The following is a 56,501-nucleotide window of genomic DNA, read 5'->3' as shown; positions in this document are numbered from 1 at the left end:
CGCCGCCGCTTGCTCCGGATCCTGACCTTCCAGCGTGGGGATGTCCGCCGCTGGCAGGGTGAAACGCTCCTCGATCCACCGCGCAAGTTCAAGTGCGATGGCGCCAGCCGCAGTAGCCGAATCACGTTGCCGGGCAGTCATCTTGCTTAGGGCCCTGAAACTCACTGCTTCAACCGGAACAAACTCGGCGTCCTGAGCCATGAAGAACGACAGCGGCACCTCGAGCTCCTGGCTCAGGGCTTCCAGGTTTGCCGGCAGAGGGTCGGACCTTCCATCCTCCCAACGCGCGATTGTCCGCGGGCTCACGTCAATGGCCTGCCCAAGAGCGGCCGCAGACAGGCCACGGCGCTGACGGGCAAGCCGCAGTCGCGATGGGTTGAGCTGCACGGCTGGCACGGTATCAAGCACCTGCTCGGTCGTTTACTTCGGCTCAACGGGCACGTCGATCGGGTCCTCGCCTTCGCCATCGTCGTAGTGATCAACCGGTCCACCATCGTTGGCAAACGGCGGCAGGATCAGCCGAACGCTCCACTTCCTAATGAAGCCTCGATCATCGATGTCGGCAGGCAAGGACAGCTCAGCACGGACCTCATCTTCGGTCGCGTACTGAAGCAGCATCCATGTCTCCAACTTGATGCCGCCAAGCTCGTCGTCATCTTCCGGGACGTCGTCGCCGAACAATGAAGGCTGCGAGTTCTGCCGGACGGCCTCCGCCGTCCGCTCGCCTTTCGGCCACTTCGTACTCGGGTGCTTGCCAGCAACATAGAACGGGACTCCGGTAGCCGGGCTACCCGTCGACGGCAGGATCGCGATGCGCCTGTCGCTGTGAATCGTGCGGGAGAGTTGACCCTGCTCGCTCGGCTCATAACCCAACGACGCCAGCGCCTCACGAAGCGAGGCAACGGTATGGATCCATCGCACGCTCCCTGGGGCCGAGGGCGGATACAGCCCGTCCACATAGCTACGACTGAAGGCCGCTGCCCGCGCGATCACCTGATCACGGATCAGGTCGCCCCTGAACCCGAAGATCTCCTGCATCCGTCGCTGCTGCGCCTCAGAAGCAAAGTCAACCACGTAGACACCCCTTAAATGTCGGCTTTCCCGACCTCAGATGAGGAGATAAAAGCAGACATATTTCCGCGAACCAAGCCGACACGCGGCACGCGCCGGGCTATGCGTCTGCCGGAGCGCAGCTCGTGGTGGCAGCTGCGGCCTGTCGGACAAGCTGTGGCGCAGATCACCTGTAGGTTTGCGGCAAGGGGAAGCGGCAGCGGTACTCGCTGCCGCTGGATGTGTTTGGGAGGAATGAAGGTGCTTCACGACGCGGAGTTGTTACTTGGACTTTCCCGTCATCTGTCGGCTTACGGAGTGTCGCCCGCGCACGCGGCCTTGGAATCGCTCCAGTTCGGGGGTCAGGTATACGAGTTGGCCTGGCGCCTCCGCAGTAGCCAGGTTTCGTCGGCGGTGAAGCTGGCAGCGATCGCCATCGAAGCCAAGATCGGGCCCCGCCAACTGGACCGCGAGATCCTGCCAACGTTGGAGCAGCTGGGATGGGTGGAGGGTCGGCGAGATGCCGACGGCACCCTGGTCAGCATCGAAGCGTTGATACCACCGCCTGCAGAGCTGATCGACGCTGCAAGCCGGATGCTGGACATCGTCATGGCCACGCCGCTACAGCGCGCTGCTCTGCTGTTGCTTCGGGCCACGACCGTGCAGCCGCTGGAGTATTCGACCGCGCTCCAGGCCGTGTCGGTGGAGTTCGGTGAAGAAGCAGCTAGGGAGGCTGTTCGGCATCTCGTCTCTGTGCAGCTCCTTCGTCAGGTAAATGGTGACGACGGAAGAACTGTTCTCTTCAATCCCAATATTTGGGTCGGCGATGGGGATGTCGCCCGAGCGGCACTGAAGGCCGAGGATGCCCGGGCAAACGTCGAGGTTGGCGCTCTGATTGAGGAGGTTGCCGAAGCTCCGGGGCTGCCTGAGGCGCATGTCAAGTCGACGGAACCTCGGTGGGTCGATTTCGCGGTATCGCAAGGCCTTGTGCAGCGATCTGTGGTTCAGACGTCTAGTGGAGACGAGCAGCGTTTCCTCTTCACGCCCCACCTTGGCCGTGACGCGTTCGGTGTCGCATCTGGCGATCCGTCCGGCCATGTTCGCCAACTCGTAGGAAGCATGATTTATGCGGCCACGTTTGCGAGCTGGAAGCTGCACAGCCCTGGTGGGTTCCTCTACACGCTTATCAGGGATGGGGAGGCCGGCAACGTTCCGCAGATAGCAACCGACTACCCCATGCTCGAAACTGCAGGCACGATTGAGGTTGTTCCGCACGGGACGTGGGGCGGCTACCGGATGCGTCTTCTACAGTCCGACGTCGCAGAGGCCGCGCTCGAAATCCTCGATTCACGGGGTGCGAGCCGAACGACCAACCCAGGTAGCCTGGCGTCAATCGGTGACCAGCGCTCGTACTCACATATCGAGAGAGAGCGGGCTCGCATGGCGAGCGAGGCGACGACCGATGATGTAACCGCGCAGCGCCTCATTGATGCGCTGCGTGATGTGACAGCCAAAAGGTCATTTTGATGGATGGCGGCGAGAACTTCGATCAGCCTGAGCTCGGAGGTTTGGAAATCGAACAGGAAGTCGGCATCAGCGCTAGCCAACGCACTACTGCCGATGAGCGAGGGGTCGGCCATGGTGCTTCGTCGCGGCGCCGGCGTTCATCTCCGCCGCGGCCAACCGCTCAGACAACGAGCGATGGAGCAGACCTTGAGCGCCGTGTCGCGCGGCTCGAGTTTGCGGAGGGGGCACTCGCGCGCCTTCGCGTTCCAGTCAGAGTGGACGCGGAAGCTGGCCGCGCGATCCTGACCGACATCGACGTCCTAGCGATCGACATTGATGGTCGACTGCGGGTATCGCGTTCGATCCTTGAGTGCAAGAGCGGCAGAGGGCAATCTGGTGAGCCAGATCGGCTGCTCTGGCTCGCAGGTCTTCAACGATTCGTCGGTGCTGAGCGAGCCGTGCTTGTCAGACAGACCGTCTCCCGTCGAGGTCGTCATGTCGCCGCGGAGCTCGGCCTGCGTATTCTCGACGTCGAAACTCTCAGGGCGCGCGAAGAAGGCCATGGCTGGATTCCGCAACGATTCGCGCATGTGGACGGCGAGATCTGCGCCCTTGCTGAGACGCGCACGGACTCCCAGCTCAAAGGTCTGAGTCACATCCCATCTGAGTTGGTGGCATTTCTTAGGTACGACGCGGTCCGCTCGGACTCGGCCAGATGCCTTTCGTCATTGGGCGCCCTCCGGACTGCCCTTGCTGCTGGCGGGGTCTTGCCGCAGCCTGCAGGCATGGTGATTGCTTCACATGCGTTGATGACGTTACTAATCGCCGCCATCCAAGACGCGGGAACACTCGACGAAGTTTCAAGCGCGGATCTGCGCGCTCGGACCCAACTGACAATGACGGTCGGCAGCCCCGACAACGCACATGTCCTCGGGGTCCTAGAGAAGGCGGATGAAGTGCTCAACTTGATCGTTGAGCGAGTCCACCAGAGCTACGCAAGGTCAGGTTCAGGTAGGCAGGACGTGCCTCCCATAAGTCTTCGTCAACTTGTGACGGATCCACCTCCTTGGCTTGACCGCTATGTAGATCTTGGCGAGCGCCTTCGCGCCAATCCGGCCGTCGCAAGAGAGCTCTTGCAGACAGCCGAACTGGCGCTGTTCGAGGGGTTGCTGGGCGGCTCGGCTCACACGCAGCCAGCCTTTGACCACCTATTCACGGTTGAGCATAGGTACCTACTAAATGCGGCTCTCCGATGCCTGGATGCAGTTGTCGGCAGCAATCTTGCGGCCTCGCTAAGACCGGCCTTGGAGCTAGATTTCGATCGTCGCGCAGGCATCGTTCCGGACAGAACCGGCAGGGACACTTCGGCAAGCCAGACGCCTCCGCGTCCGGTCAAGGATCCTGAGCAGCCTGCGAAGTAGGTCCCGACCAGCGCAGGTCTTTACTCGTCGACATCGATCTGTAGGAACGCGATTCACGAGGCTGGTTGAACAGCGCGTCATGGAAGGACATTGAGACGCGGTGAGATTCGGGAAGCCAAGCCTGGGACATGCAGGCGCATCTACCACGACGAGGATCGGCCCAAAGCCGCGAGGAGATCTGTATGACGCGCATCGAATGGACCCGGTACGAAGGCAACGACGTTGAGGCCGTTGTCGCTATGTTCATCAACCGCGAGCGGCCCCGTTCGACTCGTATCACTCCATCGGTCGGGGATGGAGGTATCGACATCCTCGAACGTGATGTCGACGGCACCGGGCTCGACGTTGTTTATCAGGTCAAGAGCTACGCGGTCCCGCTGACCTCAGGACAGAAGACCGAGGTGGAGAAGTCCCTCAGACGGTTGAAGGGTCCGGATTCGGATGATGGCAAGGTCAAGAAGGATCCCCGTTGGAAGGATCTCCACGTCGACGAGTGGCATCTAGTCACCCCGTGGGATCCCTCGCCGGAGGCCGAGAACTGGCTCCACGACCTCGGCAAGGACTTCGGGGTGACGGCGATCTGGGACGGCCTAGCGACGGTGGACCAGTACGCCGCCAAGTATGCCGACGTCGTCGATTGCTACCTCCATGGTGGGCGCGGCAAGATCGAGCAGGCCTACCAACAGGTTGCCGCGATCTTCGCCGCGGACAGCCTTCCCGATGGTCTAGACGTACCAACGGTCAACAGGCGGGTCCAGAAAGCGCTGCAAACGCTGGATCACGACCCGCACTACCGGTACGAGCATCGCTTCGGCCGGGATGCGCTGCCGGCTGCGGGCGGCCGACCGAATCTCGTGATGTCCTTCGTGACGGGGGACCGCGCCAGCGGCGACTGGGTCATCGTAGACGTCATCGCGCGCTGCGCGGTGTCCACTGATGAGCGGCCCATCACTATCGATGGGGAGCTGACCCTTAAGTCGGAGAGTGATGCCGCGGCGGCTCATCAAGACATGGTCAGCTACGGCACCCCGTTCACCAGTCCAGCCGGCGCGTTCAACGGGGAGATCGACGCACCGGGCGGTCTGGGTGGTCCGCTTAAAGATGCCACTATTCGAATCAGCGGAGTGCTGAACGATCTTGGCGACAACCCCGAGATCTACGTGGAAATGATGAATCCTGCAGGCGAGGTGCTTGCGGCAGTCAACCTCAACCGAGTCGAACGATCTCAAGGCGTCGATGGTGTCCGGGTCGTCCTTGAGGAGGAGAACCGTGTCTTCATCTTGGAGGATCGCTACAAGCTGGCGGACCGATCCGGCTCCCGGAAGCTCAGTTTCGGCGATGTGATCGGGCTGCCAGTTGCTGCCGTAGCAAAGGCGCTGGATTTTGTCCTTCACTGCCATGCTCCGAACGTTGGGCGGATGAGTGTCAGGCACACCCCTCCGGCTAAGGGCATCACGGACAAAAACTTCGGGCTTCTCGACGACGAGACCGTCCGCGATCACATCCAGCGGATGTATAAAATCGCGACACTCCTAGCTAGGCTGCAAACGCATTCGTCGAGCATCATCACGTTTCCTGACCTCGACACCGAGACGGTTGGCCAGCTCAACTACTGGCGGTTCGCTGCCGCTTTGTTCGATGGCCAGATGCCAACTGCCACCTATCCGGACGGGCAGGACATAATTGTTGAAACACCGGGGATAGAGTTGACCGACGGCGACATTGTCATCGGAACACCGTTCTCAGTCATGGTCGGGCATCAACGTGTCGAGCTCGGAAAGGTGTTCATCGAGATCGAGAACGCCGAGGTTCTTCGCAAGGTTGAGGTCGATGGACGAACCTTCTGGACAGTGGCTAACCCTGATCGAAGGATTCGCTACTGCCTCGCTCCGGACGAAAATGCAGAGGCCGACGAGAGTTCTACCGACGAGCCCGCTGCGTCCGAGCAAGAGAGGTCAGCTGACCCTGAGCAGGGCTGACCTGCGGGCTGCGGCTTAGGCAGCCATGCATATCTCGATCAGTCGCGAGGCACCTCTGCGTCGGTCTGCTGTGGCGGCCTGTCAATCGACGATGTCAGGCGGAGGAGACCTCAGACCACCCGCGTCATTGTAGGCCTCCACAAGTGTGGCGCGAGGCTGATCGCCCACGAGGGCCGCAGTCTCGTAGGGTCAGCATTGCCTTCGTCGTCGGCTTGCACCTTCTAGGCGTGGCCATGACAGGCTCCTACGATTCCGTCCTTTCCTGATCCGCCGCCAGCCCGACCGCACCTCTGCCAGGTCGTTCATGCCCAGCGCCTCTGTTGCCGACAGACGCTTGTTCTTCAAGATGCTGAGCAGGCCAACTAGTTTTGTGCAGTGATGGACCGGATCGGTCGCCACTCGCACGGAGCTATGGATATATGCACTCGACCTGATTACCCAATGAGTGTATGGCTCCTCCTCGCCAAAGGTCCGGCGAGCTCGACGTCGATCCGAGCAAGCATCGGCCGGACAGCGGGTTCGTTCGTAAAGCGCTGAACGAAAGCAGCGCTTCGGCGGGTGTTGGTTTGATTTGAACGATTCGGAGCAAACCGATCGACCGAGGCTCGAACAGGAGGGCCTCCCATACGATAGGTACGCGGCTGGCATGAACAAGGTCGTCATCGTGGGATCCACCGACGGCTCCGTTGAGCGGTCGAGTCTATTGGCGCGCGATGTACGCAAAGGTTGCTGAGCTGGGCACGCGAAATTGCGCCGTGAATCAGCCGCGCTCGGCTGATCTGGAGAGGTACCTCCTCGGCTTGGATGCCTTGAACTTCTTGGTTGTGAAGCCAAGATCCGCCACTCCTCGACCCTGTCAGCTTGGTGAGCTACGGGACGGAGGAGCAGCCAGGGTCCTTCTCCACAGCTGTGCCGTCTGATTGTGTCCAATGAGAGCGGCGACCAAGCCGCCCACGACAATACTGGCGAGCACTGCAGAGGCCACCATCGAGACATCTGACCGAAGAAGGTTCACCAGTCCGCCAGCGATACCGAGCGCGGTGACGACGCTAGCTCCAGTTGCGTCTAACCTGAGTCGGCGCCGGTAAGCAATGACCGTGTCGACGATGTCAAATGCATACGCGCTCGGGTGGAAGTAGCTATTTGCGCGCAGTATGGCGGCTACCGCGATGAGTCCGAAGATGCTGAGGAGGAAGAACCAAGCGACGATGACTGAGCGCCGCGAATCGAATCCGATGATCTGGGAGACGAGTACCCCGAACATCAAAACCTCGACGACGGCCATCAGCAGAGGAATGAGTAGGTCTGACATGGACGGGATCCTGGCCGGCAGACCGATGGCCCCGGTCATCGTCCCGGCATAGGCTGTTGCCACAGCCAAGAGGCTCGCCAGCCACATCATCCAGTAGACGAAGGCCCAGCCGTGGAGATCCGCTGTGCCTGCGAGCAAACTGGCGGCGGCAAGTCCGGCAACCCCGAGCGCCACGCTGACGACTGTGACATGCAGATCAAGGTAGTGACTTGTCAAGTAGCTGCCGTAGCGCGAAGCGATTTCGCTCCTGCTTACGCCTTCACCTTGTCTCGATGAAGCGTCTTCCTCGACGGTATCCACTAGTACGGATGGCGACGGCTTGACGCCCGCGGGCGTGGGCGGGTGACAACTCCACATGGTTAGGATCGAAATGGTGTAGACAAGGATGAACACAACAACGAGTGCGGCCCGAAGCAGCCAGTCTGGCAATACATACTCTGCTGGCGCAGAAGTCATTGCCACGACTCCGAGCACTGCTGCAACGGAGGTGCTGAAGACTATGCAAGAGATTACAGCCGGGATCTCCGGTGGCCTCTTGGAAGGCGGATTTCTGAAGTAAACACACAGCATGATCGAACCCACTATCCCAAAAAAGGTCAGCCATACTCCGAGACCATACGGGCGGGTAGGCAAAAACTGGGCTCCGTCGTTGCATGTATTGTGCAGCTGGGTAAACTTGCACTTGAAGTGGTAGATGTCCAGCACTGCTGTTGAAATCAACAGCATGGATACTGCCGGCCCGACTACTCCCATTAATATCCTTACGGCTGCAAGCATTGCATCCATGTGAGAGTACGGGGACGCAGCCAGGCCTATCGCGTAAAACATGCCGAGAATGGCTAAGCTGAAAGCTGGACCATCGATGAAAACAGTCGAGAATGCGGTCCCTGAGGCCGGCTGTCCGCCAGCCAAGATTCCATATAGAATCGCACTTATTATGAGTGCTGTGATAGTGCTGAAGAGGACAACCGCAACCGACCTAAGCGTATAGTTCGCAGTTACGCCGCCGTCTGGGTCTTCTTCGCTAGCGCCGTTTCGCAAGAAGCCGAGGAGTGCGGTAAAGGCAAAGCCTGCCAGCACACCTGCGATCTGTGAGTACATCTGAGCGGTGCCGGTAATATTGACGAAAGGCTCATTGGCTATCACGTAGTCCCCCCACGTGTTTGGCAATGTGTCCCAAGCTGATAACGCACCGTAGCGTCTGCGGCTCGCCGGGACAATAACTCAGGGTCACCGAACCTCGGGTCGCGTGGGCGACGCGCTTCCTGGTGATTGCAGCTCCGACCTGAGCACCCGGCGCGTCTTCAGACTGGCGGCCGACGTCGGCTGAGTAGCTAGTTCGGGATAGGGGTCGACACGCCCCCTCGGATGGGCGGAGGCGGATCTGATCGGTGGCAACCTTCTTGAGTGGACTTCTTGAACGGCTTGTGGCTCATCCTGGCGGCGTTGGCCGGCCTGGCGGCGAAACCGGTGTACGAGCTCATCAGCCTGGTCAGCGGCGGACTAGTGAAGCGCCACCTCGCCAAGCATGACACCGGCCTGGCGCAGGCGGATACGGGAGCCGAGCGCTGCCTGGAAGCTTTGGCCATTCTCGATCGGGAGGTGCCGATTCACTGGTATAGGAGCCGATCACCAGCCCCCTATCTTGAGCACGACGACACGTTCCGACGCATCTACGGAGCGCTCGCTCAGCTTGAGGCCAACTTGGAGCTGATGGGCAAGCATGCCCGCGAGCGGATGAGAGAGGTTCATCAGGTCCTTCAAGTAGCGGACCAGCTCGGTCATGAGTCGAATGCGCCGTATGCGCACTACGAGTCGACGGAAGTCATTACGAGGCGCGTCGTGCGCTACGGGCGGGCTGTGCTCCATGCGCATCTGCGCCGTGATCTCTTACCCGAACCGCCGGTTGAAATGGCGGAGTACCTTTTAGCCTGCAAGGATGTTGACAGCGTATTCGAGGAGATTTGGGCGCCAGAGAACGAAGAACTCCGAAGCGCACGCAGAATTTGGCGAGAAGCCCACGGACTGGGCTAACTGTGTAGGTGGTCGCAGTGTCAACTAAGCGGGGTGGTGTGTGCAATTGCTCTGTGTGTCGCACCGACATCTCGTGTGGACATCAACTCATGAATCATCGACAGTTCTATCAGTATTACTGTCTCGACTGGCGTCCAGCATCACCGGCCTGGCGGCTCGGGTGGTCCCGTGCGGCACTACTATTTTGTCGGGGTCGGTCCGGATAGACCTCAGTGGGTACGCAACCGTCTATCGATGCCGATAACATCTGATAGCCGACACTCGGGCCGTGGTTAATCGGGTTCGCAAGGTAGTAGTGAGAGAGATTTTTGAGTCATCCGGTCGCCCTTACAAGAACTGGCTCTGCCAGATCTCCTTCAACTGAGTGAGATTCGATTGCACTTTGGCTCTACTGAACGGACTCGCGATCATGTAGCGTCAGAGTCATGGAGCCGGACAACCGCGCGGGCATCTTCTTCGACGTTGATTCCTTTTGGATGTCCGTCGCTGACGCGCCCGTCCCATACCCTCCTACGCTCCTGGGAGTACTGCCGCGGACAGATCTAGATGTTTTGCGTGTATGCTCCATATTCGCAATCTTGCGATCATCGACCATATTTACTGAACTAGTCCCTGCGGATGTGTTTGACAATTTCCAGCGAGACTGGCGTCGCATCAGCCTCATGCACGCAGTCAAGTACTCAGCTGAAGGATTGCCGGTTTCAACGCCAGTGCGTCATTGGAGTCGAATTTACCTGGAGAAACTGGTCGGGTCGCTATCCGGGGAGCATCCGCAGCTCTCCAGCGTAAAGGTGATACTTGGCCTGGAGCATAGGTTCTACGCATGGTCCATACCTTCCAAATTTGAAATTCATATATCACTAGTGATGCGTCACTACCTAATGACGACCAACATCATTTTCAGCAACGTCGTGCAATGGGCTATGAATCTTGAAGAGCGCCTTGATGATGGTGATAAGGAGGCGGTTGCGGCATTCGTGACAAGAGGACCGAACGCCGCTCTGGATAAACTCTCTGACTCCATCTTGGGCTATCTCTTCAGTCTATTCTTTGATTGTAACGTTTCGGCACTTGGGGCACCTCGCCCCAGGGATGAGCGAACTTTTCGTATAGCCAATCGTATAACGAACCTCCAGCTCGAATTCATGATCGCACATGAGTTGGGGCACATCGTAATTCCTGAAGATGGCCTGAGTGCTGCTGAGATCGAAGGCCGCTGCGACGACTTTGCTAGAGAAGCATTGAAAGATGAGCCCGAAGGTCCAGGGTGGGTCCTTCTGTCCATTAGTCTACTCTTCCGTGTCATGGCGCTCGAGAGGCTGATAGGCCATCTGCTGTACGGTTCAATCTCGGACTGGCGGCATGGTGTCGACTGGGATCAGATGGCCGTCTTGGAGCGGATAGGCTCTCCTCTCTCTGCGTCGTGGGTCGAATCCAACGCAATGACTGCATTTCCAAGTTCATTCGAATCTTACTCAATGGCGCTCTTTGAGCGGATGAAGTATCGCCTCAAGGATCTGGGCAAGGCGGGGGTGTATTCACATTTCTCAGAGTTGAAAGAGGATATGTCCATCCCTGACCGAGACGATTTCATAAAGCAGCTTATGGCTGCGATGGTGTCACTGCACCTTGAGCATCCAGAGCTTAGAGACATGAAGGGAGAATAGTGAATGGCAAGGGTGGTTTTTGTGGTTCAGATAGAGGTTGACAGTACTGGTGAACTGCTTGACCTTGTGCGGTCGACTCACGTTTTCGAGGCGGATGATCTTCGGCTGGAGTTCCGGCCGAGCGATGAGGGGAGAGGATTCGGCTTAACTGAAGTTGTTGATATTATTGTCGAAGTCGGCGTCGCGGTAACTTCCACTGTGATTGCTGATTCCATCAGATCCTCTATCAAGGGAGTTATTCGCCGCGCTCGATCGCGCGGCCACAGAAGTGACGGAAGCCCTGAGGGCATTAGCGAGCTTATTGAAAAGGCCAGGAGCGAAGAAGATCCGGAGGCCGATAGTGCTCCTGGCCCTGATGAGCCTGACCGTCGTCCCTAATATGGGTGCTGGCCTCAGGCTACTGTCGTTACCTCGGTAATTCCTCGTCACTGAACTGCATCTCCTTCGCCAGCGCCGCCGGCTGGCCGATCCCGTCGAAGATCTTCGACAACGGATCGCCGGCCGCGACCGAACCCGGTCCGAAACGGGATGTGCGGGCATCCGTCGCCGTCGAGCAGCCACGCAACCAGGTGTGCCCTGTGCCTGCTGGCGTCACTTTCTGCTGTCAGGCTCTTGGCAACGCAGCGTAATCGGTGCATAGTGCGTAAATAGTCGACGAGCCAGGTGCTCGTCATCGCGCCGATTCCTGTGGGGGGAAGCGAGTGGCCGCGGAGGAAGACAGACGGGTATCGCAATTACACGGCCTATGGGTCGTACCAGGTAGTGCGGAACGGGCCGGGCGTTCTGGGTTTCGTGCCCGAAGAGCGAGACATACGAACAGCTCGAGATATGGGGCGAGACTGCCAGGGCTGTTGCAGTGGGATGGGGCCGCCACAGGGTTCGCCTACAGCCAGGCCGTCGCCGTGGTAGGCGAAAGCCTCCGCGGGACCTTGCATCTCCCGCTCGAGAAGGTAGGAGTTGGGGCTCCGTTGGCGGAAGCCCCAAGTTCCGGCTGCCAAGGCGCCGGCCAGTCTGACGGCTGCGGAAGACGACGAGTAAGTACGTCGGGGCCAGATCCTCTGATCGGACACCTACTCGTCGATGGCGCTACCTGAAGAAGTGAGACTCGCAACATGCCGGAGCCTGCAAGCCCATACGCGCACGCTCGAATCCACCCGACAGTCGAGCAGTTGAAAGGATGGTCGCTGGTCTGGGGCGATAAGATCGCGACCGGCCCATGTCCTCGCTGCCACGACACGATGAACACCAGTTGGCAGACGACGCTGGTCGAGATGTCGGCCGAGAATGTGCCACAGTCTGTGACACGGCGGGTGGAGTGCGGCTGCGGTCGCGCGCATGTCGATGGCGAGCAGACGAAGTCATCGTGTGGCGCGTTCTGGTTCGCAACGTTCCATAGTCCGCCTACCGATCCGGCTGTAACCCCGCAGGGGGATGCGAAGGTTGTCACCGCCGCCGAGGCGTTTCAAAACGCGGCGGACGGCGAGGAAACCCGGCTCCGCGGCGCGGCGGAGAAATGGGTGGCCGGAGTCGCATCGGTCCTTGCATTGTTCGGCATCGCGGGCACGGTGACTGGCGGCACGACTATCCGGGACTTGCCGGATGGAGAAAAGAACGTCGTGTTGGGCCTTGCACTCTTGGCCATCCTGGCCGCTGTGATCGCCATCGCCAGCTCATATCTCGCCGCGTACGGCTGGCCAAAGAAGACGACGGTCAAGACCGACGAGCAGTTGCTCAACTGGTATGACAATCGTCAGGACCGTATCTCGACAGCCGCGGCACGTCTGCGCGACGGCGTTATCGCAGCGATCGTCAGCATCGTCTTGCTGGCAGCATGTGCAAGCGTGGCGTCGCTCACGCCGGCGAAAGCAGTCGAGCCGACGTTCATGGTTACCCTCGGCGACGACTCCACACGGTGCGGGCTGCTCCTCGCGCCAAAGCAGGACGGGCAACTCCGGCTACGGGTCGTGGACGGCACGGTGAGCACGATCTCTGTTGTGGGTATCGTCAAGCTGGAGGCAGTGGAGAAATGCTGAAGTCGACCATACGAAGCCAACGGTCCTAGACCATGAGTGGGTGCGGCCACGACGAGACCATCCTGGCCTATCACGACTGCCCGGTCGACATGCCGAGAATTCATGCCCTGGTCATCGGCGTTGGCCGATACATTGAGCCACGGGATTCTAGGAAGAAGCCATTTTCTAATCTCCCCGGCGCGGCGCGGGCCGCCATCCGGTTCGCCAAGTACCTCATTGACGAATTCCACGACCCCGAAGGTCGGTCGCTGGGGACCGTGCGCCTCCTCCTTTCATCACTGGAGGACGAGGATGCAGAGCTGGGCTCATTGAGCTCAGGGGGTGCGAGCACGCTGGAAGTTAGCTTGGCCTTGGAGGCCTGGGGTGATGACTGTCACCAGAACGAGAAGAATCTCGCTATACTCTACGTCGCCGGCCATGGGGTTGCTTTATCGCGAGGAATCAACACGCTCTTCTTGAGTGACGCAATGCTGTGGGGTAGCGAATATCAAGGAAGTCTGAACCTTATAAGTGTGGACGAGGGTATGGCAGGGTGCAGAGCCAAAGATAACATTTACGTATATGACTGCTGTGCTCTGCCGCCGAATGAAATCTCGGAAATGGCTTCGATAGGCGGACTCTATATGAAGCCGTTTCCGCAGCCGGGTCCACGGGAAGGGCTCAAGAAAAGAGATTCGGTTGTTTACATCAACGCTGCCAGGGTGGGTACGTCGACCTATGCCATCGGACTCGGCGGGACGCTGCTGTCCCGCGGGCTTCTTGGCGACTTCCGAGAGCACACAGGCGACGACGCGCTTCTGCTTACTGCCGGGGAGATCGTCGATAACAACTACGGGATAACGACAAGCCGCCTGAAGGAGGCCCTACCGACGCGCTTGATGGAGTTGCTCGAGGCGCTCAAGGGCGATCCAAGAGGTTATGAACCATCCGTTACTGGCAACAGAGGGCCGGCCCGCGCGCTCACTCTGCCACAGCCGCCGCCGTCCTACACCGTGGTCCTGAAAGGGCTGCACGAAGGCCGAGACCTCCCGGTCAGTCTCGTGATCCAAGATGGGCAGGGCGCGGTTCTCCGTGAGGAGCCGAACGCGCCCGACGAGTACTCCACCGACCTTGAGGCTGGCGAGTACTTTGCATTTGTTGCTGGCGCCGGTGCGACGGGGTTTAAAGGACAAACACTGCGCGTGGAAGGATCACGCAGTTGGCAGGTAGTGGGATGACGCACCGGCCGTTTCGCGTTGTACCCGATCCCGTTGACCGTGTTCGGGTTGCCTTCCGATGGCCCAAGGGACGGCACCGGGCCCTGTCTAGCGCCCTCCCACTGTGTGTGGATGCGGGTGGGAGGCGACTGGTGGTCGCCCCGGAAGAACTGGTGGAGGTTCCCAAGGGTCCAGTGGCGGTCACCGTCGTCGTTCCCCGCGGTCGTTCGCCTAGGTTCGAGCTGATGGCCATCGGCGACGGCATTATCGACATCCCGGAAAGCGCCGACCTGGTCGCGCTCTCGGCCATCGATCAGACAGCAACGGTCCCCAACAAAAGTGCGAGCAGCACGCTAGCCTTCAATGTGGCGCGCTGGTCCGACGCAGCGATGCCACTGCCGGAGAGCCGCGAACTAACCTTCGAGCGCTTGGGTGACCTTGTCCAGATTGCTCCTGGTCAGGAGTGGTCCTCGCCGTTGAAGCTTGTGATGGCCAGCAGAACGATTCCACAACGTGCGATGGCCATTCCGCTCATCGCTGCCGACGAGGCCGCCATCATTGACCTGAATGCTCAGAACGCCTGGGGGCCCAGGCCGGCAATGGCGCCCTACGAGATGGCATCCCGCCTCTTAATGTCGTATCTCAGCGTTGGGGAACACCAGATCGCGGGGGTTATGGCACGCGCCCTCGCCCGCGCTCTGGCGGATGAGCGAATCATCCGCTGGGCCGAGCCGTCCTTCGCGCAACTGCTCGTTGGCTACGCCTTTGCGCTGAGTGGCGATTCATTGGGCCTTGAGGCCTGGTGTCGCAGAACCGTTGCCGTGCGATTCCTAGGCTCGGATGGCGTAATCCTTGCCGCGGAGTCGGCCTCTTCGACGGGCGACAGCGGCAAAGCCGCGGAGCTACTAGCCCGTGCGGGCTCCCTGGCTCCGCCGGTCATGGCCTTTGGGCTCGATCTCGGTGTACGCCTCGCCTTCAGGCTCGCAGGAAACAATCGCTCCGGAACCCTCAACTTCGATTCGGTAGGCCCGCATGGTGCAGCTTTGGCGAGCCTAGCGACTTCCTACAGTCGGCTCTCGACAAGAAGCGATCCCGTTTCAGACACCGTTACGACGCCAACGTCACCCCGAAGGCCCACCAGCTTGGTGCGGAGTAGTTGGCGCACCAGAGCGAGCTGGGCCCTGATCTTCATCCTCACTCGTGTCAGGTATCGAAACAGGCTGAAGGCCTGGCGTATCCACCATGTCTTGCTCGATCGCCCACTTCACGATCGCCGTTCGTCCCACGACTTCCGAGGAGCCACCGTGACCAACGCCTCCAACAATTCAGATGAATATGCGCGCGTGCTCCGTAGCCGGTGGGAGGTATACGGCCGACTTGTCGCGGGTTCGCTGCTTGTCGCGTGGTTGGGCACACTCGTGGCGACCATCTCCTTCGCCGCGATCGAATCGCCGTTCGCTTCGGAAAGGCTGCAGGCTCCTTTCGCCGCCGTGCAAGGGGTTGTGTTCGTGCTGGTTGGAAGCCTCATCACCCTGGCAACGCTGGAGAGGCGAACCAATGAGCTGAGCCGGCGGACGACGGAGAGTGAGGAGAGGGCTCGTGCGCGAGAAGACGAGGCTATGAAGGGCCGGGCACTGGCGGCGGCCCTCCAAGCTGAGGCGGTGTCGTTCCTCGACGGGGACGTTCCAAGCGCGATTGCCCACCACGCACGCATGAGTAAGGCGTTGTTCGGAGATCTGATCGGAGGAGGGCCTGTTCTGGCCGACCCCGGAGTGGGCAGCGAGAGTTGAGACCCGACGACCGAGGAGGCCCTACCTTGATGCGATGATCGAGGTAGCGTGGGCGCCAGATAGTTCTGCGGCAGCTTTTCCAGAAACCAGAGCGGTTCAGTCGATGGATTCAATCAGTCGATTGAGCAGGGTGATGATGCCGAGCTGGCAGCGAATAGCAAGCAGATTTTGAAAATCGGTCTCCGGACACCATGGGCGCAGCAAGTTCTGCGGTGGTGCTGGCGTTATCCTTGGTTACCCAGTTCGGCAAATGCAGAGTGGCGGTCTGCTCCTCGACGCCATCACCTTTAGGCATATTGCTCCGGCTTGTCTGGCGGGTCGACATTGACGGCTACGTTGACGGCTACGCAACCGATTATCGACTGCCGGTAGCGACTGATCGCTGACGCTCGAACAGAGGTTAAACGGTCCTCCAAGGTATGGCTGAATTGAGTTGAAGAGCCTTGTGTCCCCAGTTCGAGTCTGGGAGGAGCCACCAAGAAAAACGCCGTCTCTAACAGAGACGGCGTTTTTCTTGGAGACCCGGCGTCGTCGAGCTGCTGACGGCTCTGACGGCTACGTTGACGGCTACGCACACTGTCACCACCAAGCGCCAACTGCTCGATTTGACTCAGTGCCCGTTGCTGGCCGGCGAGATCCGCGTGCTGATAGAGCTGCTGGGTAGTCGAGATGTGGGCGTGTCCCAGGATCAGTTGAGCATCCCGCGCCGGGACGCCGGTGTTCTTGAGCAGCGTCGCCGTGGTGTGGCGCAGATGGTGCAGCGTGATCCGCGGCAACCCATGCTGGCGACAGATGCGCAGGAAGGCGCGGAGAAGGTTGCCGGGCTCTATGGGGCGTCCCGTGGTGCTCTGGAAGATGAGTCCTTCGTCTGCCATGCGGCTGTCAGCTCGCTTGTCGAGCAAGACCTCGCGGGCGAAGGGGAGCAGCGGTAGGTCTCGCTGACCGGCATCGGTCTTGACCGGGCCAACGGTGAGCTGTCCTTTCAGGCTCAGCACCTGTTGCCGGATGCGGAGAACGTCGGCGCTGAAGTCGACGTCTTGCCAGCGCAATCCGAGCACCTCGCCCCGCCTGAGCCCATACAGGACCAGTAGTACGAAGATGGGGTAGAACGACTCACCTTGGACAAGATCGAGAAACCGTGCCACCTGAACACTGGTCCACGTCGTGATCTCTTTCCGCTGCCAGCGGGGGAGCTGAACCAGCCGAGCGACGTTGCGGGGCAGGATCTCCTCGCGCATGGCCCGGGTGAGCGCGGCAGAGAGGACGGTGCGTTGCTTCTGGACGGTGCGCACCGATCGCCCTTGCGCAAGTTGGTCGTTGAAATACTGCTGCAGCAAGATGACTCGAAGGTGGCTCAGTCGCGTCGCACCGAGGTTCGGCACCAAGTAGTTACGGGTGATCTGTTCGTACAGCTGGTAGGTGTGGGGTCGATGTGTTCGCTTGACGATGTGTTCAAGCCAGTAGCTGAGGTAGCCCTCGACGGTCCAGTTCTCGTCTGCGATTGGCAGGCCGCTCCGCTCGCGTTCACGGATGTTGTCGAGGAGTGCGAGCGCTTCCGCTCTGGAGTCGCCGTATGCACGGAGACGCCGGCGCTTGCCGAGGGCGGTGGTGACGTAGCAGGCCGCTTCGAAGCGCCCGTCCTTTCGGCGGTAGACGGTTCCCTCGCCGCTTGGTCGACGAGCCCCCATCTAGGCGACTCCTGAGGACCGCATCCGTGCGATGAGTGCATCGAGATCGTCGATTGTCGCGAACCGGCGCCGCCCGATCTTTACGGTCATGAGTTGCTTCGTGTGGATCAGTCGGTAGAAGCTCCATCGACTGATTCGTAGGTAGGCGCATGATTCGTCTATCGACATGAGCCGCCTCCATGCAGTGGCCTGAGACGTAGCGTCAGATGGTGATGCCGTAGTTTTATTGGATGTGACATTTTTAGGATCTTCTATAAATTCCCTCCTTTCTATGTTAATCGAATTTTGTAGTGATGTGAACATCGACTGATCGCGGCCATGAGGTTGAAAGCTCGCGGCGGCAGCCTTCAGTCGATTGGTGGGTTGATCTTCGTCATCTTCAGAAGAGCTTTGCCGAATCGACGCGCCTGGGCTTTGGTTACTGGCCGTCCGGTGTCGCGCGTCAGGAGTCGTTGTAGGTCGTCGTTGTCTGGCGGTGATCCGACGAACGGTACGCGCGTGTCCTGTGAGGGTTCGGTTCGCCTCGTAGCTCGTTTTCTTCTTTTGTTCATATGGGCCTCCTCCCTGTCAGGTGGTGATATTGGGTGGGAGGCGGGCGCGCTAGCGCTCCTGCCTCCCACCCGTAGGGGTGTGCCCGCTCAACCCACGCGGGGAGCGGACGGATGGACCGAGGAGCGTTAGCTCGTCGGCGGGGACGACTCGGCGGCCTTCTTGGCTGCCGTCGTCTTCTTCGCCGCGGGAGCGGCTGCCTGAGTCTCAGACCCAAACAGCGACTGAATCGCTTCCCGCTGCTCGGCGGCCTCTCGCTCGATGTCGGCGAGTGCCGCCGCAACCCGAGCCTTGAAATCTGGCTCGGCTTGCTTTTGCTCGACGTACGTCCGGAGTCCCCGGACGCAGGCATCCCGCAGGGAGATGCCGTCGAGCTTCGCCACCATGGTGGCCTGGGAGTGGAGCCCGTTGGGCAGCTGGACCCCGATGGTCTTGTAGCTGCCGGGTGGGCCGGATACCTCGCTCATCGCGAGTACCTCCTCGGTGGTGGTGCAGCCGGCCATCCCTGTTTGGGATGACGGAAACGGCTGCACGGCACCGAGGAGTGAGCAGTGTCGGTGGCGACTGGAACGATGCGCGGTATGTCGAACTCAACCGCAATGCACCTCACCTCACCGGTGCTTGAGCCGGTAGACCCTGACCACGAACGGCTGGTTGCTGCGGCACGCCGTGCGTTGATCAATGGGAGCGCTGGCGGCGGTGCCAGCCCGCCCTTTACTGATGAGATTCGGCGAGCTGAGCAAGCCGTGGTGCGGCAGCTGGACCGTTATGACCACCTTGGCTACGAAGACCAGCTGTATGTCCTGGAGTTTCAGGGGATGCATCAGCAGTACGTCATGTATGGACGAACGAGAAGCTGGTGGCGACGCCTCTTGTCCCATCGTCAGGCCGCCGCGCCGCACGGATTCGCGTTGCTGAACGGCTGGCTGTCGCCAAAAGTTTCAGATGCCTACCCGCTGGAACAGATCGCCCTAGCTGTAGCCGGAGCGCTTCATGGGCAGGAGCACTTCCGCGAACGGTTCTACAACATGCGGTTCGAGGATGGACTGAGCGTCGCTCGGGCGGTTTTCGAGCTCAGCAACCACTACCCGATCAAGCGCCGCCGGCCCAGCGGGAGGGACCGGTTGATGTCCATCATCTACAAGCAGCATGATGAGCGAAGATCGGGGAGAGTTGTCGATCTGTCCGACCTGGCACACCAGGACTAAATCCGGCCGTTGAAAGCCCAGACGCCACCCGAGTGATTAGCGAAGCGAACCTCACCGCTGGTTTCCATCTCGTGGACCATGTACTCAAGATCGACTCGTACGATGTCCCGCAGCCACTTCGGCAGCTTCTCCAGTTCCTCGTTGCCGTTCATCTCGTCCACGATGTACTGGGCGTACGTCTCGCGACTCTCGTAGTCACCGAAGTAGGCCGTCTCGAAGCGTTCGAGTGTGTAGATGTCGCGGTTGTCGCTGATCTCTGCCCAGGCGGCGAAGGCCAGTCCGTGTTCGGCGATGCCCTTGCCAAGGGAGCAGACAACGTCGAGCGATTCGTACTCGTGCAGCTGGATCTGGCCGAAGCCCTCCTGGTCGTGGATGGCCCACTCCTCAGCTGGCTGTCCGGTCCAGTGGGCGTGCAGGGAGTGGGACAGGATCTTGCGGATGTCGGCGTGGATCTCCTCGAGGTCTTGGCTGGCGTCGATCCAGTCGCCGATGTCGTGCCCCTCAGTGTGGTCAACCAGCGAGCGCACATAGATACGCGGACGAGTCCGCATCTCCTTCTCGCCGGCCTCCCGGGCTTCGCGGCGCTCCCGGAGCATTTCCTCGTGCTCGATGAGTCCCTTCGCGTCTTCCTCGCTGAGGCCGTAGCCGACGTAGCGTTCCAGCTTGGCCCGGTTGGCGCGCCGTTCTTCAGCGGCCGCCGTGCGGGCGGCCTCGATCTCGGATTGTGCCTCGGAGTCGTCGGTGCCGTAGCTGTTGACGCCTTCCGGGCCTTGTCCCGGACCGAATGTGCCGGGCGGTGGTGGTGGGGTTTGGTGTTCACTCATGATCACCTCCTTTCTTGTTAGTGGTTGCTTGGGGGGAGCGCGCCGTTATGCGGCCTTGCTCCTAGGCAATGAGCGGGCAGCTGCGATCCGGTCGTTCGCTAGCGCAGCGAACTCAGGGTTCAACTCGACGCCGAGCCAGTCGCGGCCGTGCTTCTCTGCGGCAACGGCCGTTGTCCCGGCACCCATGAATGGATCAAGCACGATGGCTGGTTCGCTCGGTGCCGCGCATGCGCACGTCGCGATGAGCACCCCGCGGATGGCGGTTGCGCCGAGACGCCTGGTTATCCGACGATGCGGCTTCAGGCAGTTTGAGCAGCGCGCTTCCGGACTGCCAGCAAGGATGGCCCGTTCGGCTAGTCGCTCTGGGAACGTCGCGAAGTGCGCTCCGCGGTAGCTGCTGGTCGGCAGTTGCCAGACGTCGCCGGGGTTCTTGCCAAGCGGATGTCCCACGATTCCGGCCTGCTTGAGCGACACCAGCCCGCGGATGTTGTCGGTGCTGCGAGCCCGCCACTGCTGAGGAATCGCGTCCTTCGCGCTGGCCTGCGGAGTGGTGGGCTTACTGGTGTGCGGAACGCGGATCGCATCGAGGTCGAAGAAGTAGCTGCGCTGCTTGGTCAGTAGATAGACGACTTCGTATGTCGTGGTGAGCCGGTCCGGCACGCTACTCGGCATGGGGTTGGTCTTGCTCCAGATGATCTGGTTGCGCACCAGCCAGCCACCTGCCGCGAGTGCCGTTGATAGCCGCGCCGGCCCCAGGAGCAGGCTCTTCCTCGGTGAGCCCTCACGGTCGTGGATCGAGTAGCGGTCGGCGACGTTGAGCCAGAAGGTTCCCGTTGGCGTCAGGACTCGGCGGACTTCGCTCGCTACGGCCGTCAGGTTGCTGACCCACTCGTGGATGGTGGCTTCCTGTCCAAGCTGGCCACCCACCTGGTAGTTGCGCAGGTTGTAGTACGGGGGAGAGGTGAGCACCGTGTCGACAGACTCACTCGGGATCTTACCGAGCTGCTCCAACGCGTTGCCGATCAGGATGTTGTTTCGGGGAGGAGGGATCAGGCGGCGGCTCCGATCTGGCTTCCTGGAAGCGTTGTGAGCAGTAGCGGCCCGTCGTCATGCGTTCCAACCTCGAACAGCCGATCAGCCTCTTTGCCCAGTCGATGAATGGCCTTCCTGAGGTTTTCGGCCCGATGTTGGTCCGGCACGAGCCACAGCACGCGAGGGAACACACCGCGGGACTGCTGCTCATGCCCGTTGTGCCAATAGTCCAGATAGACCTGGCACTTGCGTTGCACCGTCGGCAGGCTCTCAGTTCCGAGATCTACCTCCACAAAGGTGACGAGCTCGTATTCCGCATTACCGACTTCGACGAAGGCGTCGGGCTTGAGCGTGATCAACTGACCGGCCGGACCGGTGAACGGTCGCCAGCACTCCGGCTCACCCTCGAAACGGACGAGCTCAAGTTGCCTAACCCGGACCTCTTCCCTCACGCGCACGTAGAGCTCGGATGCGGTGAGGATGTGCTCCTGAAAGTAGGGCGTGGTTTGCCAGGTTGTACGGCGTCGACGCTGTCGGCCGGTGCACAGGTCGACGACGGCTTGGCCGAGTCCAGTGAGAACGTGCCTCGTAGTCGTCGATCCAGCTCGGATGCCGCCGACCTCTCGCGGGAGCCGAGCGATGACGCTCAGATCGACCATCCTGCGCAGAACAGCGCGCGCTCGCCGGTCTTGCGTCTTGGGCGACAGATCTGTGAAGTGCAGGCGGACGACGTGGTTGGTGGTCAAGAGGCGGAGGCGGTTGAGCGAACACAGGATGGCGAGTTCGCGTTGTCCAAGGCTGCTTTGCAATCGCAGGATGCGGGAAGCCTCGCCGCGAACGGAAGTCATGGATTCCTCCATGACGGAGTAAGAGTCGCTGGCGCCGTAGCGAGATCTTCACCGAGGATCGTTCCTCGAAATGCGAACCGGTCGGCAGTGCGGAAAGCTCCCTGATCGGTGCTGTGAGAGATGCGTCGGCATGTCATGGAGTTCGTCTCCTGCTGACACCGACAGGGACATCTGCCTGGTCTGAGCCACCCTGCCACCGAGCACGAAGATGCTCGTCAATACTCGTTCCATCGATGCCGTACCGCCGCTGACTTTTCGACCGCAGGTCCTCCGGATCACCCGTTGGCGTTCCCAGAGGGAGCGTGCGAATGGCAAATGGTTGGCTGGGTGCCTCGCCGCCGTGCAGTCGCGCGATCGCTTGATACGGGCCAAGGAGCTCGAGGTCGGCAGCGGTCACCCCGCCGCCAAGCGCTGCAGCTAGTGTGTTGGCGTCACGCTGTGACGGGCGGAATGCGACGCGGCTTCGAGCGTTGGCCAGCACGGCTGCTTGGAGTGTTTGGCTCAACTGGCCCAAGTGCTGATGGGCGAGCGTGATGCCGACGCCGAGTCCACGGGCCTGCGCCAATACCTCCCCGAAGTCCAGGGCGCCGACGTAGTCCTGCCACTCGTCAATCACGATTGAAACCGGCGGACGTTGATCAGCAGACACCGTGCTTCGCCGCTGGATCGTCTGCCAGAGTTGGGTAAGAATCAGACTGCCGATGAGCCTTGAAGTACCAGGGCCGACGAGGCCGCGGTTGAGGTTGACAAGGATGATGCGCTTCTTGCTGAACAGGCTTGCGAGGTCGAACTTTGGCTCAGATTGGCCCAGCATGTGGCGGATTGCGGCTCGCGTTGTAAACGCCCGGAGCTTGTTCAAGAGCGGAGCGATGACCTGCCCTCGCTCGGCCTCGGACAAGTTCTCATACCAGGACCAGAACGGTGCGAGCACGAGTTGATCAGTGACCTTGGCGAGCGACCGCCGGCGAAAGTTTGGGTTGGTCAGCAGCATGGGCACGTCCGTCATCGAGCCGTCCGGCAAACGTGCCGCCGTGATGAGCGTGTGAAGGAGCACATCGCTTGAACGCGGGCCGACCGCTGCTCCAAATAGCGTGCGGAACAAGTCGACGATCTCGTCTGCGCGCCGTTCAGCTTGCGAGCTCGGGCCGAGGAGCGGGTTGAGTCCGATCACCGGGCCGAACTCAGTTGGTTCAATGACCACGACGTCCTTGTGTCGGTGTGGCGGCAGGCGGGCCAGTATGTCCACGACTAGGTCGCCTCGCGGCTCAACGACGAGGACTCCGCGTCCCGCTGAGGCATCTGCCAAAGCAATCTGGGCCAGCAGGGTGCTCTTGCCTGAGCCGGTAGGCCCGATGATGTGCAGATGCGATGTGTTGGCCGATGGCGGCATAACGACCGCTTGACCCTCGTCTGCCGGGTGCAAGCTGTCGCCGAGCATCCGCCCATCCGCAGCCGGCGAATCGCCTGGTGTGAGCAGGTGTCTGGGCGCTGGACCAAGCGATGGGCCAACATGACCCGGCGCTCTCACTCCGTCAATCGGCCATCCGAGCAACATAGCGAGTTCGGACGCGTTGACGATGCCGGACCACCGACGGCGCTCGCCGGTGATATCGATCAGGTGTCGGGCGGTCGTAGCGTTCGCGAGCTTTGATCGAAGGTGGGCGTTCGCACTATTCCCTAGGCTGAGCGCCTGGTAGAGCTGTCGGATGATGCCCCCTGCCGTCCGGGGCGACCGGGCGGAAGCGCCGATTCGTCCAACGACAGCGAAGACTGGTTCCTGTACCTTCCTGCCCCAGGCTCGCCGTTCGGAGGGATCGGGCTCCGATGGTGGCCGGAGCCCAAGGGCTTCGGAGAGTTTGAACTCGGTCGGAAGGACGCGGCTTGGTGCGCTCGGGCCAATGACCCATTGGACGACGGCGGACTGACTTGCGCCGAGCCGTTCTGCCACCTGCATTAGGGCGAGCGCGACGCTGCCACCCATCTCGGTGCGAAGTGGGTAGCTGAGGCCGTCGAGTCGGAGCGATGTGGCAATTGCGGGCTCGGGGCGGACTGGCCGGCGTCGGCTGGTGAGTGTCAGTCCGTTCATCTGCTCCCGCAGCTGATGCGGCAACGCAAAGGACAGCGGTGCTGCCATACCGACGAGCCAGCGCACGGTGCCCTTGCTCATCCACAGCTCGAACACCACCAGGGGTGTACGGCCGGTCAAACCCTGTCGGGGTCGATGCGCCAGTGTGCGGAGCACTTTCGTGACGTCTAGTAAATTGCGATCTGTAGGTGGGTGTATTTCAAACCAGGTTAGTTCGACGGCAACCTCCAGGCCGCGGTGCACCTACACCCGTTCGTGTCGCGTATGGCCGCCTGAAAGCGGTGACGCGGTTGATAATTCTGTTTCATTTACCCTCCTTTCGTGAGCTACGTTTGCTATGTGCTCATGAGGCGCTCGGTGAGGAGGGGCTATTGCCGCTCACGGACATCACGGTTCTTGACACGTGTGATGCGCATGGTATTAAATGGCAATGTCTCCAAACCGAGGCGAAATCATGGTATCGACAGGACAGCTTCTTTTGCGAGATCAGCTGTCCTGCCCTATCAAGTAAAGCGTGACGAGCGCTGTCTTTGCAAGCAATGATGTTTTAATCACAATACCGATCGGTCCACACTGACCTCGAGAATTGAGTCGCCGAATGGCGGCTCATTTTTTCGTGTCTGGGTCATGCATGGCGGCTATTCGGAGTTGACCGCCAAATCACGCGGCGGCCTGATTGGGCCGAATCGCGTCTCGGTCCGCGTGGGGGAGTCGCGACGACTGGCGTGGGGTGGGCTGCTGGGTTTGATGTCGAATCTGCCGGTGAGGAAGAACTCTGGCGTCTTGTTCAACGTCGCGGTTACAGTCGGGTTCGCCAGCCCCCAGCCCCCAGCCCCCAGCCCCTGTCGAGGAGTACCAAAGATCATCGCCAGGGCCGGAGGCTAGGTATCTACCGTCCTTACGGCGCGGCCGCATATGCGCTGTATGCGCCGGCACCGATTGTGGTCACACCAGCCAGATTCGGCACTTGCACCGGCACGTCAGCTTCCGCGTAACTGGGGTTCCCGTAGTAGCCGTTGCCCCACATCCACACTCTTCCGTCATTCCGCAGCGCGTACCCGGTCGCCTGACCACCAGCGATGGCTGTGACTCCCGTCAGGCCAGCTACTTGCACCGGCACACTGCTGTCAGTGGTGCTTCCATTGCCCAGCCTCCCGAGGGATCCGTTTCCCCAGGCCCAGACCGTGCCGTCGTTCCTTACCGCATATCCGGTTGATTCGCCAATAGCGACGGCCGTGACTCCCGTCAGGCCAGCAACTTGTACTGGGACAGTGCTGTTAACTACGCTGCTCTCACCCAACTGCCCGTTATAGCCACCGCCCCAAGCCCACACCGTGCCGTTGTCTCGCACGGCGTATCCGGTTCCGGACATGCTGCCGCTGGCGATGGCAGTAACTCCTGTCAGCCCAGACACCTGCACCGGTGTCGTGCTGTTGATGGCAGTCCCGTCGCCAAGTTGGCCCTGCGCGTTGTAGCCCCAGGCCCAAACCGTGTCGTCATTCCGCAGCGCATACCCGCTTGCCTCGCCACCGGCGATGGCTGTGACTCCCGTCAGGCCGGACACCTGCACCGGCACACTGCTGTCAGCGGTGCTTCCATTACCCAGCGACCCAACGTAGCCGTTCCCCCAGGCCCACACCGTGCCGTCGTTCCGCAGCGCGTACCCCGAGTCGCCGCCGGCGGCGATGGCGGTGATCCCGGTCAGGTTCGATACCTGCACCGGCACATTGCTGTCAGAGGTGCTTCCGTTGCCCAGCTTTCCGAAGTAGCCCTCTCCCCAGGCCCATGCCGTGCCATCGGTCCGTATCGCGTATCCGCTTGCATAGCCACCGGCTACCGCAGTGACTCCACCCAGGTTCGCTACCTGTAGAGGCAGGCCGCTGCCGTCGGTCGGCAGGGTGGTTCCGTTACCTAACTGCCCGGAGAAGCCCATGCCCCAAGCCCAGGCTGTGCAGGTTGTCGTGCAGCTGGACGGAGGGGGCGGCGGGGTCGAGCCGGGCTTGATGGTCACCGAGACCGTTGCAGTGGCCACTCGCTCGGTGTCGTTGCCTTGATAGAACTGGCGGCTCTGAATGCGGAAGGTGTACGTGCCAGCCGCTTTCGGTGTTCCGGACAGGACACCGATGGAGCTGTGGGTCGGATCTTTAGTGACCGTAAGCCCGGGCGGTAGATGCTCGGGATCCACGGCGTACCACTTGTACTCGACCCGAGCGGTCGGCTTCACGGTTGCCGTCCAGGAGTACGGCGTGCCGACCGCGCCAGACGGCGGCCTGGTATGGACCAGTTTGGGCCATACGGAAGCGGCCGGCAGGTTCGGCGTCAGGAACTGTGCCGCTTTCGCCGTGTAGCCGTCCACCTTGTATCGATAATGCGGGCAGAAACTCGTGGCGGATGTATCAGCGATGCAGACTGGCACCCACGTTTTCAGGTTGACACTGTTGGTCTGACACACGGGGTCGGACAAGAAGCAGTAACTTCCTGTCACAGGCCTGACGCTCTTGGGCACATTGGTGCTGCCCGGATCTGCCAGAGTGACTGCGGCAGCGCCTCGGCTGGTCAGCAGTAGCTTGTCGACCCGTACGATGTCCTGCAACGGCACGAACTGCGGGTCGCCGAATAGAGCGACTCCAATGACCTTGCCGAAAACCTTGTTCTGCTTGGAGAGTGCCCAGAGGGCCTGATGCACCACCCAGGCACCCTGGGAGTAGCCAGTGAATACGTACTTCACACCACCGCCACAGTTTCGCTCCGTATAAGCGATGTCGTCGAGGATGACCTGTGCACCCGTGGCGACGCTCTTCTTGAAATTGCTGATCGCAGTGAAGGCATCCCCAATACCCGCAGCTTCGTATTTAACCGAATCGAGGCCGAACTGCAAATGAGGTGCCGCACTCCACAGGCGTTGGTAGACGTCGTAGTTAGCCTGACCTGCGCCGAAGTAGATCGACGGGTCGCGGTAGGCATCCTGGTTCGTCCAGTCACTTTGCGGCAGTTCGCCGGAACCACGTGCAGCGATCACCATCACATCCGGGCACTTCGGCCCTTCAACGACAGGCCCCCGGTAGGCAGCTGCGGTGGCCGGCTCATTGAGCCCAAGCGTCGCGATGCCCGTGAGCACCAGCAACACCACTGATAGCAGCCCCGTTGTGCGTCGCCGCCGCGCGTTCCAGCGTCGGGTCTTTCGTGTCATTCGTAACTCTCCCCCTGTGACTACGCCGGACAAGGCGCCCAACGCGCCCCACTACCAACGGCACTTGCTCCGCATCGCAGAACTCTGGCCGCAACTTCCTGGTGATCGTTGCGTTCATCCCCGCATGGCGAAGGCCGCCACACGCCACCTGATCCTTCGGTCCAGCCCTCACCCGTGACGCTCAGTTGACCCTGAGCGCTCTGGCGTCCTCCCCCTGGAGTGACGCACGATGAGCTACTTAGAGGATCGAGGGATGCACCGGGCGGGTCAACGATTGTAGGGAGTCGAATGGTGCCCTCTACGCGGATTCGAGGTCGGTGGTCTGTCCTACCTACGGAGGCGCGTCATGAATCCACGTCCTGCTCCGAGCCGACACGACATCACGGCCAGCCGGTTCCTCGACGCGGCCGCTCAGCTAATCGACGCCATGTTCGTGGGATCGCAGGACGACAGACCGCCGCGGCTCCGCCACCTGGATTTTCCCGCAGCGCTGGAGTGGCTACGGGTAGACGACGTGATCCGGATAGCGCAGGACGGTGGCGACGGTCCAAGCAAGAAGGCGTTTCACAACCGCTGGCAGCACAAGGATCAGTTCGTCCGAGACGCGGTCATCCATACCATGCTGTACCGCGACGACCCAGGATCTAACCCAGGCACCTTGTACGCCGCCCAGCTCGTCACGCTCGGCCGCGCCGGCGGGTTCACCGACTTCGCCATCCCGATGCTGGACGGCATGCTCGCAACGCTGCTGGCTCACCCAAGGTCGTTTCTGTTGATGCATATCGGACCGATCCTCGACCAGCATCCCGAACTAGGGGAGGCAGTTCTGGGCCAGATTCGTCTCGATCTCGCGAACTGGTACCACGGCTACACCACGGTTCTCGAGGCCCATGACGTCAGGCTGCGGCCAGGCTGGACAGTCGAGCGAGTCGGCTTGGCCCTCAGCGCGATGCTCGATGGGTTCTTGCTGCGATCGCGGATCCAGCCCGAGGAAATGTCGGCCTGCCGATGGGAGAATGCGAGCCTCCTGGCTGACGCAATGATTGCCTTTAGCGTCGGGGTCGTTGATAGCGACGGCTCGGGGCGAACCTCGCGCGCAGTGCTGGATGATGTTATGGACATCAACTAGCACGGCAGCCGTAGTTCGTCATGCTGGAAAGCGTGTCGGGCTGGGTTTTCGGCTCGTTCGGTTCAACGGACATTGCGTACGGCAGGATGCATAGCTTAGAGAGACCTCGAGAGGTGAGTCGCTGAATAGCGGCTCAGCTCTTTGTGCTCACGCTTTTAGTCTGGACACGGATGCGTTAATATTGATTGCAGAATGCGTCGCCACGAGCATATGCCACCATTTGAGAATGAACCGAACTGGGAAGACCGCGAGAAGTTCGGTCCGTTTGGGTACCAGCTTCCGTACATGGCGAATGTGTATGCGAGTGGCTGGGACCTGGATCAAGTCACGCGAGCGCGTAGGGATGAGTGCAACAACAATCCTTACGTTGAAACGCCTGAAGGTATATACGATGAGCCAATGCGCAGCTTCAGTTTGAGTCATGTGAGTGCTGCTGCACGACATTTGTTCCGTAGCCCGCGAGATGGACACAGGGTGTTCGCCGCGGAATTTCTCGCAGCTAAACAGAATTATGTTCTGCATCGGATGGAAGATTCGCGAATCCGTATGACTGACGTCGATCTTACGTCGGGGCCGCTCGATCCAGATTTCGAGATGCATACCTGGATATTGGCATTGGAAGTAGACAGCTCCGCCGCCGTGCTGAGACAGTACCGGGACTTCCTTGCAATCTTAGCTGACGACAATGATGCACGCGCTTATGTTTCATCGAATCTGCGTGTTGGCGATTTCGAGCCACTCCTTGATGCTGTATATACGCGTATGAGAGCAGCTGTGGAAGGCCGGAGGGAGTAGCCCTATTTCAAGGTGGTGCAGCTGCCGTACAAGCTGTCGGCAGGATCATCGTGACATGCAAACTCGTGGTAGCCATAACGCTCGTAGCTAGATCTAGGTTTCTGTGTCCAGTCCTTCAGGTTTAATGGTCCGCATCCGATATTGACCCCCCACAGTTGACCGCCCCGAATTACAGAACTGAAGCGCGCAACTGACGGGTCCGCGGGATCCCGCTCGGGATCTGCAAATGAGCCGATGTCGCGGCCTTCTTTCACGTAGATTCCCTGGACCGGTGCACCAGATAGGCAGCGCACAATGCCGGCAACCTCATATGGCTGACGATTGATCACCTGCCAGAATAAGGCAGTCGCCAAGCTGGAGATGGCAACAATCACTATTATCGAGGTGGTAGTACGGCGCTTCGCCGCAGCTCGCTGTTCCGCACGCCGAACGCGATACTGATCGGGCAGACGTTGGTCGATATCGTTAATCATTTGAGGGCTCCTGAAGTTTCGCCCACGGGTGTCCATCGGGTGGATATCGACGCATGACTACCTGGTCTAAGAAGAACTCCCAGTGCATTTGCGCGTAGCTATACACGACGCTAACTGGCCCACTATTATTCCGCTCCGAAAGACTATGGAGAATCTTGATCTGGTCGTACATGGCGCCGGTATAGCCATTGATCCGTTGCACATTGAGGCCCAGTCCCTTGATCACATTCTGTTCCCTGCTGATACCGAGGGCGAACATTCGCCAGACGCCGTACCACTTTGGATCCTTAAAGATTGTGTCGTGGATAGACTGATCAAGCGGAAGGCAGGGCTGGATGATTGCATCTGCATAGGCCCGATTGTCATATGCTTTCCGAATTGCTCCCAGCAGGCTTCCGGTCTCCGATCCTGATGTACGCGGCACGGCGGGTGCAGATTTTGAGCAGAAGCTGCGGACGCCGAGCTTTTCGTGTGCGTAAAACACTTGGAGCGTCCGATTTTCATCCATAATTGTCCAGACAACGATACCTGGACGAACAGGGCCAGAGCCTCGATTCAATCCAGGCCGGCGCGAATACTTGCGTGCATCCGAGATCACCTGAAGCCCGCTCGATAAGAAGGTGGTATCACTGGTCAATGAAACTTTGCCAGCTTTGATGCGCTCAGTGTAAAGATTCCGTTCGTCTCGAAATGAGAGATCGGTGACGACGACATCAAACTGCTCGGACTGCAAGTATCTGCTTGCCTGACGCGGGTCGTGGGCGTGTGTAATTGCAAGACTCGGCTCAGCCTTCAGTAGTTCTGCAGCCTTGAGATGCGCGATGTCTATCTCGTCTTCGACCATTAGGACCTTCATAGGCCGGGCGCCCTATTCGTCTTCATACAATGGGATCCATATCTCGATACAGGTTGTGAACTCCTTTGACTGGCGTCTAATGAGGTCGCCACCCCGCAGGCGAGCTCTCTCGCGAAGATCGTGCAGGCTTTTCGAGGGATCATCAAGGATGCTCTCATCCAACCCAGGGCCGTCATCACAGACCTGCATGATGAGCAGCTCGTCATTGATTACTCGAGCATCGACCTCCATATGTCTGGCGGAGGTTTGTGCTATGACGTTTCGAAACAATGCTCCGATTGCTCCGTTCAGGAAGATTCCCAGCTCCTGGCTGACATAGATCGATCCCATTCTGCGTATGTCAACCCTGTCGAGTAGATCTACTACCTGCGCGAGGTTTCGGCTAATTATATGTGGCAGCGACACTTCTCTTTGCGCAAAAGTGAGTCGATCGCGCTCGGCGCTGACGATTAATATGAGGGCTTGGAGCTTTGCGGCAACTGCACTGTCTTCGCCACGTTGATAATGCAGCTTTACTGCATCGAGCGTGGTCTGGACGTTGTCATGCAGAGTCCGGAAGATTTCGGTATACGCCTCTTGTTGTGCGCCAACCTGTGCATCTGCAGCATCCCGAGTGATGCGTCCGAACATCAGCCCACCTATATAGGCCAGCACGTATCCTGATGCTCCGTTGGCCCAGCCCAGCCAGTTTCCAGAGTTCAGATCTCCATTGATTCCCACCATTATTGCGATCGGTATAGCAGCGACCACGACTACAAATAGTGCGCTTGCTGCCGGGCGAAGACGGTCGTAGGCAAGCCCGAGCCATGGGTAGAAGGCAAGAAATACGATTGGCGGTAGCGGATAGCCACACAGTTGGAAGCACGCCGAGCTTGCCCCGTACTCGCCAATTGGAACGAGCCCGGCCATGACGAGTGGGATGAGCAAGGCGGCGCCGACCCAGAGCCAGATCCAAACGCCACCATTGAAGAACGGTCCGCCATAGCGAAAGGCAACGCGGGCCGCGATGAAGTGGATCATTGCGATGATGAGGAGAGCCAGCTGACCGTGGGGTTCACCTTGTCGAGGAAGCTCGTGACGATGATCCAGATGCCTTGCGTGAACAGTAGGTAGCTCTCGGCGCGCCTCACCAGAAGACGTGTTGTCTGTTCCTTGCGGGTGTGCCACATTCTGAGCGGTCTCGGCGACGGCTCGTCGGAGATAACGGTCATCTGGAGTCCCCACCCCCCATCTCGATACTCAGAGTAAGCGACGGTGCTCCCGTCCGGGAGTACCTGAACCGACTAACGGTCACCACACCGGGGACCGGTCAGCTACGACTTTTGTCGTGTACGGCGCTGCACCTGGCTGGTCGCATGGAATCCATCGGCGTGACGAATCGTCGACGAGATCTCGGCTCGCTTGGAGCATGCGCCGAGCTGACAGATGGGACAGTGCGAGATGAGACGGAATCTGGCGAGGATCACAGGTGCCCTGGCTGTGGGAGCTCTAGCGACGTTCGGGCTTGTCCAGCCGGCGTCTGCGGACACGAAGAACGTGACGATCACGGTCAACGACTGGAACTGCATGCTCGATGGGCGCTACCAGGGCACAATCACGGGTGCGTTGATCGAGGTTGTCCCGGGTAACAACCCTCCTGCGAAGTGGGAGGGGCGCAGTCGGAACGTGAACGTGATCTACCAGCCCAGCGGATCACGAGTCGCGATCGCCATCCAGATCTTCTGCAAGACCACCTGGTACGGGGCTGGGTACTACCGCACGATCTCGACTGGGCGATGGGTCGACAGGAATACCAGCTCGGACTGGCAGGTGTAGGTAGCTACACAAACGGGGGTGAAGGACCGGCGATGGCTCAACGCCGGTCCTTCGCGTATTGGGGTCAGGTGATGCTGGGGAAGGCAGAATCTACGATGCTGGCGCCTCGCGCTGCTTCAGCTTTTCGATCTCGATGCGCAACTCAAAAGTCTCTTGGGCGCGACGTCTTTCTACCGCTTGGGTCTGCATTGACAACACGTAGTAGGCGCTGATCTGAGCGATGCCTAGAACGACGACGGCCGTGAGAAGTGGCCGGTCAATAGTCTGCTTGGTTTTATAGTTCATTTTGATGCTCCGATTATGCTGCACATCGATTTAATCATGAGAGACGCAATGGCATCAAGTCGCGGTGGACGGAAATGATCGAGTGGCGCATAATGGGAAGTAGATGAATGGAAAAAATCTACAATCTGAGTTAGCAATGTGGGTCGCCGTGTCGTCCAAGTCGAGTGCTGTCCCTGAGAAACTCCGAGACTCTGACGTTGTCGCTCAGCTTGTCATCTTGGCTAATGCAGCCAAACAATTTCGACGCACGCCGGATCAAAGCGTCGACCGTTCCAGGTCGCCCCGCCTGGACGTGACGGATGTATCACAACCTTCTCAACGAGCAGCTTAATCACGGTCCGACGCCACTCTGGCTCATTCGCCTCCCAGTGCTCACGTAGGGCTCCCTCTGTTGGAAGGATCGCGGCAGCGTTCGCGTCTTGGAGTTTTCCAAGCGCAGTTTGTGTGCTCTCGATCTCGGCATCAAGCGTGTCACGCATAAAGTCGAAGTCAGCTTTTGTGTGCTCGCCCAGGCTGTACTCCCGTAGTAGGACACTACGGCGCTGGCGATGTTCGGTGAGTGTCCTGATTAGCTGGTTGACCTCCGAGCGGTCGTCAGTCGGCGTGAGTGCTCGGTTCACTTCCGGCGAATCGAAGCGATACAGAACAGCCTCGGTCACGAAGGCGTCCAACGCCTCGGCGTCGCGGAAGATCTTTCCGCAGCCGACTATCGCACCGTGATTGTCTCTAGGGCGGCAGTTGTAACGCCGCTGATATCGATTTGGGAGTTGCCGACCGCCGCCGCGAGCAGCGTTGCCGCAACGGCCGCAGTAGGTGAAGCCAGTGAGAAGGTAGCTGCGTCCTTTGGGCTGTCCGCGGCTGGCCCACGGCGCGGCCGCATCCCGGAAGCGGGCCAGCAGGAGCTCATGCTTCTCTCGACTGATGAAGCCAGGCCAGGCCGCCCGGTACGCGGTCCCGTTGTGTACCAGAGTGCCATGCTGCTCTTGGTCCTCCGGATCGAAGATGACATACCGCTCTAACGTCAAGGTTCGCTTGAAGTTGCCGATCGCCCACTCCTTGCCCTCTGGCGACGGTATGCCTTTTTTGTTCATGGAGTGCACGATGCTGAGCTGCGGTTCGCCGGCAATCACGCGATCAACGCACTTAAGCCAGTTCTCCTTCTCGTCTTCGATGACCGCAATGTTGATCCGGCCTCGGTTGATGATGACGTCGTTCTCATCTCGGATTGGGCCTTCGTAGCCATAGGCCTTCTTACCTCCGAGGTACAGCCCTGCTTGAGCCTGTGCCTTTTTCTTGCGCTTCTGTCGCTTCGAGATCTTGGCCGACTCAAGCATGGCGTTGTTGACGGCGCCGATAGCTGCATGGATGCCTTCAGGAGTCGAGAGGTCATAGCCGATACCGTCGGTGGTCCAGATGCCGCGCAGTCGCGTGGTCTCAGCCAGCTTGATCAGGTCGAGCAGTTCCTCGATCCGCCTATATAGACGGGTCATCTCGGTGACGACGATATACTCAACTTCGCCGCGCTTGATTGCGGCGATCAGCTTGTCGTACTCGTCGCGAGGTTTCTTGCTGAACTTCGAGGCGGAGATGTCGTTGTCTTTGAACTTCAGCGAAACTTGACCGCCGCCGTCCTCAACAAACTCCAGTCCTTCTGCGAACTGAATCTGCGCATTTTCACTCAGGCCTGAGCGGTCTTTGCTTAGGCGTGCATAGAGGGCAATGAGATGAGATGGTAAAAACATCACGGTACGTATTCCTTACATCACTAATTGTAAGGATGTATAGACAATTTGTCGAGTCGTCGATGAAGAGGATGCCGCGGTGCGCGCAGCTGATGGCGCCGGGGCGGGGCATGCCTGAGCCGCCGCCGACCAGGCTGGACAGCGACGCGGTGTGGTGCGGCGCTATGAAAGGCGGCCTGACCACGAGCTCGGCGTCGCCGGTGAGTAGCCCGGCCAGTGAGTGCACCGCCGATACCTCGAGTGAGTCGTCTGTGCTGAGGTCAGGCATCAACCCAGCAAGGCGTTCGGCGAGCATCGTCTTGCCCGAGCCGGGTGGGCCGTGCAGGTAAAGGTGGTGCCCGCCGGCCGCGGCTGCTTCGATCGCGCGGCGGCCCTCGTGCTGACCGAGCACGTCGTCGAGGTCGACCTCGGGAACGCGGGTCAGCGATTCGGAGAGCAGCCGAGGCTCTGCCCGCGGTGGATCTTCGTCAGGAATCTCGACACCACGAAGAATGGCGAGCACCTGGCGCAGGGAACGCACGCCGTACACCGCGATGCCGGGCACCAGCCGGGCCTCGCCGGCGTTCAGTTCCGGGACCACGATCCGGTCGAAGCCGGAACGCGCTGCGGCCAGCGTCATTGCGAGGGCGCCGCGCACCTCGCGGACCCGGCCGTCGAGACCGAGCTCCCCGATCATCGCGGCTTGTCGGAGCCGGTCGCCTTCGACCACACCGGCGGCTGCCAGCAAGGCGCACGCGATGGCGACGTCGTAGTGTGAGCCGGTCTTCGGGAGGGTGGCGGGGGAGAGGCCGATGGTCACCTTGCGGTCGGGGAATCGCTCGCCGGAGTTGACGACTGCCGCGCGTACCCGATCTCTTGCCTCCGACAACGATGTGTCCGGTAGGCCGATCAGGGTCGTCTTCGGCAATCCTTGCGCAATGTCGGCCTCGATCTCGACGAGGTGACCTTCCAGGCCGACCAGGGCGACGGACCACGCCTGGGCGAGTGGCATCAGGCCACGCCCTTGACGTGATCGATGGTCGGCCGGCCACCGTGCGGGATCAGGACGGCGACCACATCGATCCGGATCCCGCCCGGCCGGGTGCCGTGCTGGCTGAGCCAGCGGCCGGCCAGGTTGCGCAGTGTCGCCAGCTTGCGGTAGGTGATTGACTCCAGCGGCGAGCCGTAGTTGAGCCCGCGCCGGGTCTTCACCTCGCAGACGACCAGGGTGTCGCCGTCTCGGGCGACGATGTCGATCTCGCCCTGCTCGCAGCGCCAGTTCCGCTCCAGAATGGCGAAACCGGCCGCTGTCAGATGTTTCGCGGCGAGATCCTCGCCGTACTGCCCGATTGCTTGTGTGGCTCGCATCGGTGACCACCTCCGGCTAAGAACATGCCGGGATCGACGCCGATTTCAGCTGCGAGTTCGAACCTGTGGAGAACCCGCGAGTTCGAGGCTGTGGAGAATTGTCAGTCGGATAGCGGTCGCCTGCGCGGCCGGGCGGTCAGTTGCGCATGTGTTTGCCGCGCGTGGGCTTCGGCGGCGTACGGATCGCTCGGAGTTCGGAGGTGTCGGAGTCAGTGGGCCGGATCGCCTGCAGGCCGCCACTGCCGGGATCGGTGTCGCCGATCTCGAAGTCCCAGCTCTCCTCGTTGGCCAGCCGGCTGTGCCAGCGACCGTAGAGGCCGTAAACGGCGAGTCCGAAAACCATCCAGACGATGAACATCCACCAGGTGCTGGTCTTCAGGTTCAGCATCAGCCACAGCGTCGCGCCAAGCGAGAGCAGTGGGACGAGCGGGACCATCGGCACCCGGAAACCGCGCTCGAGGTTGGGCTCGGTTCGCCGGAGCCTGAGCACGCCGACCGCACAGAACGCGAAGCAGAACAGGGCACCGATGACGAGCAGCTCTTCGAGGTCGATCACGTTCGGGTAAAGCGTGAGGATCACGGCTGCGACACCCGCCGCACTCGCGGCGCGGGCAGGGGACGAGTAGACCCGGCTGACCCGGCCGAGGCTCTTCGGCAGCAGCCCGTCACGACCCATGTTGAACAGAACCCGGCTCTGCGCGATCAAAACCACCATGATCACGGTCATCAGAGCGAGCAAGGCACCGAGGTTGACCACATCGGCGGCCCAGCCGATCCCGACCGAGTCCATCGCCTCGGAGACCGGAGCCGGTCCGCCCAGCTGGCCGTAGGGCCGTAGACCGACGAGGACGACGGCCATCGCGACGTACAGGATGGTGACGGCGCCGACGCCGAGGAGCATGCCTTGCGGGACCGTCTTGCGCGGGTTGCGCGCGTCCTCGGAAGCGGTCGCGATCAGGTCGAAGCCGATGAAGGCGAAGACGATCGAGCTGGCGGCGGTGAAGATGCCCATCACGCCGAACGTGCCGAACGAGGAGTCCACGATCCAGCTGAGCAACGTCGGGCTGGCCGTGGCCTGGGCGGCGCGGCGCATCGGGATGAACGGGTGGTAGTTCGCCCAATTGATGTGCGTGGCGCCGATGATGACGACGAGCAGGATCACGGCGACCTTGGCCGCCACGACGACGGTCAGCACCCGGGACGACAGCTTCGTACCGGTGACGATCATCGCCGTCAACAGCAGCAACAACAGTGGCGCGACCAGGTTCACCTTGGCGTCGGGGCCGAAGAACTGCGCGAGGCTGTGAGGCAGGGTGACGCCGAAACCGTCCAGGGTCGCCAGGAAGTACGCCGACCAGACTCGGGCCACGATCGCGGCCGCGGTGACGAGTTCGAGCACGAGCGCCCAGCCGACCAGCCAGGCCCACATCTCGCCGAACGTCACATAGCTGAACGTGTAGGCGCTACCGGAAACGGGGATGGTCGAGGACAGTTCGGCGTAGCAGGCGGCCGCGAGCACGCAGACGAGCGCAGCGATCAGGAACGACAAGATCACGGCAGGACCGGCGACGGTCGCCGCCTCCTTGCCGCTGAGGCTGAAGATGCCGGACCCGATCATCACACCGAGGCCGAGCACGACTAGGTCGCGCCGGCCGAACAGGCGTGGCAGACGGTGCCTCGCATCCTCGACTCGAGTGAACGCCGACTCGACCGGCAGGCGCCGGCCTACGGTCTGTCCGTTCGCTGAGGGGGCCATGGTCAGGGGTGCCTCCGTTGCTACTAGGGCAATCGGGCCGAACAGTAGTCGACCATTGGTCTACGGGCCAGACCTCCTGTGTCTCGACTCCGCGCGGTGGCTTGCGATGCCGGGGCCACTCCCGCATGGTCGAGTCATGGCGCCGGACGAAGTCAGTGAAATCCCTGCTCTGTCAGAAGATTTCACTGCGTTACTGGCTGACTACGAACGGCACTTGACGGCGGAAAGAGACCTCAGCAAACACTCGGTGCGAGCGTACCTCGGTGATATCGCGGACCTGCTGGACCATTTGACTCGGCTTGGTCACGATGCTGACTTGAACGGACTCGACATCCGCGGCCTGCGCTCCTGGCTCGCCAAACAACAGAGTCTCGGCAAAGCGCGCAGCACCATGGCGCGCCGCGCGACCGCCGCCCGGGTGTTCACCGCGTGGGCGCAGCGGACCGGTCGCATCCAGACCGACCCCGGCGCGCTCCTGGCCAGTCCCAAGCCCCACCGGCCCTTGCCCGGCGTGCTCGGCCAGGCCGATACCCGTGCGGTCCTCGACGCGGCCGCCGTCGCGGCCGATGACGGCAGCCCGGTCGGACTGCGTGATCTGGCCATCATGGAACTCCTCTACGCCACCGGCATCCGGGTCGGAGAACTCTGCGCGCTCGACATCGACGAGGTGGACTCCTCCCGCCGGGTGGTCCGCGTCTTCGGCAAGGGCCGCAAGGAGCGATCAGTGCCGTACGGCGTACCGGCGGCCGCCGCGCTCGAGACCTGGATCCAGACGGCCCGGCCGAAGTTGGCGCAGCCGGGAAGCGGGCCGGCTCTGTTTCTCGGTGCGCGAGGCGGGCGGATCGATCCACGGACCGTACGCCGAGTGGTCCACGCCCGGATCGGCGCCGTCGACGCACCGGATCTGTCACCGCACGGCCTGCGGCACACGGCGGCAACGCACCTGCTCGAGGGAGGTGCCGACCTCCGCAGCGTGCAGGAGTTGCTCGGACATGCGTCGCTCGCGACCACGCAGGTCTACACCCATGTCTCGGGGGACAGACTGCGACGCGCTTACGAACAAGCCCATCCACGCGCCTGAGGAAGGCCCCGGATAGGGCAGACTGCGGAGCATGCGGGTTTCGGCGAAGTCTGACTATGCGTTGCGAGCGCTGATCGAGATCACTCAGCGCTGGCTGGCGAGCGACCCCACGGTGGTGTCCGCCGAGGAGCTCAGTCGTGCACAGGGGATTCCGCACGGCTTCTTGCAGGGCATCCTCGCCGATCTGCGCCGGGCCGGGGTGTTGTCCAGTCAGCGTGGTCAGTCGGGCGGCTGGAAGCTTGCGGTCGATCCGAACAAGATCTCGGTCGCCGACGTGATGAGGGCCGTCGACGGGCCGATCGTGAGCATCTCCGGGGTACGGCCGGAAAGCGTCGACTACAACGAACAGGCCGTCGTCTTGCAGCGCGTGTGGATTGCCGCTCGTGCGAGTCTGCGTGACGTGCTGGAGCACACCACGCTGACAGATCTTGCCAAGGGCAAGCTTCCTGCCGGCGTCGAGCGTCGCTCGCGTGACGAGGACGCCTGGCAGGCGCGGGTTCAGGGCAGCTGAGACCGCCGCGGGCGGACGCTTGGCGGTTGACTTCGTCGCGGTTTCGCTGGCAGGTGCTGGCAGCAGTTGGTCGGAGGTGTCGGAAATGCCGTCCGGCCCGCGAGGATCCGTGGTCGACGAAATCGTCGGTGACGAGTTCGTCGAGGCAGTCGGGCTGGGTGGGCTCATCAGTGGCGCCTGATCAGGAGGCCGGCGGCCAGGGTCAGTGCGGCTGAGATGCCGACGACGGCTGCGGAGACTGAGCCGGTACCGCGGTCGTGGCTGGGGTTGGCGAGCACGGGGTTGACGGCTGGGGGAATGGCTGTGAGCTGCGGTGGTGGATAGCTGTGCGCTGGCGCAGCGGTGGGCTGGGTCGAGGGTCTGCGGCGCGATGGATTGGCGGTGTCTGGGGTCGGGGGATCGCTGGACGCTGGGTGCGTGGCTTCGGGTGAGCTGGGCGTGAGTGCGTAAGCGTGGAGCGAGTGCGTGTTCGTGGCGGTGGCGCGTGGTGTGAGGGGGAGTAGGCGCACCGGGCGAGTGGTGAGGAGTGTCAGGGGGTTCAGGTAGGTGGGACCACGGCGTAGGCCCCAGTGGAGGCAGGTGCGCGGTGGGCAGTGGGTGCCTGCTGAGGAGAGGGTGCCTAGTTGGTCACCGGGGGCGACGGTCGCGCCGAGGTGGGTCGTGGGGATGACGGGCTCGTAGGTGGTGCGGAGTGGGCCGTTGGTCACTACGACGACGCCGCGGCCGGCCAGCGGACCGGCGTACGTGATGGTGCCGGCGGTGGCCGATAGGACTGGCTGGCCGGGGGAGCCGGACAGGTCGAGGCCTCGGTGGCCGGGGAGCCAGGGTTTGGCGGGCAGCTCGAAGCCACGGACGATTGCTGGGCGTGGAGTGAGCGGCCAGACGGCAGACGGGTCGGCGCCGGGTGGTGCGGCGGTGGCGGGCGGCGGCAAGGCGAGGGCGACGGCGGCGGAGGTCGAGAGGGTGGCGAAGAGCGCGATCAGCCGGGCGACGGCGGAGGTCGAGAGGGTGGCGAAGAGTGCGATCGGCCGGGCGGCGGAGGTCGGGAGGGGTGTGAGGAGCGGGACCAGCCGGCGCGCGGCGGGAGGGGCGGTGTGGTGGGGACGGCGGATGGCGGGCTGCTGAGTTGGCTTCATGCTTGGAATGTGCCGCGGAATGGGCCATGAGCGGGGTGTGGATTGTGGGGTTGTGGACGAGGGAAGGGCCGGTTCGACCTGGCGGCCGGTGTCCCGTAGACTTTTGGTGGCGTCCCACGTGAGTGGGTCGACTACGCACGCCTGCATAACCCCGAACCTCCTCGGTCCCGGCTCGCCGGGTGGAGGGTCGTGGCGGGCGTCAGGCGCGGCGGACCATCCGGTCCGGCGCGGGACAACCGAACATGCACCGGCTCGGGTGAGCCGGCGCGACAGGAGGAACACCTCATGGCCGTCGTGACCATGAAGCAGCTGCTCGAGAGCGGCGTCCACTTCGGGCACCAGACCCGTCGCTGGAACCCGAAGATGAAGCGATTCATCTTCACCGAGCGCAACGGCATCTACATCATCGACCTGCAGCAGTCGCTGTCGTACATCGACCGCGCCTACGAGTTCGTCCGGAGCACCGTCGCCTCCGGCGGCGCGATCCTGTTCGTCGGCACCAAGAAGCAGGCCCAGGAAGCGATCGCCGAGCAGGCGACCCGGGTCGGCATGCCGTACGTGAACCAGCGCTGGCTGGGCGGCATGCTCACCAACTTCCAGACCGTCAACAAGCGGCTCCAGCGGCTCAAGGAGCTCGAGCTGCTGGACTTCGACGACGTCGCCGCCTCCGGTGTGACGAAGAAGGAGCTGCTGCAGAAGCGTCGCGAGCACGACAAGCTGCTCAAGACCCTCGGCGGTATCCGTGACATGGCCCGCGTTCCGGCCGCTGTCTGGATCGTCGACACCAAGAAGGAGCACCTCGCCGTCGACGAGGCGCGCAAGCTGAAGCTGCCGATCATCGGCATCCTGGACACCAACTGCGACCCGGACGAGGTCGACTTCCCGATCCCGGGCAACGACGACGCGATCCGTTCGGTCGGCCTGCTGACCCGCGTGGTCGCCGACGCCGTCGCCGACGGGCTCATGTCGCGTGGCGGCCAGGGTGCTGCCGCGGCCGGCGAGGAGCTGGGTGCCGAGGAGCCGCTGGCGGCCTGGGAGCGCGAGCTGCTGGAGAGCCAGAACGGCGCCACCACCGGGGCCAAGGCCGACGAGGCCCCCGCCGCCGAGGTGAAGACCGAGGACGCCCCGGCCGAGGCCAAGGCTGACGAGGCTCCGACCGCCGAAGCCGTCGAGACCCCGGCAGCCGAGGCCACCGAGGCCCCGGCCGCGGAGGCCACCGAGGCTGTCGACGCCGAGGCGCCGAAGACCGAGGCCTGATCGGCCCGTCACCGCTCGGCGCACCCGCCGGCTCCCGTACTACGGACAGCCGGCCCGGGCGCCGGGCGGTGACAGCCACCGGCGCAGGCCGGTCGGCGAACCCACCAGCTGACGCACCACTGAAGACGAGAGAACGAGGAATGGCGAACTACACCGCCGCTGACGTCAAGAAGCTCCGCGACGCAACGGGCGCGGGCATGATGGATGCGAAGAAGGCCCTCGAGAGCACCGACGGCGACTTCGAGAAGGCGATCGAGGAGCTGCGCATCCACGGTGCGGCCAAGGCCGCCAAGCGTGGCGCCGAGCGCTCCGCGACCAACGGCCTGGTGGCCGCCGCGGAGAACGCGATGATCCAGCTCAACTGCGAGACCGATTTCGTCGCCAAGAACGAGCAGTTCCAGCAGCTCGCGGCCGACATCGTCGCGCACGCCTCGGCCAGCAAGGTCGACGACGTCGAGGGTCTGCTCGGCGAGAAGCTGGCCGACGGCAAGAGCGTCGCCGAGAACATCGAGGCCCTGGCCGCGGTGATCGGTGAGAAGCTCGAGCTCGCCAAGGTCGCCGTCTTCGACGGCAAGGTCGCGGCGTACATGCACAAGCGTGCCGCCGACCTGCCGGCCCAGGTGGGCGTGCTGGTCGAGTTCGAGGGCGACAACCTCGACGCCGCCCGCGGCGCGGCCATGCAGGCCGCCGCGATGCGCCCGCAGTACACGACCCGTGACGAGGTTCCGGCCGAGACGGTCGAGACCGAGAAGCGGATCGCCGAGGCGACCGCCCGCGAAGAGGGCAAGCCGGAGCAGGCGCTGCCGAAGATCATCGAGGGCCGGGTGAACGGCTTCTTCAAGGAGGTCGTGCTGCTCGAGCAGGCGTCGGTCCAGGAGAACAAGAAGACCGTGAAGGCCGTACTCGACGAGGCCGGTGTCACCGTCAAGCGGTTCGCCCGGTTCGAGGTCGGGGCCTGACGGTCGCGGTAGCAAAAGTCAACGCAGTCGACGAGGAGGCCGGAATCGTGACGGAAACCCTGGGTACCGAGACGAGTCCGGCCTCTTCGCCGTCCGCTCCGGCCTATCACCGGGTACTGCTGAAGCTGTCGGGCGAGGTGTTCGGCGGCGGCAAGCTCGGCGTCGACCCCGACGTGGTGAACTCGATCGCCAAGCAGATCGCCGAGGTGGTCCGGGCGGGCGTCCAGGTCGCCGTCGTGGTCGGTGGCGGCAACTTCTTCCGCGGCGCGGAGTTGCAGCAGCGCGGGATGGAGCGCAACCGCGCCGACTACATGGGCATGCTCGGCACGGTGATGAACTGCCTGGCGCTGCAGGACTTCCTGGAGAAGCTGGGCGTCGAGACCCGGGTCCAGACCGCCATCACGATGGGCCAGGTCGCCGAGCCGTACATCCCGCGCAAGGCCGACCGGCACCTGGCCAAGGGCCGCGTGGTGATCTTCGGCGCCGGCTCCGGGATGCCGTACTTCTCCACCGACACGGTCGCCGCCCAGCGCGCACTGGAGATCGGTGCCGAGGCGCTGCTGATGGGCAAGCAAGGCGTCGACGGGGTCTACGACTCCGACCCGAAGACGAACCCCGACGCGGTCAAGTTCGACCAGCTCTCGTACGACGACTTCCTCGCTCGCGGCCTCCGGGTCGCCGACGCGACCGCGATCAGCCTCGCCCGCGACAACGCGCTCCCGATCGTGATCTTCGGTCTGGAAGAGGGCAACATCGCCCGCGTCGTCCAGGGCGAGAAGCTTGGCACGGTCGTCTCGCCCGGGCAGTAGGCGCGCGGGTCGCGGCCGAAGCGAGCCCGGCCGAAGCCGCCGATCGTCGTAAGCACTAAGATCACGGCCAACACACGGGCTGACGTCCGTGGTCTGGTAAACCAGCGTTCGTAGGGTTGGAGCGGCCGCACCGATGCGGCCTTGAGGAAGCGAGGATTGTCGTGATCGACGAAGCACTCCGCGATGCCGAGCAGAAGATGGCGAAGGCCGTGGAGGTCGCCAAGGACGACTTCGCCGCGATCCGCACCGGCCGGGCGCACCCCTCGATGTTCGCGAACATCGTGGCGGACTACTACGGGTCGCCCACCCCGTTGCAGCAGCTGGCGGGCTTCCAGGTCCCCGAGCCGCGCACCGTCCTGATCTCGCCGTACGACAAGGGCGCGATGGCCGCGATCGAGAAGGCCATCCGCGACTCCGACCTCGGCGTGAACCCGGGTAACGACGGGTCGGTGATCCGGGTCGTGATGCCGCAGCTCACCGAGGAGCGCCGCAAGGAGTACATCAAGGTCGCGAAGACCAAGGGCGAGGAAGCCAAGGTCTCGGTGCGGAACATCCGGCGCAACGCGATGGATCAGGTGCACAAGACCGTCAAGGACGGCGGCGCGGGCGAGGACGAAGGAAAGAGTGCTGAGAAGCGGCTCGACGGGTTGACGAAGAAGTATGTCGACTCCATCGACGCGCTGCTCAAGCACAAGGAAGCCGAACTGCTCGAGGTGTGATGGGCGTCGACCAGAGCACGCCCGCACCGAGCCGTGCCGGGCGCAACCTGCCCGCGGCGATCGCGGTCGGTGTCGGCCTCGGTGCGGTCATTCTCGGTTCGCTCTTCTGGCAGAAGTTCCTCTTCATCTTCGTCGTGCTGGCTGCCGTCCTGGTAGCCGTCGACGAACTCATCCGCGTCTTCCACAACAGCGGCGCGAAACTGCACCGGATCCCGTTGTTCGCAGGGACCGCCGCGATGGCGGTCGCCGCGTACTTCGGCGGTCCGCTCGCGCTGCTGGTCGCGATGGCGCTGACCGTGCTGGCGACGATCTTCTGGCGGATGCCGGACGGTTCCGCCGGATTCGTCCGCGATGTCACGACCGCCACCTTCCTGATCAGCTATGTCCCGCTGCTGGCCGGGTTCGCGATCCTGCTGGTGCAGCCGGAGCACGACGGGCCGGAGCGGGTGGTGACGTTCTTCCTGGTCGTGGTGGCCAGTGACGTCGGCGGGTATGTCGCCGGGATCCTGTTCGGTAAGCACCCGATGGCGCCGACGATCAGCCCGAAGAAGACCTGGGAAGGTTTCGCCGGCTCGACGCTGGGCTGTATCGGCGCCGGTATCGCGGCCGTGGTGTGGCTGCTCGACGGGCACTGGTGGGTCGGCGCGATCGTCGGCGCGGTCGCGGTACTGACCGCGACCATCGGCGACCTGGCCGAGTCGATGATCAAACGCGATCTCGGGATCAAGGACATGTCGAACCTCCTGCCCGGTCACGGCGGCGTGATGGACCGGCTGGATTCGTTGCTGGCAACGGCTCCCGCGGTCTGGCTCCTGCTGCACCTGCTGGTCTGACCGCCTGGTTTGATGGGCACATGACGACAGCCCCTGACGGCCGGTCGCTGGCCGGAGACATCGTCCGACTCGACCAACTGGTTGCCGACGACATCGAAGCGCTGTACGCCGCGATCGGCAACGAGCAGGTATACGCCGGTGGCTTCGGCGGCGGCGTCGCCGGAATGCCCGCCGACGCCGACCAGATGCGCGAGGACTGGGTGGCGGGCGCGACGAAGCGTACGGCGTACGTGGTGCGGTTGGTCGGGGACGGGACAGTGGTCGGTACGTCGAGCCTCGGTGATGTGGATCTTCACAACGAGTCGGTGCACCTCGGCTGGACCGCTTATGCGCCGTCCGTGTGGGGGACCGCGGTCAACCCCGCCAGCAAGTTTCTCCTGCTGCAGCACGCGTTCGAGGACTGCGGGTTCGGCCGGGTCAAGATTCAGACCGGTTTGACCAATACGCGTTCGCAGGCCGCCATTGCCAAGCTGGGCGCGACGCGTGAAGGCGTACTGCGTCGGCACAAGCGGCTGGCCGACGGTTCGTTCCGCGACACCGTGGTGTTCTCCATCCTGGCCGACGAATGGCCGGACGTTCGCAAGCGCCTCCAGGAGCGCATCAGCGGCTAGCGAGACTCCGCAAGCCGGCAAGCTCCGCCAGTTGCCGGTACGACGCCAGTAGGTCGCCGCGGTCGTAGGTGTTCGTGGTCAGCAGCACCTCGTCCGCTCCCGTTTGCTGCACGAGACCGCCGAGCAAGGAGTCGACCTCTGCAGGCGTGCCGTAGAGCTGCCCCTTGAGTGACTTCTCGAAGATTTCACGCTCCTTGGGGGTCATGTCGAGCCGCAGTACCTCGTCGACGGGCAGCAGCGGCGGGAAGACACCCCGCGTACGTGAGTAGGCAGTGGACCAGGCCTCGGGCAACAAGAGTCGTCGAGCATCGGCAGTGGTCGCAGCAACAGCAACGGTCGCCGCCAGTACGACGTACGGGCGTTCTGCCCAGGCAGATGGGCGGAAGGTCGAGCGGTAGCGGTCTAGTAGTGCCAGTAGTTCTTGCTCGCCCTTGACGCCGGCGATGACCAGTGGAAGACCCAGCGACGCGGCAAGGAGCGCGCCCTCGCCGATTGCCAGCACGTACGCCGGTACGCGCAGGCCCTCGCCAGGTCGCGCGTGCACCTGCGGGTGGGCCTGCTGAGTGCCGGTGAAGTAACCGAGGAGCTCTTGTACCTGTGCCGAGAAGTCCTCGGCCGCGTCCTTCTCCACGCCGAGCGCTCGGCGGATCCCGTTCGTGAAGCCGACCGATCGCCCTAGGCCCATGTCGATCCGGCCGGGAAAGAGCGACTCCAGTACGCCGAACTGCTCGGCGACCACGAGCGGCTGGTGATTCGGCAGCATCACGCCGCCCGTGCCGACCCGGATCCGACTGGTCGCAGCGGCCACGGCCGCCGCAAGCACCGTCGGCGCCGAGCCGACGACCCCGGGAACGCTGTGGTGCTCGGACACCCAGAAGCGGTGGTAACCGAGCTCCTCGACCTGCTGAGCCAGCCGGACCGTCCCGCGAAGCGTCTCCGCTTCGGTCTCGCCGGACCGGGTCCGTGAGCGATCGAGGACGGACAGGGGCACACCGGCGAGCAACGGCTGGGGGAGGTCCATGATGCAGAGTCCAACGGCCCGCTCGGGACCTCCATTCCCTGCCGCCCGCGGAACCCTTTCGATTGAGGTCGAAATGTTGCTGTCAATTTTTGACGCGATCAGTAGGTCGCTTGTCAGGGGTTGACATGGCTCTGACCTGCGGAAACGTCGGCGAACTGGTCGCGGACAGTGCCTGAACGGGCGCGAAGAGTGGGTTTACAACCCTCGGCCGCAGGTCTGCACTGGGCTTTGGCGGTGACCGCGCCGGTCGCCGTTCGAGGCTGAGGAGCTGACATGCGAAGTCACCTGATCCGGCCGCCCGTGAGGCTCGGGAGGCGTACCACGACGAAGTTCAAGGCCGCAGCATGCGGTCTGGCCCTGGTGGCTGGAGTGTCGATGCCGTCGGCGCTCGCCACCGCGGCTCCGACCGCGACCACCGTTACGGGAGCGCCTACCGCCCTGGGCACTCCCCAAGCGGTGCAGGCCGCCAATGCCGCGGCGGCAGCGAAGAAGGTGCCGGCCGGGACGAACTCCACCCAGAGTCTGCGGACGCTGAGCATCCAGTTCCAGTACCAGCAGACCGGCTACTGGTGTGGCCCGGCCGCGACCAGGATCGCGCTCTCCGCGCGCATCTCGCCGCCGAGTCAGCAGCAGTTGGCCAACGAACTGCCGACCACGACCAACGGCACCGACTGGATCGGCCAGGTCACCCGGGTGCTCAACAACCACCTCGGTACCGGCTGGTACGAGACCAAGGAGATGCCGAACGATCCGCCGACCCAGGCGCAGCGCGATCTGCTCTGGCGGGACGTTGTTCTCGACATCAACAACAACTACCCGATCGTCGCGAACATCGTTGCCCCGGCCAACAACCACCCGCCGGGCTACCCGAACTACACGATCTACCACTACTTCACCGTGATCGGTTACGACACCAGCGACTCGACGGTCCTGATCGCCGACCCGGCCGGCTTCGGCCCGGCCACCTACTGGCTCACCTTCAACCAGCTCGCCACCCTGATCCCCCCGAAGGGCTACTCCGCCTAGCGGGCACCGAGCGCCCCGCAGTACGAGCCTGTACTGCGGGGCACCGGGTGCGGTCGCGGGATTGTGAGAGGTTTGTTTCGAGAGTAATCTCTCAGATATGACCGAATGGGTGGGGTACCTGGAAGTCGACGGCCTACGCCGGGTCGTCATGATGACCGGAGAGCTGGTTCCGGACGGGGTGGTGGAGTTCGCCTTCCCGGCCGAGCGGATCTTCCGGCTGGAAGTGAAGCTTGCCGAGCTGCGGGGTGAAGTGGTGGCTCGCGGCGAGACCATCCGCTTCGGGGGGCAGCGAGACGAAGAGACCTTCGTTGGCACGTGTGAGACGGACAGCGGGCAGGGCTTCATCGAGCTGCACCGGGTGCACCTGCTGAGCATTGGCGAGTACCGGAAACTGAGCGCGCAGTACGAGCTGGAGAACGGTCGGCGCGTCTCCGTCTTCGTCAACGCCGACGAGTTCATCGGGACGCCGACCCTCTTCTTCGCCGAGCGAGATCGGTTCGTCCGGCTCTATCCCAGCGCGAAGGGACTGTTCTCTGAGGACGGCGAGTGGTTGGAGCTGAGCACGCGCACAGAGGGCTGGGTCGACGAGGACGTGACGATCGACGGACCGGGCGGCAAGCTCGCCGGCACGCTGATGTCGCCGCCGGGGCCCGGCCCGCATCCGGCCGTCGTGATGGTTCACGGCGCTGCAGGCGGTCTGCGGGACTACTACCGGGCGTTCGGCGAACAGTTCGTGCGCAACGGAGTCGCGGCGCTGGTGTTCGACCGTCGCGGCTGGGGCGAATCGGCAGGGGATCCGCCGTCGACGTTCGCTGACAAGGCCGACGATGCCGCGGCATGGATCGAGTACCTGCGAACCCGGCCGGACGTCGAGAAGGTCGGCATCTGGGGATTCAGCAACGGCTCGTGGGTCGCGCCGCTGGTCGCCGCGCGCGATCCGCAGGTCGCCTTCGTCTGCGTCATCGGAGCCGCCGGGACGACAGCGCTGGAGACCGAGATTCACCGACGGGCGTGCGATCTGCGCGGCCAAGGGGTGCCGGAGGATCAGATCGGGTGGATCCGCGAGATGTGGCGGATGATCTTCGCGGCCGATCTCAGCCACCAGCCCGACGAGGACCATCGGCGCCGGTACGACGAGCTGGCGCCGATGGTTGCCGCGAGCACCGAGCTGCGGGGGATCACCCTGCAGGAGTACGCGATCCAGGAGCCGACGCTCGGACCGGTGCCACCCTGGGCGTCGTACGACGAACTCCTCGCCGAACTGGGTGAGCCGGAGGAAGCCGGCGACCTGTGGACCTGCGATCCGGTCGACTCCTATCGCCTGATCGAGGCGCCGGTCCTCTTCCTGGTCGGCGTCGACGACTCCAATCTGCCCGCAATCCAGAGCGCCGAACGGGTCGGACGAGCTCTCGAACACAATCGCGGGTCGATCGTCGTTCTCTTCCCGAACACGGGTCACGCGATGAACCTCGGCCGCCTGGACGCGATCGGGATGAGCGACGAGGAGGCGGGCTACCGGCTGCACGACTACCGCTTCGCGAGCGGCTATCTGGACCTGATCGAGCACTGGATCCGGACCCGGGTGACCGAGCACACGGTGATGTGAATTTGTGAATGGGGGTGGCCCGGGGCGACAATTGAAGGCGATGACTACCTCCCTCCCCCTTGTTTTCGATGAACCGCGCCGTGCCAAGAAGCCGCCGCGGCATCTGGCCGACCTCACCGGCGAGGAGCGGCGTACGGCGGTGACCGCGCTGGGGGAGCCCGCGTTCCGGGCCAAGCAGTTGTCGAACCACTACTTCAGCCGGCTGACCGACGACCCGGCGCAGATGACCGACCTGCCCGCGGCGACGCGGGACAAGCTGGTCGCCGAGTTGATGCCGCCGCTGCTGACCAAGGTCCGCGACCTCGAATGCGACAACGGCACCACCCGGAAGTCGCTCTGGAAGCTGCTCGACGGTTCGCTCGTCGAGTCCGTACTGATGCGCTACAAGGACCGCACCACGATGTGCGTCTCGAGCCAGGCGGGCTGCGGGATGGCGTGCCCGTTCTGTGCGACTGGCCAGGCCGGTCTGACCCGCAACATGAGCACCGCCGAGATCGTCGAGCAGGTCGTCGACGGCGCTCGGGCGCTGGCCCGCGGTGAGATCGCCGGCGGTCCGGGGCGGGTCAACAACATCGTGTTCATGGGCATGGGCGAGCCGATGGCCAACTACAAGGCCGTGATCGGCGCCGTACGCCGGTTCACCGAGCCGTCGCCGGAGGGTCTCGGCATCTCCGCTCGCGGGGTGACGGTGTCGACCGTCGGCCTGGTGCCGCGGATCAACCAGCTGTCGACCGAGGGCATCCCGGTCACGCTCGCGCTGTCCCTGCACGCACCGGACGACGAACTGCGCGACGAGCTCGTCCCGATCAACAACCGCTGGAAGGTCGACGAGGTCCTCGACGCCGCCTGGGGCTATGCGGAGAAGACCAAGCGCCGCGTCTCGATCGAGTACGCGATGATTCGCGACATCAACGACCACGCCTGGCGTGCCGACCTGCTCGCCGAGAAGCTGCGCGCTCGCGGCGACTGGGCCTGGGTGCACGTCAACTTGATCCCGCTGAACCCCACGCCCGGCTCAAAGTGGACCGCCTCCGACCCGGCCGACGAGCGCGAGTTCGTCCGCCGGTTGCAGGCGGGCGGGATTCCGACGACCGTCCGCGACACCCGCGGCCAGGAGATCGACGGCGCCTGCGGCCAGCTCGCCGCGTCCAACAAGGCCTGACGTCCTCCGACCGGAATTCACCGTCCCCCGGATCGGTGAACGTTACGACCGTGCCGCGGTCTCCGCCGCGGAAGTCGACCAGTTTCTTGCCGTAGCCGAGAGCTGACGTCAGCGATCCAGCAGCGCAGCAAGCAGTTCCTCGGGCGTCTCCAGTTGCGGCAGGTGGCCGGTGCGGGGGAGCGCCGTGAACGTCGAGCCCGGAATCGCCGCGGCGAACGCCCGCCCGTACTCCGGGTCGGCGATGCCGTCGCTCTCGCCCCACAGCACGTGCACCGGGATCTCGATCTCGCCCAGGCGCTTGCCGAGCGTCGGATCGACCATGGCCGGACCGGTGTAGCCGATGAGCGCCAAAACGTCCGGGCTCGGCCCTGTCGTTCCGGCCGGCGGCACCGGAGCCTTGCTCGGATCGTGGAAGGACAAGGCCCGGAGGTCGGCCACCGACAGGCCGCTGACGTCCGTGATCGGGTGATCGTCGACCTCGATACCGATCGCGTCGACGATCACGGCTCGGCTCACTCGCGGGCTGTGCTGGAGAGCGATCTCGGCGGCCAGCCAGCCGCCGAAGGAGTTGCCGATCACGGTCACGTCGGTGAGGTCGAGCTGCTCCAGCATCGCGACGTACACGTGCGCCAGTTCGACGACGCTGGTCAGCGCCTCGGGTTTCGCCGTACCGGCGAAGCCCGGATGGGTGGGCAGCAGCACCCGGGAGTGGGTGCGCTCGGCCAGCAGGTCCGCGAAGCCGACCATGGTCGCGACGCCACCGCCGCCGTGGAGTAGCAGATACGGACTGGTGCGGTCGCGGTCCCGGATGGTCAGCTCGACCGAGCCGTCAACGGTGAGTGTTGTCATGGCAGTCCGTCCTGTCGGATCGAAGAAGGTTTATATAAGGAAACTTAGATCAACTTCCTGATATAAGCAACCTGTCTTCGATGCGCTAGGGTGACAGCCATGACGTATCGACCGGCCGAGGTCGCGCTGGCGGTCAAACGGCTGCAGTACCGGCATCACCGCGCCCTGAGCCAAGCGCTGGCGCCGCTCGGGCTGTCCCTTGTCCAGTGGGACACGCTTCGTCATCTGCACCGCAAGCCGGATGCCTCGCTGCACGACCTCGCGGGGCTCACGTTCCAGACCGACCAGTCCTTCGGCTCCCTGGCCACCCGGATGGCCGACCGTGGCCTGATCGAGCGAGTGCCAGGACCGGGCCGGGCGGTGCGGCATCAGCTCACCGACGAGGGTGCACGCCTCCGAGCCGAGGGACAGCGCGCCGTGGACAAAGTCGTCGAGTCCTCGTTCAAGGGCCTGTCAGCCACCCAACTCAACCAGTTGGGCGAGCTGCTCGACCTCGCCCTCGGCGCAGACCCGACCGCCTAGCAGTCAGGCCGAGACGAGCTTGGTGGCGTCCTCGATGGTGTCGACGAGGTGGATGGACGAGGCCATCGGACGGTCGGCCGCCAAGCGCTGGAGGACGTCCCAGACCGGGACCTTCGCGGTCCAGTGGTCGGTGTCGACCAGGATCATCGGCGTCTGGGTCGCGGGGTCGCCGTAGTAGTTCGGCGTCACCGCCTGGAAGATCTCTTGGACCGTGCCGGCCGCGCCCGGCAGGTAGATGATGCCGCCGCGCGCCCGGCGGAGCAGCACGTCCTCGCGTTGGGCGTTGGAGAAGTACTTCGCGATCGAACTCGCGAACACGTTCGGCGGCTCGTGCCCGTAGAACCAGGTCGGGATCGACACCCCACCGTCGCCGGGGAAGGACTGCCGTACTGCGAGACCCGCCGCGGCCCAGTCGGCGATCGATGGCCGAAAGGACGGCACCTGGGCCAGCTCACCCAGAGCCGTCTCGACCGAAGCATCGTCGTACGCCGCCAGTGATGCGCCCAGGTTGGCCGCTTCCATGGCACCCGGACCGCCGCCGGTGGCAACCATGAGGCCAGAGCGTGCCAGCGTCCGCCCGAGCAGTACCGCGGCACGGTAGTCGGGATCGCCTCGCAGGACTCCGTGGCCGCCCATCACGCCGATCCAGGGCCGGTCGCCCGGTAGTTCCGCCAGCGCGTCCGCGATCGCGTGGTCGTGCAACGCGGCCGCCAGCGTCCGGCTGGTGTCGCCGCGCTCGTCCTGCTGCCGCGACCACGCGTAGATCCGGGCGTCCGGTGTCGCCTCGTATCCCGACGACAGACCGGCGTACAGCTCGTCGGCGGTGTAGAGGAAGCCGCGGTACGGGTCGAAGGGCAGCTCGGGGATCGTCGGGAAGATCAGTCCACCACCATCGCGGATCCAGGTGGCGGCCTCCTCCTCGAGCGTGCAGCCGAGGAAGACCGAACCGGCCGGCTTGAGCCTTCGTAGTACCAAGGTGCGGTCGACCAGCGGCACGGACTGGACCCGCCAGCCAGTCATCGAGGTGGCTCCCGACGCCACGATCCGGTCGAAGTGCTCCAGCGACTCGATATCCACATGTGGAACAGCAGGCATCGTCACGCAGAGCACCCTAGTCCTGAGCTAGTCCTTCAGGCCCGCATTGATGTCGGCGTTCATCACGTACTTCTGGAAGACCAGGTAGAGGGCCACCAGCGGGATCATCGACAGCACCGAGGCGCCCAGCAGGACCGACCAGTTCACGTTCTCCGCGCCCACGATGGTCGCCACGCCGATCTGGAGGGTGTACTTGCCCGGGTCGTTCAGCACGACCAGCGGCCAGATGTAGTCGTTCCACCGCCACTGGAACGAGAAGATCGCCAGGGTCAGCATGATCGGTCTCGACAGCGGCAGCATGATGCGCAGCAGCGTCGACAGCTCGCCCGACCCGTCGATGCGAGCCGCCTCCAGTAGGTCGTTCGGCACTGTGAGGAAGAACTGCCGGAACATGAAAGTCCCGGTCGCGGTGATCACCGCCGGTACGACGACGGCCGAGAGGCTGTTGTAGAGGTGCAGATCGCGCACCACCAGGAACAGCGGCGCGAGGATGACCTCACCGGGCAGCATCGTGGTCGCCAGGATGCAGAGGGCGAACAGCTTGACCCACCAGTTGTTGTACTTCGCCAGCGCGTACCCGCAGGCAGCACTGGCGACGATGGTGAGCACGGTGGCCGAGACCGCGACGATCAGCGTGTTGACGAAGTACTTCGCGACGTCGAAGCTCGTCCACGCCTGGGTGTAGCCCTTGATCGTCGGGTGCTTGGGGAAGAACGTCAGCGGGTAAGAGAACAGCTCGCCGGCGGGCTTGAACGAGCTGAGCAGGAACCACAGGACCGGCAGCCCGTACACGGCGACCATCAGCCACATGATGGTGGTCGCCCAGAACTTCTTGGTCAGGTCGCCGGTCATGCCCTGCTTCGTGGTACGGCGAACGGCCGAAGGCGCGGTAGTGGCGGCCATGTCAGGACTCCTTGCGCCGGTTGATGACGAGTTGCACGATCGCGATGACCATCAGGATCAGCATCAGGACGAACGACGCGGCGCTGGCGTAGCCGATCTGTGCCCGCTGGAAGCCCTTGGTGTAGATGTACTGGACGATGAGGTTGTTCGCCGTACCCGGTCCGCCGGCGTTGATCGCCTGGACCAGCGCGTACTCCTTCATCGAGCCCAGCACGCTCAGCAGCACCACGATGAAGGTCGTCGGCGCGATCGCGGGCAGCGTGATGTTGCGGAACTTCGCCCACGCGCCGGCGCCGTCGAGCGACGCCGCCTCGTAGTACGCGGTCGGCACGTTCTTCAGTGCGGCGACGAACAGCAGCATGTTGAAGGCGGTGCCGCCCCACGCCGCGGCGATGATGACGACGAACAGCGACAGGTTCGCATTCGACTGCCAGGGCACCTCCTTGCCGCCCAGCGACGTGATGACGAAGTTGACCAGGCCGAAGTTCTCGCCGAACATCCAGCGCCAGATCACCCCGGCGATGATCGGCGAGATGAGCCAGGGGAGGAAGAAGATGATCCGGGCAACGCTCTTGCCCTTGGTGTAGTCCGTGACCAGCAGTACGGCGGTGCCCAGCGACAGCACGATCGTCAGCGGCACCACGCCGGCAGTGAAGGTCACTGTGCGAGTCAGGGCCGAGTAGAACGCCTTGTCGTTGAGCAGCCGCTGGTAGTTGTCCAGGCCCACGTACGGCGCGTCGCCGACGCCGGTGTAGCTGGTGAACGAGTAGAGCAGCCCGGTCACCGCAGGCCAGACGAAGAACGTGATGAACAAGAGCAGGTTGACCGAGATGAGCACCAGTGGCGCTGCGGTGTATCGGTTCAGAGGTCTGCCGCGCCGCCGAAGCAGGCGCGGTCGCGCGGGCTCCGGCCCCCGCCGTACTGCGCGGCCCGGTGCCTCCGCCGTCGCTTGGATGCTGTCCACCATGCTGCTCTCCTCGTACTCCGTGCAGTGGACCGCCGGCATCGGTGGATGCCGGCGGTCCCGCGATCAGGACGTCAGCTCAGTTGCGAGTTGAGGCCGTTGACGATGTTGTCGACCGTCTTCTGCACGTCTTGTTCGCCGTTGATGAACTTGGCCATCTCGGGCTTGGTCGGGTCGTCCTGGACCGCCTTGCCCTCGAGGATGAGCTTGGTACCGGCAGCCTGGCCCGATGCCGAGATCGGGTCGGCGAGCTCGATCTCCTTGTTGTAGAGGTCGAACGCGGCGAGTGCGGCCGGCGACTTGAACGGGTACTTCAGGGCGAGACCGGACTCGACCGACAGGTAGCCGTTGGACTGGGCCAGCTTGGTGTAGTTGTCCTTCTGGAAGAGGAAGTCCACCCACTTCTTGGCCGCCGACGCGGTCTTGTCGTTGTTGAAGGCAACGACCTTGCCGCCGAGGTTGATGTCGGTGGCCTGTACCGGGCCCGGCGTCGGAACGCTGGCCCACTCGAAGCCGGTGATGCCGTCGGCGAAGTCGGGGACCTGCCAGACGCCGGAGTAGTAGGCCACCACCTGGCCGCTCTTGAACAGCGCGTTCGGGTCGGCGCCCGAGGTCCAGACCGACTTCGGCATCACCTTGTCGTCGTTCATCGCCTTGAACTTGGTCAGCGCGGCGATCGTCGCGTCGTCAGGCTTCTGGTACTTGCCGTCGTCGCCGAGCTGGAAGCCCTTGCCGCCGTTGTTGTAGATGAAGCCCCGGATCCGGGCGGCGGAGTTGTCGTAGACCAGGTCGTACTTGGCCTTCGTCGCGGTACGGACCTTGGTCGCCGCCGCGAGGAACTCGTCCCAGGTCCAGGTCTTGGCCGGGTCGGTCGGGAACGGCACGCCGGCCTTGGTGAACAGGCTCTTGTTGATGAACAGGCCGGCCGCGGTGAGGTCGGAGGGGATCGCCAGCACCTTGCCGTCCTGCTCGGTGACCAGGTCCTTGCGGATCTTGTTGGCGTCGTTGTTCGACGTCGCGCTCAGGTCCTGCAGCTTGTTGATCCAGATCGTGTCCAGCGACGGCACGCTGGCGACGTCGGGCAGGGAGTTGGCCTGCGCGGACTGCCGCAACTTGTCCTGGTAGCCGTCGTAGGGCTGGTTGACGACCTCGACCTTGATGCCTTCCTTGGCCTCGAAGTCCTTGGCGAGGTCGGTGTAGCCCTGGATCTGGGCGGCGGTCGACAGCCAGAAGGTGATCTTCTTGGCGCCGCCCGAGGCCGAGTCGTCGCCGGAACCGCCACCGCAGGCGGCCAGTGCCACCGCGGCCACGACCACCACCGGCACCCATCGCCAGCGTCGAAGTGAAGTGCTCATCTTGCAGTCTCCTTGGTTCCAGGCGGGCCTTCGTTGGCGTCGGACGCTAGTGGGCAAGCGTTTACCGAGTCAATAGTCAGGACAAAATTGAGTAGGTTGTTCTGACATTTTCTTGTTATCTCCTCTGCGGATGTTAGCGGTATCACTCCGGGGAGCGTTCCCCGTGATCGAGTGCCTGCGAGGAGTAGCCCTTGGGGCCGGGTCGCACAGTACGGCGTACTGTCGGCGAACCGCGCGATGAGGTAATGCTTAGGGCATGACTCATGCGGAGCTCTGGGAGCGTCACAAGGCCGTCATGCCGGACTGGCTCGCGTTGTACTACGAGGAGCCGATCGAGATCGTCAAGGGAACCGGGCGCCGGGTGACCGACGGCGAAGGCAAGGAGTACCTCGACTTCTTCGCCGGCATCCTGACCAACGCGATCGGGTACGACATCGCGGAGATCTCGGACGCGGTCCGGGAGCAGTTGGC

53 protein-coding genes (2 of these 53 cut by a window edge) are annotated in these 56,501 nt (G+C 62.9%); 26 read left to right on the top strand and 27 right to left on the bottom strand.

All coding sequences use genetic code 11. The annotated features are described in order from the left end of the window. Positions 1-387, bottom strand: the start of a protein-coding gene (locus DIZ26_RS01485; protein WP_198675826.1) for a helix-turn-helix domain-containing protein. 717 nt of this gene lie to the left of the window's left edge; 387 of the gene's 1,104 nt are visible here — the first part of the coding sequence; its start codon is at positions 385-387; the stop codon falls past the left edge of the window. A 33-nt stretch (positions 388-420) separates the two neighbouring features. Next, the gene (locus DIZ26_RS01480) at positions 421-1,038 is read right to left on the bottom strand and encodes a hypothetical protein (protein WP_112236852.1); all 618 of its coding nucleotides are present in this window, start codon (positions 1,036-1,038) and stop codon (positions 421-423) included. A 426-nt stretch (positions 1,039-1,464) separates the two neighbouring features. Here DIZ26_RS01480 and DIZ26_RS37715 point away from each other — a divergent pair, with 426 nt between their 5' ends. The 3 genes from DIZ26_RS37715 to DIZ26_RS01455 all read left to right on the top strand — a co-directional run bounded on the left by DIZ26_RS37715 (position 1,465) and on the right by DIZ26_RS01455 (position 5,956). Beyond that, on the top strand, positions 1,465-2,577 hold the full coding sequence (locus tag DIZ26_RS37715) for a hypothetical protein (RefSeq protein ID WP_198675825.1): 1,113 nt from the start codon (positions 1,465-1,467) through the stop codon (positions 2,575-2,577). Next, positions 2,577-3,977 carry a hypothetical protein gene (locus tag DIZ26_RS37280; protein WP_157979534.1) on the top strand — a complete coding sequence of 467 codons (1,401 nt, stop codon included), beginning with the start codon at positions 2,577-2,579 and terminating at the stop codon, positions 3,975-3,977. The genes DIZ26_RS37715 and DIZ26_RS37280 overlap by 1 nt, the downstream gene beginning before the upstream one ends. A 182-nt stretch (positions 3,978-4,159) precedes the next feature. Next, positions 4,160-5,956, top strand: a complete 1,797-nt coding sequence (locus tag DIZ26_RS01455) for a hypothetical protein (RefSeq protein WP_112236844.1) — start codon at positions 4,160-4,162, stop codon at positions 5,954-5,956. Between the two features lie 856 nt (positions 5,957-6,812). Here the strand turns inward: DIZ26_RS01455 and DIZ26_RS01450 are convergent. After that, positions 6,813-8,414, bottom strand: coding sequence for a hypothetical protein (locus DIZ26_RS01450; protein WP_157979533.1), 1,602 nt, complete (start codon positions 8,412-8,414; stop codon positions 6,813-6,815). A 261-nt stretch (positions 8,415-8,675) separates the two neighbouring features. Here DIZ26_RS01450 and DIZ26_RS01445 point away from each other — a divergent pair, with 261 nt between their 5' ends. The 6 genes from DIZ26_RS01445 (at position 8,676) to DIZ26_RS01420 (ending at position 15,988) form a co-directional block, all read left to right on the top strand. Then, entirely contained in the window at positions 8,676-9,302 is a 627-nt protein-coding gene (locus tag DIZ26_RS01445; protein ID WP_112236840.1) for a hypothetical protein, read from the top strand. Positions 9,303-9,727: 425 nt separating this feature from the next. Beyond that, the gene (locus tag DIZ26_RS37275) at positions 9,728-10,969 is read left to right on the top strand and encodes an ImmA/IrrE family metallo-endopeptidase (RefSeq protein WP_198675824.1); all 1,242 of its coding nucleotides are present in this window, start codon (positions 9,728-9,730) and stop codon (positions 10,967-10,969) included. A 3-nt stretch (positions 10,970-10,972) separates the two neighbouring features. Then, positions 10,973-11,347 carry a hypothetical protein gene (locus tag DIZ26_RS37270; protein WP_157979531.1) on the top strand — a complete coding sequence of 125 codons (375 nt, stop codon included), beginning with the start codon at positions 10,973-10,975 and terminating at the stop codon, positions 11,345-11,347. 734 nt (positions 11,348-12,081) lie between these two features. Further along, on the top strand, positions 12,082-13,002 hold the full coding sequence (locus tag DIZ26_RS01430; RefSeq protein ID WP_157979530.1) for a hypothetical protein: 921 nt from the start codon (positions 12,082-12,084) through the stop codon (positions 13,000-13,002). Positions 13,003-13,034: 32 nt separating this feature from the next. Then, complete coding sequence (locus tag DIZ26_RS01425; protein WP_112236832.1) at positions 13,035-14,219, top strand: hypothetical protein; 1,185 nt, start codon at positions 13,035-13,037, stop codon at positions 14,217-14,219. 224 nt (positions 14,220-14,443) lie between these two features. Next, positions 14,444-15,988, top strand: coding sequence for a hypothetical protein (locus DIZ26_RS01420; RefSeq protein WP_157979529.1), 1,545 nt, complete (start codon positions 14,444-14,446; stop codon positions 15,986-15,988). Between the two features lie 287 nt (positions 15,989-16,275). Here DIZ26_RS01420 and DIZ26_RS01415 read toward each other — a convergent pair whose 3' ends face one another. From DIZ26_RS01415 to DIZ26_RS01405, 3 genes are all read right to left on the bottom strand, one after another. Continuing rightward, positions 16,276-17,676, bottom strand: a complete 1,401-nt coding sequence (locus tag DIZ26_RS01415) for a tyrosine-type recombinase/integrase (protein WP_112236828.1) — start codon at positions 17,674-17,676, stop codon at positions 16,276-16,278. Next, positions 17,677-17,844, bottom strand: coding sequence for a helix-turn-helix domain-containing protein (locus DIZ26_RS38725; protein WP_112236826.1), 168 nt, complete (start codon positions 17,842-17,844; stop codon positions 17,677-17,679). A gap of 509 nt (positions 17,845-18,353) precedes the next feature. Next, positions 18,354-18,692, bottom strand: a complete 339-nt coding sequence (locus tag DIZ26_RS01405; RefSeq protein ID WP_198675823.1) for a hypothetical protein — start codon at positions 18,690-18,692, stop codon at positions 18,354-18,356. 84 nt (positions 18,693-18,776) lie between these two features. Between DIZ26_RS01405 and DIZ26_RS01400 the strand changes: the two genes are divergently transcribed. After that, entirely contained in the window at positions 18,777-19,433 is a 657-nt protein-coding gene (locus DIZ26_RS01400; RefSeq protein WP_157979528.1) for a hypothetical protein, read from the top strand. On the opposite strand, the gene DIZ26_RS01395 is transcribed toward DIZ26_RS01400, so the two are convergent. From DIZ26_RS01395 to DIZ26_RS01375, 5 genes are all read right to left on the bottom strand, one after another. Beyond that, positions 19,430-20,257, bottom strand: a complete 828-nt coding sequence (locus tag DIZ26_RS01395; RefSeq protein ID WP_112236821.1) for an antirestriction protein ArdA — start codon at positions 20,255-20,257, stop codon at positions 19,430-19,432. The genes DIZ26_RS01400 and DIZ26_RS01395 overlap by 4 nt on opposite strands. 45 nt (positions 20,258-20,302) lie before the next feature. Then, positions 20,303-21,268, bottom strand: coding sequence for a DNA-methyltransferase (locus tag DIZ26_RS01390; RefSeq protein WP_198675822.1), 966 nt, complete (start codon positions 21,266-21,268; stop codon positions 20,303-20,305). Between the two features lie 38 nt (positions 21,269-21,306). Beyond that, on the bottom strand, positions 21,307-22,137 hold the full coding sequence (locus DIZ26_RS01385) for a replication-relaxation family protein (RefSeq protein WP_157979527.1): 831 nt from the start codon (positions 22,135-22,137) through the stop codon (positions 21,307-21,309). A gap of 133 nt (positions 22,138-22,270) precedes the next feature. Next, positions 22,271-23,575, bottom strand: a complete 1,305-nt coding sequence (locus tag DIZ26_RS01380; protein ID WP_112236815.1) for a type IV secretory system conjugative DNA transfer family protein — start codon at positions 23,573-23,575, stop codon at positions 22,271-22,273. A gap of 1,546 nt (positions 23,576-25,121) precedes the next feature. Next, on the bottom strand, positions 25,122-27,413 hold the full coding sequence (locus DIZ26_RS01375; RefSeq protein ID WP_112236813.1) for a cutinase family protein: 2,292 nt from the start codon (positions 27,411-27,413) through the stop codon (positions 25,122-25,124). Positions 27,414-27,759: 346 nt separating this feature from the next. Here DIZ26_RS01375 and DIZ26_RS01370 point away from each other — a divergent pair, with 346 nt between their 5' ends. Together DIZ26_RS01370 and DIZ26_RS37265 are read left to right on the top strand one after the other, a co-directional pair. After that, complete coding sequence (locus DIZ26_RS01370) at positions 27,760-28,542, top strand: hypothetical protein (RefSeq protein WP_112236811.1); 783 nt, start codon at positions 27,760-27,762, stop codon at positions 28,540-28,542. 399 nt (positions 28,543-28,941) lie between these two features. Beyond that, positions 28,942-29,337 (top strand): hypothetical protein, encoded by a 396-nt coding sequence (locus tag DIZ26_RS37265; protein ID WP_157979526.1) that lies wholly within the window; start codon positions 28,942-28,944, stop codon positions 29,335-29,337. 2 nt (positions 29,338-29,339) lie between these two features. Here the strand turns inward: DIZ26_RS37265 and DIZ26_RS37260 are convergent, their stop codons facing one another. The 4 genes from DIZ26_RS37260 to DIZ26_RS37245 are packed head-to-tail and all read right to left on the bottom strand — an operon-like array spanning position 29,340 to position 31,877. After that, positions 29,340-29,810, bottom strand: coding sequence for a hypothetical protein (locus tag DIZ26_RS37260; RefSeq protein WP_157979525.1), 471 nt, complete (start codon positions 29,808-29,810; stop codon positions 29,340-29,342). Continuing rightward, positions 29,803-30,654: a hypothetical protein gene (locus tag DIZ26_RS37255; protein WP_157979524.1), complete on the bottom strand. Its 852-nt coding sequence runs from the start codon at positions 30,652-30,654 to the stop codon at positions 29,803-29,805. Before DIZ26_RS37255 ends, DIZ26_RS37260 begins: the two co-directional genes overlap by 8 nt. A gap of 24 nt (positions 30,655-30,678) precedes the next feature. Then, on the bottom strand, positions 30,679-31,686 hold the full coding sequence (locus tag DIZ26_RS37250) for a sensor histidine kinase (RefSeq protein WP_157979523.1): 1,008 nt from the start codon (positions 31,684-31,686) through the stop codon (positions 30,679-30,681). Further along, complete coding sequence (locus DIZ26_RS37245) at positions 31,683-31,877, bottom strand: hypothetical protein (RefSeq protein ID WP_157979522.1); 195 nt, start codon at positions 31,875-31,877, stop codon at positions 31,683-31,685. The genes DIZ26_RS37250 and DIZ26_RS37245 overlap by 4 nt, the downstream gene beginning before the upstream one ends. A 268-nt stretch (positions 31,878-32,145) precedes the next feature. Between DIZ26_RS37245 and DIZ26_RS01350 the strand changes: the two genes are divergently transcribed. Next, positions 32,146-32,481, top strand: coding sequence for a hypothetical protein (locus DIZ26_RS01350; protein ID WP_112236804.1), 336 nt, complete (start codon positions 32,146-32,148; stop codon positions 32,479-32,481). A gap of 90 nt (positions 32,482-32,571) precedes the next feature. Here the strand turns inward: DIZ26_RS01350 and DIZ26_RS01345 are convergent, their stop codons facing one another. From DIZ26_RS01345 to DIZ26_RS01325, 5 genes are all read right to left on the bottom strand, one after another. After that, a complete protein-coding gene (locus DIZ26_RS01345; RefSeq protein WP_112236802.1) occupies positions 32,572-32,766 on the bottom strand; it encodes a hypothetical protein in 195 nt (64 codons plus the stop codon). 221 nt (positions 32,767-32,987) lie between these two features. Next, complete coding sequence (locus DIZ26_RS01340) at positions 32,988-34,508, bottom strand: recombinase family protein (protein ID WP_112236800.1); 1,521 nt, start codon at positions 34,506-34,508, stop codon at positions 32,988-32,990. Then, complete coding sequence (locus DIZ26_RS01335) at positions 34,441-35,499, bottom strand: YifB family Mg chelatase-like AAA ATPase (protein ID WP_232828079.1); 1,059 nt, start codon at positions 35,497-35,499, stop codon at positions 34,441-34,443. The genes DIZ26_RS01340 and DIZ26_RS01335 overlap by 68 nt, the downstream gene beginning before the upstream one ends. Then, a complete protein-coding gene (locus tag DIZ26_RS01330; protein WP_112236798.1) occupies positions 35,499-35,855 on the bottom strand; it encodes a YraN family protein in 357 nt (118 codons plus the stop codon). Before DIZ26_RS01330 ends, DIZ26_RS01335 begins: the two co-directional genes overlap by 1 nt. Positions 35,856-35,991: 136 nt before the next feature. After that, on the bottom strand, positions 35,992-37,611 hold the full coding sequence (locus tag DIZ26_RS01325; RefSeq protein WP_112236796.1) for an APC family permease: 1,620 nt from the start codon (positions 37,609-37,611) through the stop codon (positions 35,992-35,994). Between the two features lie 136 nt (positions 37,612-37,747). On the opposite strand from DIZ26_RS01325, the gene DIZ26_RS01320 reads away from it, so the two are divergent. Beyond that, positions 37,748-38,692 carry a tyrosine recombinase XerC gene (locus DIZ26_RS01320; protein WP_112236794.1) on the top strand — a complete coding sequence of 315 codons (945 nt, stop codon included), beginning with the start codon at positions 37,748-37,750 and terminating at the stop codon, positions 38,690-38,692. A 31-nt stretch (positions 38,693-38,723) separates the two neighbouring features. Further along, a complete protein-coding gene (locus tag DIZ26_RS01315) occupies positions 38,724-39,203 on the top strand; it encodes an RrF2 family transcriptional regulator (RefSeq protein ID WP_112236792.1) in 480 nt (159 codons plus the stop codon). 167 nt (positions 39,204-39,370) lie between these two features. Here the strand turns inward: DIZ26_RS01315 and DIZ26_RS01310 are convergent, their stop codons facing one another. Continuing rightward, on the bottom strand, positions 39,371-40,339 hold the full coding sequence (locus tag DIZ26_RS01310) for a M23 family metallopeptidase (RefSeq protein WP_112236790.1): 969 nt from the start codon (positions 40,337-40,339) through the stop codon (positions 39,371-39,373). Between the two features lie 285 nt (positions 40,340-40,624). On the opposite strand from DIZ26_RS01310, the gene rpsB reads away from it, so the two are divergent. From rpsB to DIZ26_RS01280, 6 genes are all read left to right on the top strand, one after another. After that, on the top strand, positions 40,625-41,596 hold the full coding sequence (gene rpsB / locus DIZ26_RS01305; RefSeq protein WP_112236788.1) for a 30S ribosomal protein S2: 972 nt from the start codon (positions 40,625-40,627) through the stop codon (positions 41,594-41,596). Between the two features lie 140 nt (positions 41,597-41,736). After that, positions 41,737-42,555, top strand: coding sequence for a translation elongation factor Ts (tsf, locus tag DIZ26_RS01300; RefSeq protein ID WP_112236787.1), 819 nt, complete (start codon positions 41,737-41,739; stop codon positions 42,553-42,555). A gap of 47 nt (positions 42,556-42,602) precedes the next feature. Beyond that, positions 42,603-43,364, top strand: a complete 762-nt coding sequence (pyrH, locus tag DIZ26_RS01295; protein WP_232828078.1) for a UMP kinase — start codon at positions 42,603-42,605, stop codon at positions 43,362-43,364. A 164-nt stretch (positions 43,365-43,528) separates the two neighbouring features. Continuing rightward, positions 43,529-44,083: a ribosome recycling factor gene (gene frr / locus DIZ26_RS01290; RefSeq protein WP_269815366.1), complete on the top strand. Its 555-nt coding sequence runs from the start codon at positions 43,529-43,531 to the stop codon at positions 44,081-44,083. Next, positions 44,083-44,916, top strand: coding sequence for a phosphatidate cytidylyltransferase (locus DIZ26_RS01285; protein ID WP_112236783.1), 834 nt, complete (start codon positions 44,083-44,085; stop codon positions 44,914-44,916). Before frr ends, DIZ26_RS01285 begins: the two co-directional genes overlap by 1 nt. 20 nt (positions 44,917-44,936) lie before the next feature. After that, positions 44,937-45,527, top strand: a complete 591-nt coding sequence (locus DIZ26_RS01280) for a GNAT family N-acetyltransferase (RefSeq protein WP_112236781.1) — start codon at positions 44,937-44,939, stop codon at positions 45,525-45,527. On the opposite strand, the gene DIZ26_RS01275 is transcribed toward DIZ26_RS01280, so the two are convergent. After that, positions 45,517-46,548 (bottom strand): MsnO8 family LLM class oxidoreductase, encoded by a 1,032-nt coding sequence (locus tag DIZ26_RS01275; protein ID WP_112236779.1) that lies wholly within the window; start codon positions 46,546-46,548, stop codon positions 45,517-45,519. The two genes, DIZ26_RS01280 and DIZ26_RS01275, sit on opposite strands and share 11 nt — an antisense overlap. A 273-nt stretch (positions 46,549-46,821) precedes the next feature. On the opposite strand from DIZ26_RS01275, the gene DIZ26_RS01270 reads away from it, so the two are divergent. The 3 genes from DIZ26_RS01270 (at position 46,822) to rlmN (ending at position 50,342) form a co-directional block, all read left to right on the top strand. Then, positions 46,822-47,574 (top strand): C39 family peptidase, encoded by a 753-nt coding sequence (locus tag DIZ26_RS01270; RefSeq protein ID WP_232828077.1) that lies wholly within the window; start codon positions 46,822-46,824, stop codon positions 47,572-47,574. Positions 47,575-47,671: 97 nt separating this feature from the next. After that, positions 47,672-49,180 (top strand): alpha/beta hydrolase, encoded by a 1,509-nt coding sequence (locus DIZ26_RS01265; RefSeq protein ID WP_112236777.1) that lies wholly within the window; start codon positions 47,672-47,674, stop codon positions 49,178-49,180. Between the two features lie 40 nt (positions 49,181-49,220). Then, entirely contained in the window at positions 49,221-50,342 is a 1,122-nt protein-coding gene (gene rlmN / locus DIZ26_RS01260; RefSeq protein ID WP_112236775.1) for a 23S rRNA (adenine(2503)-C(2))-methyltransferase RlmN, read from the top strand. A gap of 108 nt (positions 50,343-50,450) precedes the next feature. On the opposite strand, the gene DIZ26_RS01255 is transcribed toward rlmN, so the two are convergent. Beyond that, positions 50,451-51,191 carry an alpha/beta fold hydrolase gene (locus DIZ26_RS01255; protein WP_112236773.1) on the bottom strand — a complete coding sequence of 247 codons (741 nt, stop codon included), beginning with the start codon at positions 51,189-51,191 and terminating at the stop codon, positions 50,451-50,453. Positions 51,192-51,290: 99 nt separating this feature from the next. Here DIZ26_RS01255 and DIZ26_RS01250 point away from each other — a divergent pair, with 99 nt between their 5' ends. Then, positions 51,291-51,713, top strand: coding sequence for a MarR family winged helix-turn-helix transcriptional regulator (locus DIZ26_RS01250; protein ID WP_112236771.1), 423 nt, complete (start codon positions 51,291-51,293; stop codon positions 51,711-51,713). 3 nt (positions 51,714-51,716) lie between these two features. On the opposite strand, the gene DIZ26_RS01245 is transcribed toward DIZ26_RS01250, so the two are convergent. The 4 genes from DIZ26_RS01245 to DIZ26_RS01230 form a co-directional block, all read right to left on the bottom strand. Continuing rightward, positions 51,717-52,808: an LOG family protein gene (locus tag DIZ26_RS01245; protein WP_112236769.1), complete on the bottom strand. Its 1,092-nt coding sequence runs from the start codon at positions 52,806-52,808 to the stop codon at positions 51,717-51,719. A gap of 27 nt (positions 52,809-52,835) precedes the next feature. Continuing rightward, positions 52,836-53,711, bottom strand: a complete 876-nt coding sequence (locus tag DIZ26_RS01240) for a carbohydrate ABC transporter permease (protein WP_112236767.1) — start codon at positions 53,709-53,711, stop codon at positions 52,836-52,838. Between the two features lies 1 nt (position 53,712). Next, complete coding sequence (locus DIZ26_RS01235) at positions 53,713-54,678, bottom strand: carbohydrate ABC transporter permease (RefSeq protein WP_112237176.1); 966 nt, start codon at positions 54,676-54,678, stop codon at positions 53,713-53,715. Between the two features lie 71 nt (positions 54,679-54,749). Next, positions 54,750-56,030 (bottom strand): ABC transporter substrate-binding protein, encoded by a 1,281-nt coding sequence (locus DIZ26_RS01230; protein WP_112236765.1) that lies wholly within the window; start codon positions 56,028-56,030, stop codon positions 54,750-54,752. 256 nt (positions 56,031-56,286) lie between these two features. Here DIZ26_RS01230 and DIZ26_RS01225 point away from each other — a divergent pair, with 256 nt between their 5' ends. Beyond that, positions 56,287-56,501, top strand: partial view of an aspartate aminotransferase family protein gene (locus DIZ26_RS01225; protein ID WP_112236763.1) — the beginning only. The gene runs 1,075 nt beyond the window's last position; only the first 215 of its 1,290 coding nucleotides appear in the window; the start codon lies at positions 56,287-56,289; its stop codon lies beyond the right edge, outside the window.

It is taken from the genome of Kribbella monticola, assembly GCF_003261635.1.
Classification (GTDB): domain Bacteria; phylum Actinomycetota; class Actinomycetes; order Propionibacteriales; family Kribbellaceae; genus Kribbella; species Kribbella monticola.
The sequence above is the reverse complement of the archived record's forward strand: the minus strand, read 5'-3'. Positions and strand labels throughout refer to the sequence as shown.

Bases quoted from the DNA above. Each gene is read 5' to 3' on its own strand.
- DIZ26_RS01235 (WP_112237176.1), bottom strand. From the start codon at position 54,678: ATGGTGGACAGCATCCAAGCGACGGCGGAGGCACCGGGCCGCGCAGTA.
- DIZ26_RS37280 (WP_157979534.1), top strand. From the start codon at position 2,577: ATGGATGGCGGCGAGAACTTCGATCAGCCTGAGCTCGGAGGTTTGGAA.
- DIZ26_RS01320 (WP_112236794.1), top strand. From the start codon at position 37,748: ATGGCGCCGGACGAAGTCAGTGAAATCCCTGCTCTGTCAGAAGATTTC.
- DIZ26_RS01270 (WP_232828077.1), top strand. From the start codon at position 46,822: ATGCGAAGTCACCTGATCCGGCCGCCCGTGAGGCTCGGGAGGCGTACC.
- DIZ26_RS01255 (WP_112236773.1), bottom strand. From the start codon at position 51,191: ATGACAACACTCACCGTTGACGGCTCGGTCGAGCTGACCATCCGGGAC.
- DIZ26_RS01405 (WP_198675823.1), bottom strand. From the start codon at position 18,692: ATGAGCGAGGTATCCGGCCCACCCGGCAGCTACAAGACCATCGGGGTC.
- rpsB (WP_112236788.1), top strand. From the start codon at position 40,625: ATGGCCGTCGTGACCATGAAGCAGCTGCTCGAGAGCGGCGTCCACTTC.
- DIZ26_RS01245 (WP_112236769.1), bottom strand. From the start codon at position 52,808: ATGCCTGCTGTTCCACATGTGGATATCGAGTCGCTGGAGCACTTCGAC.
- DIZ26_RS01380 (WP_112236815.1), bottom strand. From the start codon at position 23,575: ATGCTCGGCGACAGCTTGCACCCGGCAGACGAGGGTCAAGCGGTCGTT.
- DIZ26_RS37265 (WP_157979526.1), top strand. From the start codon at position 28,942: ATGCGCAGCTTCAGTTTGAGTCATGTGAGTGCTGCTGCACGACATTTG.
- DIZ26_RS01230 (WP_112236765.1), bottom strand. From the start codon at position 56,030: ATGAGCACTTCACTTCGACGCTGGCGATGGGTGCCGGTGGTGGTCGTG.
- DIZ26_RS37255 (WP_157979524.1), bottom strand. From the start codon at position 30,654: ATGGTCGAAGACGAGATAGACATCGCGCATCTCAAGGCTGCAGAACTA.
- DIZ26_RS01385 (WP_157979527.1), bottom strand. From the start codon at position 22,137: ATGACTTCCGTTCGCGGCGAGGCTTCCCGCATCCTGCGATTGCAAAGC.
- DIZ26_RS01280 (WP_112236781.1), top strand. From the start codon at position 44,937: ATGACGACAGCCCCTGACGGCCGGTCGCTGGCCGGAGACATCGTCCGA.
- DIZ26_RS01430 (WP_157979530.1), top strand. From the start codon at position 12,082: ATGCCGGAGCCTGCAAGCCCATACGCGCACGCTCGAATCCACCCGACA.
- DIZ26_RS37250 (WP_157979523.1), bottom strand. From the start codon at position 31,686: ATGATCCACTTCATCGCGGCCCGCGTTGCCTTTCGCTATGGCGGACCG.
- DIZ26_RS01370 (WP_112236811.1), top strand. From the start codon at position 27,760: ATGAATCCACGTCCTGCTCCGAGCCGACACGACATCACGGCCAGCCGG.
- DIZ26_RS01340 (WP_112236800.1), bottom strand. From the start codon at position 34,508: ATGTTTTTACCATCTCATCTCATTGCCCTCTATGCACGCCTAAGCAAA.
- DIZ26_RS37270 (WP_157979531.1), top strand. From the start codon at position 10,973: ATGGCAAGGGTGGTTTTTGTGGTTCAGATAGAGGTTGACAGTACTGGT.
- DIZ26_RS01375 (WP_112236813.1), bottom strand. From the start codon at position 27,413: ATGACACGAAAGACCCGACGCTGGAACGCGCGGCGGCGACGCACAACG.
- DIZ26_RS01480 (WP_112236852.1), bottom strand. From the start codon at position 1,038: ATGCAGGAGATCTTCGGGTTCAGGGGCGACCTGATCCGTGATCAGGTG.
- DIZ26_RS01310 (WP_112236790.1), bottom strand. From the start codon at position 40,339: ATGAAGCCAACTCAGCAGCCCGCCATCCGCCGTCCCCACCACACCGCC.
- DIZ26_RS01335 (WP_232828079.1), bottom strand. From the start codon at position 35,499: ATGCCACTCGCCCAGGCGTGGTCCGTCGCCCTGGTCGGCCTGGAAGGT.
- DIZ26_RS01345 (WP_112236802.1), bottom strand. From the start codon at position 32,766: ATGAACTATAAAACCAAGCAGACTATTGACCGGCCACTTCTCACGGCC.
- DIZ26_RS01315 (WP_112236792.1), top strand. From the start codon at position 38,724: ATGCGGGTTTCGGCGAAGTCTGACTATGCGTTGCGAGCGCTGATCGAG.
- DIZ26_RS37260 (WP_157979525.1), bottom strand. From the start codon at position 29,810: ATGATTAACGATATCGACCAACGTCTGCCCGATCAGTATCGCGTTCGG.
- DIZ26_RS38725 (WP_112236826.1), bottom strand. From the start codon at position 17,844: ATGTCGATAGACGAATCATGCGCCTACCTACGAATCAGTCGATGGAGC.
- DIZ26_RS01415 (WP_112236828.1), bottom strand. From the start codon at position 17,676: ATGGGGGCTCGTCGACCAAGCGGCGAGGGAACCGTCTACCGCCGAAAG.
- DIZ26_RS01285 (WP_112236783.1), top strand. From the start codon at position 44,083: ATGGGCGTCGACCAGAGCACGCCCGCACCGAGCCGTGCCGGGCGCAAC.
- DIZ26_RS01330 (WP_112236798.1), bottom strand. From the start codon at position 35,855: ATGCGAGCCACACAAGCAATCGGGCAGTACGGCGAGGATCTCGCCGCG.
- DIZ26_RS37275 (WP_198675824.1), top strand. From the start codon at position 9,728: ATGGAGCCGGACAACCGCGCGGGCATCTTCTTCGACGTTGATTCCTTT.
- DIZ26_RS01250 (WP_112236771.1), top strand. From the start codon at position 51,291: ATGACGTATCGACCGGCCGAGGTCGCGCTGGCGGTCAAACGGCTGCAG.
- DIZ26_RS01420 (WP_157979529.1), top strand. From the start codon at position 14,444: ATGGCCATCGGCGACGGCATTATCGACATCCCGGAAAGCGCCGACCTG.
- tsf (WP_112236787.1), top strand. From the start codon at position 41,737: ATGGCGAACTACACCGCCGCTGACGTCAAGAAGCTCCGCGACGCAACG.
- DIZ26_RS01395 (WP_112236821.1), bottom strand. From the start codon at position 20,257: ATGAGTGAACACCAAACCCCACCACCACCGCCCGGCACATTCGGTCCG.
- DIZ26_RS01275 (WP_112236779.1), bottom strand. From the start codon at position 46,548: ATGGACCTCCCCCAGCCGTTGCTCGCCGGTGTGCCCCTGTCCGTCCTC.
- DIZ26_RS01240 (WP_112236767.1), bottom strand. From the start codon at position 53,711: ATGGCCGCCACTACCGCGCCTTCGGCCGTTCGCCGTACCACGAAGCAG.
- DIZ26_RS01425 (WP_112236832.1), top strand. From the start codon at position 13,035: ATGAGTGGGTGCGGCCACGACGAGACCATCCTGGCCTATCACGACTGC.
- rlmN (WP_112236775.1), top strand. From the start codon at position 49,221: ATGACTACCTCCCTCCCCCTTGTTTTCGATGAACCGCGCCGTGCCAAG.
- DIZ26_RS01325 (WP_112236796.1), bottom strand. From the start codon at position 37,611: ATGGCCCCCTCAGCGAACGGACAGACCGTAGGCCGGCGCCTGCCGGTC.
- DIZ26_RS37245 (WP_157979522.1), bottom strand. From the start codon at position 31,877: ATGACCGTTATCTCCGACGAGCCGTCGCCGAGACCGCTCAGAATGTGG.
- DIZ26_RS01265 (WP_112236777.1), top strand. From the start codon at position 47,672: ATGACCGAATGGGTGGGGTACCTGGAAGTCGACGGCCTACGCCGGGTC.
- DIZ26_RS01455 (WP_112236844.1), top strand. From the start codon at position 4,160: ATGACGCGCATCGAATGGACCCGGTACGAAGGCAACGACGTTGAGGCC.